The following is a 57,671-nucleotide window of genomic DNA, read 5'->3' as shown; positions in this document are numbered from 1 at the left end:
GGTGTTCCTGGTGCCGCGGCGGGAGGCGTTCGGCGGCGGGCGGGTGGACATCGCGGGTGCCGCCCTGCTGGGCGCGGGCCTGCTGCTGGTACTGCTGCCGCTGTCGCTAGGCGCGAGCGCGGGCTGGACGTCACCCCTGGTCGTCGGCGCCTTCGCAGCCGCCGCGGCCGTACTGGGGGCCTTCGTCCGGGTTGAGCGGCGGCACCCCGATCCGCTGCTGGACATGGAACTGGTGCGCCGTCGGCCGATCATGGTAGCCAACCTGCTGTCGGCGCTGGTCGGGGCCGTCATGATCGTCGCGACACTCGGACTGACGCACCTGGTGCGCGGCGAGCCCAGGGAGGCGGGCTACGGGTTCGGCGCCTCGGCGCTGACCACCGCGGTGGTCTATCTGCTGCCGAGTACGGTCGCCTCCATGATCGCCGCGCCGGTCGGCGGGCGGCTGGTCATCCGCTTCGGCAGCCGCTTCACCCTGGTTGCCGCCGCTCTCGCGGGCACCGGCGGGTTCACAGCGCTCACCTTCGCCCATGACCGGCCGTACCAGGTGGCGGTGGCGGGCATCGCGCTCGGCGTGATGGTCAGTCTCGGTTACGCCGCCCTCCCGGCGGTGCTGGCCGGGGCCGTACCGGCGGCTCGGACAGGCACGGCCAACAGCGCGAACGCGCTGGCCCGCTGGATCGGCGGCGCGGTGGCGGGCAGCCTCGTGGCGGTGGTGTTGGCCGCCTTCACCACGGGCGACGGGCCGCCGCACGAGAACGCGGTCGTCGTGCTCTTCGGGGCGGGGGCGCTGGCGGCCGTCGCGGTTGGGCTGCTGGCCCGTTTCGGGCTGTCCGCCCCGGCCGCCGGTACGGATGCCGGTGGGGCCGGTACGGACGTCACCGACGCGGAATCCCGGCTATCGGCGGACCGGCGTTGACAGTTCGGCGGCGTTCTCGGCGATGACCGCCAGGACGAGCTGGCGCAGTCGGCGCAGGCCGGTCCGAAGATGGTCGCCCTCGTCGTCGGTGAAGACGACGAGCCCGGCGGTGAACGACAGGGTCAGCTCCGCGAGTTCCTTCGCGAGCCCCGTCGGGTCGGGCACACCGCAGCTCCGGGCGACCGGCATGATGGCGGCGGCCAGCACGGCCCGCACCCGGTCGTTGGCCTCCCGTACCAGGGGCTCGATCTGCCCGTCGTTGTGCTCCTGGAGCCGCAGCAGGTACATCAGCCGCATGAGCCGGACCCGGTCGGAGATGACGTCCACAGCCCCGTCGTAGTAGGCGCCCAGGCGCTCCAGGGGCTCCCCCGGCAGCTCACCCGGTACCGGCATGGCGTCGAAGAACTCGGCGGAGGCGCGTTCGACGACGGCCGACAGCAACCCGAACTTGTTGGTGAAGTGGTGGTAGATCGAACCGACCGGGAAGCCGGACTCCCGGCAGACCTGGCTGATGGTGACATCCGCGTAGCCCCGGGTGCTGAACAGCGTCTCGGCCGCGTCCAGGATCCGGTCCCTGTTGGACCTGCTCGTATCCATACCGGTCAGCCTACTCACCGGTGGTGAGCAGATGGACGGCCGAGCTGGACAGCAGCGAGCGGGAGATCGCCCCGGCTGTCTGCCGGAGCGCGTTGACGAGGACCCGGCCGCTGCCAGCCGAGGCGGCGAAGCCGACCGACACGGCCGCGACGGCGCGGTCCTGGAACAGCACCGGGACCGCCACGCACGCCAGCCCCTGGACCGCCTCCTCCCGGTCCACCGCGAAACCGTCGGTCCTGACGGCGGCCAACTGGCCACGGACCCGGGCCGGAGACGTCATGGAGTGTGCCGTACGCCGCTCCAGCGGCCCGGCCAGCGCTCGTGCCACCACCCGTTCGTCCGAGAACGCCAGCACGGCCTTGCCAATGGCGGTGCAGTGCGCGGGCAGACGCCCGCCGACCACGGCGGGGGACGGGACGCATCTGCGGCTGCGCAGCTTCTCCAGATAGACCGCGTTCCCGTCCCGCACGATCGCAAGGTGCAGGGTCTGCCCGGTCACGCGGTGCAGCTCCTCCAGATGCACCAGCGCGGCGTCCCGCAGGGCGACCTCCGGCGGCATGGCTCCGAGCGTGAACATCCGCAGGCCCATGCGGTAGCCGTCGCTGTGCTGTTCCACGGCCCCGACCTCGACCAGCATGGCGAGCACGCGGTGCGCCGTGGACTTCGGCAGCCCGCTGCGCCGCACGATCTGCGCCAGCGTCAGCACTCGTCGGCCATGGCTGAACACTTCCAGTACGCGGAACGCCTTCCACAGCACCGAGGGCGCCGGGGCGGTCGCGGGCTCACCGAGGAGTGCCGTCTCCGGGGGAGGTTGTCCGATCATGCCGGCTCCTCATCGTCGTCGTGTGAGGTCGGTGGGGCTGCGGTCTAGAGGAGTACGGAACCTAGAATAGACGCTCTAGAATTGAAATTCCAGAGACGGTGGCGCCGTGGTGGAGTCGCGTCAACCGGATGATTCGCCTGATTCCGACACCGCCCACCCGGCTACCCGTCCCGTCCTCCGCACTGCCGCACCAAGCACCCCGCCGGCCGGATCCGGGTACGGCCCCCGCCACGCTCCTCGACCCGGCGAAAGGGATAACGGTGCTTCCCTCCCGGTCCCGGAGCCAAAGGGTGTGCGCCCGGGGCAATGCGGTGGCGAGGTGAGTGGGTGAGGGCGCGGACCTGGCGTGGGTGCCGGGTCCGCGCCCTCGGTTTGGCGGGGGTGTGGGTCAGGGGGTCAGCCCTTGCCTCCCTTGCCGCCCTTGCCCTTGCCGGGCTCGCCGCGCTTGTTGGTGATCTCGATCTCAAGGCCGTCGGAGGCGTTGTCGACGGTGAGCGTGTACGGGCCGAAGACCCGGTCGTCGGGCAGGACGTAGCCCTCGGGGACCGCGGTCTCCAGAAGGTAGTACTGGCCGACGGGTAGGTCGGTGAAGACGCACTCACCGTTGGTGTCGGTGGCGCAGCCGTTGCCGATCTCGGTGTCGGGGTTGGTACCGGTGGTCTGGAGGCCAGTGACGTTGTTGGTCTCGCGCCAGAGTTCGAAGACCGCGCCGGCCAGGGGACGGCCGTTCTTGGCGTCCTTCTTGTGGAGGGTGATCTTGCCGTTGGTCGGAGTACGGGTGTCGCGGGCGGTTACGGTCACGCCCTGCGAGGCGTTCGCCTCCGTGAGGACCAGCGGCCCGAACACGGGGTTGGCAGGGAGGTCGTAACCCGCGGGTGCGGCGGTCTCACGCCAGTAGTAGGTGCCCGTCTCCACCGTGCGGGTGCAGGTGCCGTTGGCTGGCGTGGTGCAGGTGCCGTTGACGCGGGTGTCGGGGTTGGTACCGGTGGTCTGGAGGCCGGCGACGTTGTTGGTCTCCTCCCACAACTCGAACACCGCACCCGCGAGCGGGTCGCCGGTGCTGTCGTCGACCTTCACCACGGTGACGTCACCGGTGACCGGCGTGGGGGTCTTGGTGTTGCGTGCCGTGACGGTGATGCCGTCGGAGGCGTTGACCTGGGTCAGCGGGAGCGGGCCGAAGACCGGGTCGGCCGGAAGGTCGTAGCCGGCCGGTGCGGCGGTCTCACGCCAGTAGTAGGTGCCCGTCTCCACGGTGCGGGTGCACTGCCCGTTGGCCCCGGTGGTGCAGGAGCCGTTGACACGAGTGTCAGGGTTGGTACCGCCCGTCTGGAGTCCGAGGACTCCGTTGGTCTCCTCCCACAACTCGAACACCGCACCCGCGAGCGGGTCGCCGCTGTCGGCGTCGACCTTCACCACCGTCACATCACCGGTCACCGGCGTGGGCGGGGTCTTGATGTCGCGGGCGGTTGCGGTCACACCCTGCGAGGCGTTCGCCTCCGTGAGGACCAGCGGCCCGAAGACCGGGTTGGCAGGGAGGTTGAAACCCGGCGGTGCAATGGTCTCACGCCAGTAGTAAGTGCCCGTCTCCACCGTGCGGGTGCATTCACCTTGGGTGTCGGTCAGACAGGGCGTTCCGATGCGGGTGTCGGGGTTGGCGCCGGTGGTCTGGAGCCCGGTGATGTTGTTGGTCTCCTCCCACAGTTGGAAGACCGCGCCGGCCAGCTTCGCACCTGTCTCGTCGTCCACCTTCACCACAGTCACGTCACCAGTGACCGGCGTGGGCGGGGTCGCCGTGTCGTCCGCGGTGACCGTGACACCCTGCGAGGCGTTGGCGGCGGTCAGCACGAGGGGTCCGAAGACCGGATCGGCGGGGAGTTGGTAGCCGGCGGGGGCCTCGGTCTCGCGCCAGTAGTAGGTGCCCGTCTCCACGGTCGCGGTGCAGGTGCCGTTGGTTCCGGTGGTGCAGGGCAGACCGATCTGGGTGTCGGGGTCGTTGCCGCCCGTCTGGAGCCCGGGGGTGCCGTTGCTCTCCTGCCACAGCTGGAAGGTCGCCCCCGCGAGAGGGGCACCGGTCTCGTCGTCCTGCTTGACCACGGTGACCGCACCGGTGATCGGCGGCGTCACCCCGGTGGTGTTGGTGAACGTCACCGGCGCCGCCCGGTAAGCACCGCCATTGGAGTCGTTGAGCGTGGCACCGCCGCCCGCGAAGAACCCGCCGACCTCGGTGGCCGCGATCAGTCCGCGGTCGTACTCCTGGAGGTAGGGCCAGGCCAGCAGCGCGTCCTTGAGGGCCTGCGTGACGGGGATATAGGTCACCGACTGCGCGACGCCGTTCTGCGACGTCGACTGGAGCCGGTACCCGGCCGCCCACTCCGCCGGGGTGATGTACTCGTACGCGGTCAACTGCCAGCCCGCGAGCGGGTCCGTGTTGTAGGCGGTGCCGTCGGTACCGGTCTGGGAGGATAGATCGCGGTGCAGCACACTCCGCCGACCCCGCCCACCGAACCGCCGAGGTTCTTGTTGGTGAACAGGATCGTCCGACCTGCCACCGAACCGGCCGAGCCAGGGGCCAGTTCCTTGATGGCCGTCATGGAGAAGTGCTTGGTGATGGTGGTCACCGTGACGGTGCCGCCCGCGTCCACGGTGATCGGCAGGATCTTGCCGTTGCCGAGGTAGCCACCCCGGCCGCCGGAGAAGTAGGCCCGCTCACCGGACGCAGTGACGTACAGCCCCGAATCATTGAAGTGCGACCCGGCGGGGAACCCGCCGCCGATCCAGTACCCCAGTGACCAGTCCGGACCGATGCCGAACTGGGTCAGGTCCCGGTACCCCAGCAGATTCCCGTTGGAGTCGTAGTCCCGCTCGTACTGAACCACGTAGTAGGTGTGGGTGGAGTCCACCGTGACATCGGTGCACGAACCCCCGTCCACCTCATACAACTGACCGCCGACCAACTCCGGGCTCGACGGGTCCAGGAGCCCGTCGGGGGTGTCCAGGTTCGCAGCCACCTGCCGCTGGCTCGGCACCCCCGGCATCCCGGCGAAGATCTCGTCGACGAACTCCCCCGGCGACACCCCCGCGTCATAGACCGCCATATACGTCGTGTGCCCCGGCGGAAGCGGCTGCTCCGTGCTGACATCCCCCGTCGAGAACGGCCCTCCGTCCACACTCCGGTCCGCGCACAACTGCAGCGTCGCCGCAGCTCGCGCCACACGCTCCTCCGCCTGCGCCGGTACCACACCCCCCGCAAGCGTCAGAGGCAACACCGCCGCACACACACCGACCAGGAGGCCACGCCACCCCCGACCCGGCCTACGATGACGGCCGCGACTACCGTGCCCGGCCGCATTCTTCAACGCGGCGCTCTCGCCGCTCTCTGTCTGCATGATCCCGCATCCCACCGCCCAGGCCGGGTCCCTGGATTCGACCCGCCCACACCCATCGGTGGGCACCACCCGTCCGCCCCATGCGGACAACCCGTATAGCCCCCACCTCGAAGTAACTCGCAGCGCACTCCTGGTTCGTAGACGAATCCGGTGAGCACGGTGTCCGCAGAGACTCGGCCGGACGCGCTCAGCTGACAGTGGGGGGAGTCGTGCAGGAGGAAGCTGTCGGGGTGTTCCGGCCAGGGCATGCTGTCGAGGTGGCCGGTGGTGAGGTAGTCGCGACTGATGCATGGGAACAGCGGTCTGGGCGCCACACCTCCGGTGGCAATGAGAGGGAGCTCCCTGGCCGCGGCGAAGATCAGGTCCGGGCTCCTACCTCGACATCGCTCGGAAGGCCGACCTTGGCCAGCGGGATGCTCGACGGTCTGGCCAGGTCCCTCAAGGCATGTGAGTGACCGCCAGCGGCGCGCCGCTGACCGGGTGAAGTGCGGCGGATCCGAGGTGAAAGGCGCGGTCACAGTGCCTAGGCCGGTGCAGTATCCGGTCAAGATCACATTATCCGACAAGGTGGACGGCGAACTCTCTCGCCACTGCCTCCCCCTGCCTCCCCTCATCGGTTGGCAAGCAACCAGAAGGAGTCTCCGTGTCGTTGAGAAGACGCATCTCGCTGGCCGTCGCGGTCGGTGCAGTGGCCTCGCTGCCCCTGACCGCCACATCAGCAGCGGCTGCCGATCTAGACGCCCCCAATGCCCGCGCGGCTGCCAAGGTCAGCGCTGCCGGCACTCTCCTGTCGGGCAAGAACGTCGTGTCGTCCCAGCGTGTCGCAAAGGGACGCTACTGCGTCAAAGTGAACAGCACCGTCTCCCTGAGAAACGCGGTGGTCCTGGCAACGCCCAACAGCGGTAGACAGACCACCATCGACGTCCGCCGCGCGCCGACCGGCACCTGCGGCTTCGACGCCAGGTCGATCACGGTCTACACGTACAACGCCGGCTACTACGCCAACACGTGGTTCACCGTCGCCGTGCTCTAGCTTTCCCCTCTGCCCGGCGACACCATGTCGCCGGGCAGACGAGTCCCGGTGCGCACGCATCGGCGATGCACATCACGCGAAGCCACAACGTCGGGCGACTCTGCCAGATACCGATCATGCGGGGCGCCGCTGACAGCGACACGAGCGCAGGGGAAGGGCTTCACGGCCCCCACAGGTCGGCCCGCGCCTCGGGGCTCCGGATGGGACTCCTCGGTCGGCAGTCGGCCCGTTCGGCCGAGGTCACAGACGCTCGACGGAGGAGCCGGCCGGTGCGACGCCGCGGGTGTCGAGCACATAGGGGGCCTCGGCCACCACCTTGCCGAGATCGAACTCGGGGTGGGCGGTGAGGATGAGCACGGCGTCGTAGTCGCCGGCGGGATCCATCTCCCCGAGGACCCCGGGCTCGGTCGCCGCCGCACGCGGATCGACGACGGTGACGACGGCCCCCTTGGCGCGCAGAATGTCGATGGCGACGCGGGCGGGGCTCTGCCGCACGTCGGCGCTGCCAGGTTTGTAGGACAGGCCGAGCGCGGCGATCGTCGAGCCCTTGAGCGGCTTTCCGCGGGCATTGAGGCCGTCCTGAAGGCGCCGCACCACATAGGCCGGTTGCTGCTCGTTGATGTCCTGGGCAAGCTCGACGAAGCGGAACGACTCGCCCAGCGTCGTTCTGACGTGATGGCTGAGGTAGACGGGGTCGACAGGCAGGCAGTGACCTCCCACCCCGGGGCCGGGGGTGAACTTCATGTAACCGAAGGGCTTGGTCTCCGCCAGCCGTAGCGCGTCCCACAAGTCGATGCCGAGGGTGTGGGCGAAGCGGGCCAGCTCGTTGACCAGGGCGATGTTGACGTGTCGGAAGGTGTTCTCCAGGATCTTCGCCAGTTCCGCGCTCTCCAGGGTTCCCGCTTCGTGAACCGTCGCGGTGACCGTCTGATAGAAGGCGCGGACGCGTGCGACACAGGCCGGTGTCAGACCGGAGATCACCTTGGGCGTGTTGGTGAAGGTCCACTCCCGGTTACCGGGGTCGATCCGTTCGGGGCTGTACCCGACATGGAAGTCCTCACCCGCGGTGAGTCCGGACTCCTCCTCCAGGAGGGGGATGAGGACGTTGCGCGTGGTGCCGGGGTGGGTGGTGGACTCCAGGACCACGGTCTGGTCCTGACCGTGGATCAGTCCGCCCGCCAGCAGGGAGCCCGCTTCGCGGACATGGCCGAGGTCCGGCATTCCGTCTCTCAGCGGTGTCGGCACGGCGATGACCGCAACGTCCCATCCGGGGTGGAGCGCCGCCATGTCGGATACAGGGAGGTAGCGTCCGCTGGCGAGCGCGGTCCTCAGTTGCCGGCACGGAACGTCCTCCACATAGGAGTCCGCTTCCCTCAGCCGCCGGTAGCGCTCGCGGTCGGGTTCGTAAGCGACGACCCAGTGCCCCGCCTGCACCGCGGCCATGGCCAGGGGTAGCCCCACGTACCCCTGGCCCGCGACCAGGACGCGCAGGGCTCGGCTTTCGGCATCCGGGACTGACGATGCATCAGCAATGTTCGTCAGGGCCGACGGACGACTTACGCACTCCTGAACCATGGCCCACACATGACCACAAATGGTGCAGTATCGGCAAGCTTCTCGGGTGTGGCGAGCGCAGGGACCACTTCCGCTCTTCACCAACGGGCTTCATCCGCCAGGAAACGGGAACAGCTCGGCGGCAGGGTTGGCGAACATTGCGCGCCGAAGGCCAGGATGAGCGTGCGGGGAAATGCAGCACTGCCGAGATCGGTCCGGTCCCGTCCGAGGCCGGACGCCCATCCCGGGCGATGAAGAGGTGGCAACCACCAGGGCTCCGTGCAGCTCGGCGATACACCTGGTTGATACGGCAGCGGAGACGCAGTGGCTCTTCAACTGTTGTAATCACTCTGCTCAGGGGTACCCGGCCGCGCGTGCTGCAAGGCGGTGCTACACCGCTGCGCCACGCGTAACCCAGCCCATCCTGCGCGTCTGCGTCGCCGCGTAGTACATCGCCGGTCGGATCACCAACATTTGATAGACCAACAGCACCGGAGTGAAGAACAACCAAACCACCAACCGCGACCGGAACGGCATCTCCGGCCGTTCGAGATACAGCGAGGTCTGCATGTACAGGAGCACCAACCAGTACGCGATCATCTGCCAGTACACCTGGCCGCCCAACAGTGGAATGGCTACGAGCACATAACCCACGATCAGTGGATACAGCGCCACCAGTGTCAGATTCCAGCACCGCAGCGCAAGTGGCCAACCGGTGAAGTTCCTGATTTCCCACGGCAGATACCGCATGTATCCCTTGAACCAACGGGTCCGCTGTGTAAAGGCCCCGCGGTAGGTGGACGGCATCTCGAATTGCACCACGGCTTCATCAACAGCCACCACCTGGCCACGCTGCAACGAGTAGTGGGACAGCCTTCGATCGTCACCGAAGGTGCCCTCCGTCAGATAGTCCTCGGAGTTGTCCCAGAGGATGCCCGCCCGGTAGATCGCGAACGCACCCGACGTGGGCACCACCGCACCGATCGAGGACCGGGCTCGGCGCATCACCATGTTGCTGAGGTTGATCTCCAGGTCCTGCACCCGTGTCCAGATCGACGCGGTGCGGTTGAGCACGAGGCAAGAAGCACTGGTCGCAGCCTGCACCACTGGATCGGACATGGCGCGGAGCAACTGTTCGATCCCGTCCGGTGCGACGACGCTATCGCTGTCCACGGTCACGACGAAGTCCGCCCACTCGGCAGCGTCAACATGCGCCAACCCGGCCATCTGAGCGCCCCTCTTGCCGGTGTTGCCCTGCCGCATCCACACCACGCCCGCCAGGTCGAGAGGCTCGACCGGCGTATCGGATCCGTCATCCACGACGATGATCCGCTCTGGTGGTCTCGTCTGTGACACCAATGACCGGACGCACGCATGGAGCAGGTCGGGCCGCTCGTTGTAGGCCGGTACGACGACCACGACCCGTCCGTCGGCGACCGGTTGATGGGCGAACGAGCGCCGCCGCGCCGAGGAACCGAGCATCCACATCAGCGTCGCCGCAACGGCGATGTAGAACAACCCGGTGACGTCCCAGGTCGTGTTCCCCACCTGCCAGTGGAAGGCGATGATCAGGGCGGCCGTCAGGATGACAACCGCCCACGCACACGCTTTACGCGCTCTCACGTCGCCGCCAGTACCGGATCACGAGGATGCCGATCACGACCACCAGCAGGCCGATGCCGATGAGCCAGGACAGCCCCACCGTCACTCCTCCGATGGTGATGGCCAGCCCGGTCCTGGGCAGTGCGTCGTCATACATGCCGTACACCCCTCGGCGCGCACACATCTGACGTCACATCAGGCAACGCAGCTGTGTACTGAAAGACGGTGGGTGAAGACGGAATCTGCTCGGTTGGGTGATCTTCTGGTCTCACAAAACCACAATGCCCCTTATAATCCGCACATATCGCATTCTGCGAAGTCATATCAGCCAGATAGCCCTGAATCGCCGGTACTCCCTGTCCCCCATTCCTGGGCCTAGTCTGGGCGGCAGGGACGCGCGTGGTACCGCGGGTCCACTGCGGGTACCGCATGACCCGCCGGACAGCCTTCGACGAGGTGTATCCGTACATCGGCGTCACCGGTGACGAAGGAAGTCAGTCACCTCCCGCGGTTGCTGCGTAGCCTCCGGCCCTGTGGCAGTGGGGCTGCTGGGGACGTACGGTCCGCAATCAGCAGGTGCATCCCCGCACCCGGCTGCACCTCACTGGCAAAATGATGCCCATGACCTTCCTGGACCCGGCCGCGCGTCACCTTCGCCGTGAACCTGTTGCTCGACCCCAGGATCTGAGTTACACCGATTCACCGATCAAGCAGGCAGCGAGTCTGGAAGCATTGTGTTCGCCTGTGTGACCGACCTCTGACAGAGGCCCCGGAGTACCTTTTCGTCACCTCACACGGCACGACATCAAGGAGCGTTTATCGTGTTGTCCGAGGCAGCCCCGGCGACTGACCCCGACGGGTGGGATGCTGCTCTGGTCAGTACCTTCGAGATACTGCTCGACGGCCGACCGGTCATCGACCCCGTTGCCAGATACGGGGTGTACTACGCCCCCTTCGACGAGTTTCTGTTCCCCAATCACTGGGCCACCCCAGAGGCGATGACGTCCGCGGAACCGCGACACCTACCGGATCCGGACGGTGAGTACCCCTTCTCCCCTTGGACGTGGCGGTTCGACCTGAGCGAGTCGCTGTTCCACTTCGACGCCGACCTGGTGGCAGGGGCGGGGCCGTGGGGCGAGGGCGGACACAAGAGCCCCCGGCCATTCGACGACGCCTTCGTCGCCGATCTGCGGAGCGTCGCGTCGGCCAATGACGACAGTCATGTACTGGTGCTCGGCGCGCAGCTGGGGCCACTCCTGAGCCGCCATGGGGTCAGCCTGACCGACGAGAAGTCGAGGGAACTGAACTGTTGGCTGGGCGTGCTGCTGCGTGTCGCCACCGATGGCACCCTCGCCGATGCGATGCGGGCAGCCACGTTCACCGAGCGTGGCCCAGAACATCTCGTGTCAGTGAAGGACATGAGACACACCCCCTCCGTCGAAGAGTTGTGGGACATAAGACTGAGCGCTGTCACTCACCCCGCGCTCCAGGAGCATCTCCGCATGCTCTGCGTCACCGAGAATCACGCGCGTTCCGAGGGTGGTCACTACGTCGGTACCGGCTACTGGCCGGGCCCCGATGTCTTGGAAGCGGTTGGCTGTTCACTCGTTGCGGGCTGGCTGTTCGGCGAGTCCGAGACCAGTACTGCCGTCGTGCGATTGCCGGACTGAACGCGGGATCATCCACGACGACGGGTGCTTCCCGCGCAGGCGGGGGTGGACCGGTTCGGGACGTTCCGATTGATCCCGGGCGCAGCACTTCCCGCGCCTCGAACAGCCCTTGTACATCCCCTTGTACATCCCCGTCCTTGACCTCCGCCGAGCGAGGCATCGCCGCGGTCACGTCGCCTCCCTGTTGAACAGTCTCAGCCCCGATACCGTGCCGACATCGACATCGACATCGACATCAGATTGCCCAGCTTGTCGAACATCATGGTGCACCGGCAGTAGGCACCGACGTCGATGCCGGCCCCTCCCAGCCGCCGCATCCTCACGGTGCCCACGTCTTCTTCCGAGGCCATAGGTGCTTGTGTGCTGCTCTGTCCGGGCCGCCTGTGTGGCTGTGCCCGGGACAGAGCAGGCATGTCAGATCGGTCGGCCGGTTCAGCCGCTGTAGGGAGCGGTGACGTCCAGGACCCAGGTGATGCCGAATCGGTCGATGAGCATGCCGTACAGCGGTGCCCACTGCGCGGGCTCCAGCGGACTCACGATGGTCGAGCCCTCGGCGAGCTTGCCCCACAGGGCGCTGATCTCGTCGGCTTCATCGCCACGCACGGAGACGAAGAACGGGTTCTCGCCCTGGTTCCAGGGCAGCTGTGAGGGCACGTCGTAGGCCATGATGTGGAAGCCGTTGTCGCCGGCCACCTCGCCCCACATCACCCAGTCCGCCTCGCTCTCGTTCCGTACGGCGCCCGCGTCCTTGTAGGTGACCGCGACAGTACGTCCGCCGAAGACGGACTGGTAGAAGTCCAGCGCCTCACGTGCGGTGCCCCTGAAGTTCAGGTGTGTGGTGGTCGTGACGGACATGACCTGCTCCTTGCTCGATGTGATGAATACACCGCCGACCGTCCCCGCTCCAGCGGCGGCTGCCGTGACCAGGGGCGATGCCTCCCGAACGGCTCGTATGCCACGATGGCAAAGGTAGAGGACAGGTTGTGTCCGGTACTCCAGGGAACATGGGTGCTATGCATAAGACATCTGCCCGGCTGCTCGCGCTGCTCTCGCTTCTGCAAACGCCCCGTGACTGGTCCGGCGATGATCTCGCCGAGCGTCTCGGCATCACCTCGCGCACGGTGCGCCGCGACATCGACCGCCTGCGCGAACTCGACTACCCGATCAAGACCCTCAAAGGACCGGCCGGCGGCTACCGCCTGGAGGCCGGCACTCACCTGCCGCCCATGCTGTTCGACGACAACCAGGCCGTCGCCCTGGCCATCGCGCTACAGTCCGCGACCGCCGGCACCAACGTCGCCGAAGACGCCACCCGCGCGCTGGCCACCCTCCGCCAGGTCATGCCACCCCGCCTGCGCCACCGCATCGACCTCTTGCACATCACCGCCGTCCAACCCCCCGCGGCCGACGACACCCCCCAGACCGACGCCCAGGTCCTGATGGACCTGAGCCGCGCCATCCACGCCCATGAGGAACTGCGCTTCGACTACACACCGGGTCCCAACACCTCGGCCGATGACGTCCGCCGCGTACAACCCCACCACCTGATCACCTGGCGCCATCGCTGGTACCTCGTGGCCTGGGACCTCCACCGCGAGGACTGGCGCACCTTCCGCGCCGACCGCATCCACCCCCGCACACCCACCGGCCCCCGCTTCACCCCCCGTGACCTCCCCGGCGACACCGTCTCCACCTTCATCACCAGCCGATTCCGCGGTAACGACGGCACCACCACCGACTGGCCCTGCCAAGGCGAAGTCATCCTCCGCCTCCCGGCCGCCGATGTCGCGCCCTTCGCCCAGGACGGAATCGTCGAGGAACTCGGCCCCCACCACTGCCGCCTCATCCTCGGCTCCTGGTCATGGACCGGCCTCGCCGCCGCCATCGGCCGCTTCGACACTGATATCGAAGTCATCGGCCCACCCCAACTGGCCACCGCATTCGGGGACCTCGCCGTCCGCTACGCCCACGCCGCCCGCACCACAGGACCTCAGACCGGCCCGGCGCGGTGAGAACAGAACTCACCACGCCACTCAAACCCTCCGAACCTCCGGCGCCGACCCAACTCCCGGTCAGAGCGGCCGGCAATGGGTGGTGCCGGCATGGGCTGGCTGGTGATCGCCCGTCGCTGGCGATCACAGGGTGGCGGCTTCCTCTGTCAGGAGTGCCACGTCGGGGTGGGTGCTGTAGGGGCGCAGTACCTGGCGCATGGTGGTGAGGGAGTCGGTGGCGCGGGTTGAGCGCAGGCCCGGGTAGTCGATGAGGAAACGTTTCCAGGTGGTGAGGGACTCTTCGAGGTTGCCCTGGAGTAGTTGTGATTCGGCCAGGAGTGCTGTGGTCAGTGCCCTGGCGCGGCGTGCCTGTGGGGCGCGGGCGCGCAGGGAGGCGCTGTAGGCGCGGGCGGCTGCCGGGTGGTCTTTGAGTGCGGTCAGGGTCCGGGCGCGTTGGTAGTGCAGGGCTGCGGTCGGGTAACTGTCGAAGGGGTCGGTGAGGTTCTGGTCCGCGTGGCTGTGGAGGATTTCCGCGTTGTGCAGGGCGAGGAGGGCGCGGGGGCGGTTGTTGGCTCGTGCGTGGGCCAGGGCGAGCTGGGACTGGGTGAAGGACTGGGCCAAAGGTGAGGAGTAGTGGGTCGCGGTGGCGGCTGCTTGTTCGGTCAGGGCGAGGGCGGGCTGCCGGTGGCCAAGGTCCAGGGCGTGGGCGGCGAGGGCTCTGAGGGCGATGGTGTAGGTGTGGGGGTCTTCGGCTTCGGCGGCCAGGTGGGCGGCTGTGCGGTGGTAGTGCTGGGCCAGCGCGTTGTCGTTGTCGTCGGCGCACATGTTGCCCAGGAGGATGGTGAGTTGGGCGGTGTGGGTGAGGAGTTGTCGGTGTACGTGTTCAGTGGCGCTTGAGAGGAGCCAGGGGGTGACGTCATCGGCGAGGTAGGTGGTGAGCGCGGTGCGGGCGTGTCCGCCGCCGAAGCTGCTGGTGGAGGCCGCGAAGACGGCGGTCATGCTTTGGAGCGCTTCCACTTCCGCGCGGCCCACTCGGCGTCCGGCCATGACGCCGGCGCGGCGGGTCACGGTCCGTGAGAGGAGGTCTTCCCAGTTGGGGACTACCAGCGCTGCGAGGCTGTAGACATCCACGCGCAGGGGTTCTCTCCTGCGGGGGTCGAGTTGGCTGTGGGTGAGCTTGGCCAGATGGTGCACGGGGTCTGCCTTCCAGGACCAGTCCGGTATACGGGCAGGAGCTCGGGTCAGACCGGCGTCGGCGGCGGTCAGAGGTCTGCCCAGGCGCTGGGAAAGCGCCTCCAGGATGTAGGCGGGCGCAGGCGGACGGGGATAGGCTCCGGCGAGCCAGCGCGTCGCTGTCGAGCGGTTCACGGTCAGGTCGTGACCGCGTTCGGAGGCGACCGAGGAGACGGCGTGCGCAAGCAAGGTCGCGTTCCATCCCGCCTCCAGGAGAAGTTGCCCAAGCCGGGCGTTCGGTTGCTGAGAGGACATCGCTTCCCCGTTCTCAGCCCTAGCCAAAGATGATCCGACAGAGCGTCTTTCACAAGGGCGCATAGACGCAGCACGCGCAGCACATTCGCGCCCCAAGACCCCTACATAGGCTGAACTTCGGCGGATGTACTGCAAGGGAGGTACCCGCCTGGATCGGTCACGCAATCCCGGCGCACCACCGTGGGTGGTAGCTGCTTGTCGCGCGGTCCTCCTCGGTAGTGGAGAACTGCCGGTGCCGATCCCCCGTGCTGAACGCGAGTGGACGGACATGTCGAGGTGTTCTGTGTCCTGGTACGCCGCCGCCCCGGCATCGGCGCTGCCCGCCGGTCGGATGCTGGTTGCGGACATCCTGCGACGTCCCGACGGGCAAGTTCTGTCCTGTTCTGCCGCGCCGATGGTCGAGGGGCGCTCAGCGCGGCGGGGCACCAGGTGGTCACGGGTACGGTCCATCTACCGGAGGAAGGACCGGGCAGTGATCTCCGGGCCGCCGTCGCACACACATCCGCAAGCGCTCACCAGAGCGAACAGGCCCTGGCCTCGCACTTGCCGTGCGGGCGAAGTCGCACAGGAGTGCGGTCACGGGCGGCCGGAAACGGCAGGTGCCAGGGACCTACCCCGCCGCTGATCCGGCGAATCGGTCCCGACAGGGCGGGCCGGCGCAGCAGTGGGTCCCCGGTTCACGAAGCCGGGGACCCACTGGACAATTGGCTACTCCACCGCCGCGCCGGCCCGCTCTGACTTCCAGTCCCCCGTGCTGTGGTGGACGAGACCCGTCACATCCCGGGTGAACCCAGGCATGAGATCGACCTATCCGGGTCGACCTTCATATAGGCGAGAAGCCTGGCTAGCCGCGCCGACAGGACGCAGACGACGTTCCGCAGCCACCGGTGGGCGATGTGCTGCTTGCGCCGCACGGGCACCTCGTCACCTCCCGATCCCATCAGCACCTCGCCCAGGGACTCCGGGAGATCCGCCATCGCTCCATCGGTGACCCGGTGCTCCCCCGGTCCGTCAACGCGCCCGCTCTGGAGGCGGGGCGCTCCGGCCCGACGATCTTGGGCGCGCCGCCAGGGGCCGAACACACGCGGTATCAGGACTATTTCGCCGATATGGCTGGAGCCGAGGGTGGCCGGTATAGCTGGAGTTGAGAGTGAACGAGGAGGGTAGGGGGCCGTCGGTCCGGGTCCGGCAGCCGGCCCAGGTGGGCCCTGGTGGGCCCTGGTGGGCCCTGGTGTGTCACGGACACGGTGACCGGTTCGCGAGACGGCGGCCGTACAGAAGAGAAGTACCGCCGTCAGATCCTGCCGCCTGTGAGGCGGGTCAACGGGCCGCGTTGACCCAAGGCCGTCCTGCGGCCCAGTGCGTAGCAGCAGCCGAGCGCCGCGAGCGAGATGACGGAGACTCCGCCGCTCAGCCCCTTCCGGGCTCCGATGGCAGACCACACCGCCCCCGCAGGTCCGACGGCACCGCGCAGGGTGTGCAAGGCCAGTTGTGTCTTCTGTGCGAGGGGAGCGGGTACCAGGGCCAGCGACCCCTGAACCTCGTCCGTGGTCTCGGCCGCCTTCTCCGTTGTGGCGGCGGAACGAGAAGAGCGGCGAGTCTGGTTGGAGCTGGTCTTCTGAGAAGCAGTCATGGTGATCGTGTGGCCGCCTTTCACAAGGTCAAACCTGTGCAACCGGAGCTTGCGGAGGGGGCCGAGGTCGACATTGAGGTCCTGGGGGTCCAGCCGGAGGCGGTATCGGGTCCAGCCCGTCGATGGTTCGCCGCCCCTGGGCGCAGTAGACAAAGAAGTCACAAAACACCCCGAACCACCCGTACAGCGTGCCGTGCCGGAGGGCGCGAGCCGTCGGGCCAAACGGGCGGGTCAACGGCTGGCCGGACCCCCTGGGACCACATCCCGGCCGCACATGCCGCCGCGGTGGAGCGGGAGGCGTACGTGGTGTGGGTGCTGGAGCAGTTGCACCGGGCTCTGAGCATCAGCGAGAAGCGACCAGCGCAACCGGGCGGGTGCGTGGTAGTTCAGTACCCCGCGGACAGTACTTCTCCGGGATCTGCGGGACTTGAGGACCTTCGGTCAGGGGCCGGATGCGCCCGCCCGGCCGGTCAGGCTTCGCTCTCCCGAACCGCCGCCCCACGCTTTCCGCACGCCGCAATCCCCACAGGATCTGGTCGCCGCAGTCTTCGCCGACGCGGGATGGGAGATACCGCGCATGGTCAACGCCCTGCGCAACGCGAACGACCTGTTCTTCGACAAGGTCGGCCAGATCCGCATGCCCCACTGGTCCAACGGCAGGGTCGCACTGGTGGGCGATGCCGCATACGCCCCCTCTTTCCTCACCGGACAGGGCACCAGCCTCGCGCTCGTCGGCGCGTACATGCTCGCCAACTCCCTAGCCGACCAGGGCCACGCCTCAGGCTTCGCCGCCTACGAACACCACACCCGCGAGTTCGTCACCCTGAACCAGGACCAAGTGGACAAGGGCGACGCCACACTCTTCCCCACCACCCTCCAGGCCCTGAAACAGCGCAATGAACTCCTGCGCAACCTCAACGCCACACCCCCCGAGAAAGGCCAACCGGCCCACTCAGCCCTCACACTGCCCACCTTCACCTGAGCATGGAACAGCGAGCGACGCAGCCGATAGCTGTTCCGGCAACCGATAGGACCGAGGCACGGAACGGAGCCGTCAGCAGACCGGTCTCCGCCTCGGAGATCCCAACGGTCGGGATGCGCAGCGGCGGGCGGTGGGAACCGTCGGGTTCCTCACCCACACCGCACCCGACTTAGACGGCTGCCGGGGAACCCGCCCCCGGCCGCACGCGCCACTCACCACGGGATACACCCCGCGCGCGGCAGGCTCCGCACCAACGCCCTCGCCCTCGTCAGTGAAGCCGACGAGGGCGCCACGGCTCAGCGCGCCTCACCGGTGCCGTTCGGTCGGCAGGAGGACCCTGCCGACCGAAGCGGGCCGCGTCAGCGCTCGGCCGGGTTGGTGGCAATGACGCTGTACGGGTACGGGAGGGGCTGGTCGCCAGCCTCGGTGAGGAGGGCGGCATCGGCCGGGTCGAGGTCGACGCCCGCCGCGCCGAGCAGGTTGTCGAGTTGATCGAGGGTGCGGGCGCCGACGATCGGGGCGGTGACGGTGGGGCGTCCGCCGAGCCAGGCGACGGCGACCTGTGCCGGGGTCAGCCCGCTGCGTTCGGACACATCGAACAGGGCATCCAGGACGCGCCAGGTGCGCTCATCCTGGTAGGCGCTCCAGGACTCGCCCCAGCCGAGCCGTTCGGCGGTCTCCACTCGGCTCCCGACGGGCGGGGCGGTGGCCCCGCGCCGGATCGAGCCGCTGAGCCAGCCGCCCCGCAGCGGGCTCCACGGGATAACTCCGAGACCTTCGTGGCGGGCGACCTCGATCAGTTCCCACTCGGTGGAGCGGTCCAGCAGGTTGTACAGCGGCTGGAGGGCGACGAAACGCTCCCAGCCGTGCTGGCGGCTGAGGTCCAGGGCCTTCTGGAGTTGCCAACCGGTGAAGTTGCTGGCCCCCAGATAGCGGACCTTGCCGGACTTCACCAGGGTGTCCAAGGTGGAGAGCGTCTCCTCCAACGGAGTGGCGGGGTCCCACGCGTGCACCTGGTACAGGTCGATGTGGTCGGTGCCGAGCCTGCGGAGGCTGGCCTCCACCCCGGCGATCAGGTGGTTGCGGCCCAGGCCACGATCGTTGGGGCTATCTCCGGTGCCGTACCTGACCTTGGTGGCTATCACCAGGTCATCACGGCGGCGCTGCTTGAGCCAGCGGCCCAGGATCTCCTCAGAGGCGCCTGCCGCGTAGATGTCGGCGGTGTCGATGAAGTTGCCGCCCGCCTCGGTGAAACGGTCCAGGATGGCGTGGGACTCCGGTTCGGCGCTCTCGCGCCCGAACGTCATGGCGCCCAGGCAGAGTTCACTAACCGCCAGGCCGGTCGATCCCAGAAAGCGGTGACGCATCGTCAGTCCTCTCGGTAGTTCGTTGCTGCGGTGCACTGCTGGTCTGCGGCACGTAAGCCCTTCGCGGACGGTGCGGCAAAGGGGCCGGATCAGCGAGACGGCCGGGATGCACCGTCCAGGGTGACGGTCACCTCCTGCACACGGTGGTCGGACAGGTCCCCGGGGTCGCGGAACCGGTAGGTGTGTACCCGCGCACCAGGTGTGGTCAGTACCCAGTCCAGCCGCCACCACCGCACACCGGGACGCAGCCGCCACGATGCAGGATACAGCTGGCCTGTCATATGCACGCTGTCCCTTCCGAGTTGAGCGATCTTGCGGGCCTCCCCCATGGCCGGAGTCGTGTTGAAGTCGCCGGCGATCAGGGCCGGGTGCGGACAGTCGACGACATCCGCCGTCAGGCCGCGGTACTCCCGCTCACGGTCGGCGGCCCGGGTGCGCACCGCCCGGTAGAACTCGACCCGCAGTGGGCTGATCAGCCACAGCTGGACGGGGATGTGCACGTTGAAGGTGGTGAACACTCCCCCGTCCGGTAGCCGTAGATCAACCCGTAGGGTGCGTCGGGCGGCGGTCTCCACGACGTCGACCACCGGCAGCCGGGACATGGTGACCAGCCCCCGGGCGGTGACGATCCCGTACTCGGGGAAGGTGGCACGGAGCCGGTCCTCCTCATCGATGAGTGCGTAGGTGCCGTCGAATCGGTCGTGGTGGTACTCCTGCAACAGATAGACATCGGCGTCGAGTTGCCGCAGGTAGGGGTAGAACCGCTCCGGGTCGGTTCGCTGGCACCAGTGTTGGGTGTTCCAGGAGACCAGTCTCAGCGCACCCTCGGGTGGGGCGGGCCCTCGCCGCACCCGGGGCCGTTGTAGCCCGCTGCGGCCCGCACCCGTGATCAGGGCTCCGGCGGCCAGCGCGGCGGCGGCCAGGCCCGCTGGCCCACCGGCTGCGAGACCGAGCGCGCCGAGGAGGACGGGCACGGCCACGAAGAGTGGCGGCGGGGCCAGCGAGGGCAGTAGCCAGCCCCACCAACGCCCGCTGAGCAGCCGGTCGGCAAGGAGGTAGCCGGTCCACAGGGCGGCTGCCCCGAAGGCGAGCGGGCCGATCGTCATGCAGTCACCCGGCCGGCGGCACCAAGCTTCCTCAGGAGCGCGTCGTAGCTGTCCAGGCAGCCGTCGGTGCCGTACCGGGCCCGGGTGGCCCGACCGCCCTCGGTCCGCTGCTCCGGTGACAGGGCGGCGGCCTCCAGCAGGGCTGCGGCGAGGGCACCGGAGTCACCGGGCGGGAAGAGCCGGCCGAAACCGGTGCTGGTGATCGGTACCCGCATGCCGGGAGCGTCGCTGGCGACCGAGGGGACGCCCATCATCATCGCCTCGGTCTGCGAGATGCCGAAGGACTCCTCGGCCACCGACGGCAGCGCGAAGACGTCCAACGATGCGTAGAACTCGGCTACGTGGTGCTCGGCGAGGAATCCGGTGAAGCGGATCCGTGGATCGTCCGCGGAGCGCTCGCGCAGCGCACCGACCACGCTGCCGCCGGCCACCTTGGAGTAGTCCCCCGCGATCAACAGCCGGGCGTCGGGGTCCTCGATGGTGCGGAAGGCGTCGACGAGGTGGTGCAGGCCCTTCTCGGGGGCGATCCGTCCGAGGAATCCGAAGTGCGGGCCTGGCCCTTCCCGGAAGGTGGCGGGGGCCGGCCCCCGCTCCCGGCAGGGCGGGGCGATCGCCGCGAGCCGATCGCGCATGAGCGGCCAGTGGCGGGAGTGCTCGGCGTGGTCGACGTTGTTGACCACGACTGCCGCGGAGCGACGCAGCGCGGTGGCCACAGAGGCGTCCACGACCGGGACTTGGAGTCCGGCGAGGCGACCCGGTGGCAACCAGACGTCGTCGTGGTGGGTGGCGACCACCGGGGTACGCCCCGTCAGGAGGGCCAGCGGGCCCGCCTCCAGCATCGGCAGGTGGATGTTGACCACCCGGGAGGCGCGGGCCAGCCGGGCGGCCAGGGGGAGGAAGCCGGGGCTGAGCACCCCCCGCCCGATCCGGGCGGCGACGGGAGCACGGAACACGTCCACCCCGTTGACGCACTCCCGTACGGGCGAGGACGGGTCGTGCCGGGATGCGACGACCGCGACGCGCCGGCCGCGTGCCGCCAGCCCTTCGGCGACGGTCCGGGCGACCTCGGTCAGCCCGCTGGTGTACGGCAGGTAGTAGGTGAGGACGACGGTCAGGTCGTAGCGGTGGGGGCGCGCAGTCCGGACAGTGATCATGGCTGGACCTTCGGGTCTTCCGGTGCCGGGCCGTCGCCGTCCGCCTGGGCGGACGGTGGCGGCAGGGAGAGTCGGAGCTGGATCAGACGGTGGGTGGAGAGCCCCGCTGGCGGGTCGTCCAGCGACTGGCGGTGGATGTCGATGCCCGGGGAGGCGAAGGTCCAGTCGAGTCGCCACATCGCGGCGGGACCGGCCGGGAAGGTCGCCGGATAGAGGTCGGTACCGGATTCGGCGGTGTCGCGCAGACCCCGGAACCAGCTCAGGTCCTCGCTGCCCGGCAGCACGTTGAGATCGCCGCCGAGCACCACCGGGTGGGTGTTGGCATCCAGATCGGCACGGAGTTCGCGCAGGTGGAGCAGGCGGCGGTGGGCGTGCTCGCCCACCGCGTGGTAGTAGGCAGGGGTCAGCGGGTTGCGGTCGACGTTGAGCAGGTCGGGTAGATGGGTGTTGTAGAGGGACAGGGTGCGTCCGCCGATGCTGACATCGGTGCGCAGCGCTCGGACGTCCCAGTAGTCGGGCCAGTCGGTGTCGGGGGCGGGCAGTCCGGCCGGGCGCAGTGCGCGGGTCAGGGTGATGGGATGGCGGGAGAGGGTGATGAACCCTCCTTCGGTCGCGATCCGGTAGCCGGGGAAGGCGGCCCTGATCCGGGCGAGGTCGTTGATCGGGACGGGACGGTCGCCGCGTGCGTTCTGGTACTCCTGGAGCAGGTAGACGTCGGCTTCGTATCCGCGGAGGTAGGTGTAGAAGCGTTCGGGGTCGCTGTCCTGGTGCCAGAAGAAGGTGTTCCAAGTGACCACGCGCAACGCGTCGGCGGGCACCGGGGGTCGGTCGCGCAGCAGGGCACCGGGGTGGATGCCGGCCTGTCCGGCGCCGAGCACCAAGGCGAGGGCGAGCAGCAGCAGGGTGGGGCGGCGGCGCCTGCGGAGCAGGGCGGCGGGTATCAGGAGGATCAGGGGTAGGGCGAGGTAGGCGAGCGGCGGTGCGAGGTCGATGCCGTTCCAGAGCCACCACCGACCGCTGAACAGGGTGCGCAGGACGGTGTTCAGCGCCCAGAGTGCGGCGAGTGCGAACAGGAGGGTGCTGGCGACCCGGGTCCGGCGTGACGGGACGGCGGGATGTGCGGGGAGCGGTGGGATGGTCGGTGCGGACGACGGCCCGGGTTCGGGCGCCGGTCGGTCGACACCGGCTGGTGCACTCACGACGGCGCCCCGGCGGGCCGCGCGGCCCCCTTCGGTAGCGGCGGCTCGTACAGTCGCCGAAACCGCCCGGAGGTGAGCCACTGCACCACGCCGATGCCGGCGCCGAGTGCGATGGCGGCGTTGACGATGAAGTGCGCCAGGGCGAAGTAGGCGGTGAATCCGTAGCCTCGGCGCCGCAGTACGAAGGCGTAGAGATGGCTGTCGGCGAGTGCTGAGCCCAGGGCCAGCCCGGCCGGCAGCAGGAGCCAGATGGTGCCGAGGAGTCCGATGGGCACGGTCGCCAGGGCCAGCAGCGCTGCGATGCTGGCTCCGGCGCGCGGTCCGGTGGCGATGCCGCCGGGTAGGTCACGTCGGCGGACGTAGAGCGGGATGTGCAGCCGGGTGCGGTGGAAGACCTTGCGCAGCACCACCCGCCAGGTGTCGTCGTGGTCATGGCGTCCGCGCACGGTGGTGGAGCTGTGTACTTCGTAGCGGCGGCAGATCCGGGCGGCGTAGTCGCCGTCCTCGGTGTGGCGCAGCTTGGGGTTGAACGGTCCGATCTCGGCGAAGACTGCGGCTGGCATCGCGCAGATGGCGGTGTGCAGGGTGCCGATCCTGCCTTCGTGCTCGGCGAGCCAGTAGTACTGGTGCAGACAGCGGTACTCCTCGATGAGGCTGTCGCGGATCAGTGGTTCGGCGTCGTAGGTCCCGCAGACCGCGCCGATGCGGGGGTTGGCCCGGAGCATGGCCACGGCATTGGCGACGGCGTCCGGTTCCATGGCGACGTCGGAGTCCACGAAGACCACGATCTCGCCGGCGGCGTGGGCAGCGCCGGTGTTGCGGGTAACCGCGACTCCGCTGTTGACTCCGGTGCTGACGACCCTTACGCCGAGGGACTGCGCGACGGCCACCGAGTCGTCGGTACTGCAGTCGTCCACGAGCAGGATCTCCAGCGGCCGGTAGGTCTGGGCCTGTGCGGCGCGCAGACAGAGTTCCAGGGCGCGGCCGTAGTTGTAGTTCGGGATGACGACCGAGACCAGGGGGTTTGTGGTGGGGCGGGTCATGTCGGGCCGTGCCTTTCGGGCGGGCGGGCATGGGCGTACGGCAGGGCGGCCGGCACTCAGGCCGGGAGTGCCTCCAGGAGCAGCGCGGTGCCGATGAGTGCGGCCCACAGCGCGGAGTTGAGCAGGGTGGCTCGATCGCGCAGCAGGATGCGGACGGGGTTGCCACCGCCCTGCTCGACCAGCAGCACCTGGAGGTAGCGGGCCAGACCGAAGATCGCGCAGAGGGCGGAGAGCAGGGCCGTGGTGTGGGATGCCCCGGCGAACACCGGGTCCTCGCGGAGGAAGAGCAGATAGGAGATGGCGGTCAGCCCGGCGATCAGGACGATCAGATGGTCGACGAAGGCGACCGTGTAGCCGCGCAGTGCGGGGCGGTGGCCCAGCCCGGCTGCGGTGAGTTCGTGCCGCCGCTTGCCCAGCGAGAGCAGGAGGCAGAACGAGAAGACGCAGATGGCGAGCCAGTCGGGTACCGGTCTGCCGAGGGCGACACAGCCCAGGGCGAGGCGCAGGACGAAACCGGTGGCCACGATGAACGCGTCCAGCAGGGGCACGTGTTTGAGCCCCCGGCTGTAGCCGAGGCTGATCAGCAGGTAGACGGCGACCGGCCACCATTCAGCGAAGGGGCGCACCAGCACGGCTGCAACCAGTGCGCCGGCCAGTACGGCGGCCAGGGCGAGCGCTCCGCGGGTACCGATCCGGCCGGCCGCGAGCGGGCGGTGCCGTTTGGTGGGGTGCAGACGGTCGCGGTCGCGGTCGGCGAGGTCATTGACCACGTAGACGATCGCGGAGGCGAGGGTGAAGACGGCGAGCGCCCAGGCGATCCGGCTGGCACCACCGAGCGTCCAGTGGCGGGGGTCGAGCAGTGCGAGGGGTACGACGGCCAGGTTCTTCACCCACTGCCCGGGGCGGACGAGGGCCAGCAGGTCTGCGAGCCGTCGTCGGTACGGTCGGGCGGGTGCTGTCTGGGGCGTGGGAGGGGTGACGAGGGTGGGTGGGGCCGCCACGCGCAGGGGCGCGGCGGAGGTCTGCGGGATGTCCACGGCAGGTCTCTCCACGGCTGGGGCTCCAGGGGGCTTTAGAAGAAGACCTTGGCCAGTCCGAGCGCTCCCTGTCGCCAGGGGTCGCGGCTGGTCCGGCCGGTGGCAGCGGTGGCGGCGCGGGTGGGCGGCAGGGTGCGCCACCACTCGTAGGTGCGCAAGATGGCGTCGCGGTTGGACTGCTGCGGTTGGAAGCCGAGCCGCTCGCGGGCGCGGCTGATGTCCACGTAGCTGTCGTCGAGCAGTTTGTAGAGCAGCCGGCCGTACACCGGTGAGAGCCGGGTGCGTTCCAGGCCCCGCAGTACGGCGAGGGCCGGGCCGGCGGGCAGCGGGATGATCCGCTTGCCGTGCCCTGCGGCGTCGAGGACGGCTTGGAAGTCCTCGCGGATGGTGCCGAACTCGGCTGCGCCGACGTTGAACACGTCGTTGGCGATGTGGGGCGGTGCCTCCAGTGCGAGCACCACCGCGTCCACCAGGTCGGCCATGCCGAACATTTGGATGCGGACATCACCGCGCCCGAGCACGGGGAAGTTCCGCCGCTCGTCGGCCCATTCGAAGAGCATCGAGAAGAGGCCCATCCGGCCGGGTCCGACGAAGGTCTTCGGCCGCAGTACCGGTAGGCACATCCCTCGGGCGCGGAACTCCTCGCAGACCGTCTCGGCCTCGGCCTTGGCGCTGCTGTACGCATCGACGGGCTCGCGCGGGTGATCCTCTGGCGTGGGTACCCGCTTGGGCAGGCCGTAGACCGCGGTGGAGGAGATGTGCACCACGCGCGGGGTCCGGGCCCGTGCGGCGGCGGTGAGGACGCTGCGGGTGCCGTCGACGGTGATGGAGCGGATCTGGTCGACGGGATAGCTGGGAAGTGCGGCAGCGCAGTGCACCAGGGCGTCGGCGCCGTCGAAGGCGCGGGCCAGCGCGGCACCGTCGCGGATGTCGGCGACCAGGTGGCGGGCGCCCTGTGGTGTGCTCTCGGCCGGACGTAGATCGAGCCCGGTCACCTCGTGCCCGTCGGCGGTCAACCGGGCGACCAGGTGGGAGCCGAGCATGCCGGCGGCTCCGGTGACGGCGATCCTCAGGCCCATCTGGAAACCGCCTTGTCCTTGACGAAGGAGGTGAGCAGTCGGGTGAGGCCCTTGGCGAGGGTCTGTTCGAAGGCGTCGAGGAAGATCTCCACCTCGGCCGGCCCGGCGACCAACGGCGGGGCGACGACCAGCGGGCTGCGGCCGTTGAGCGTGTAGTAGAGGAACACGTCGTGTTCCTGGTACATCGTGTTGATGACCGCGCAGGTGATCAGCTTGGTGCGCAGCAGTGGGTCGCGGGCGAGTCCGCCGGGGGCGAGTTTGGCGGCGAGGTCGAGGATGCGTGGACCGCCGTCGAGGAACACTCCGTGCAGTGCCCCGGCGCCCCGGGTGTCGGCGATGATGTCGGGGAACTGCTTGCGCAGCCGCTCCAGGCCCGGGAGGAGCACCCGTTCGATGGCGCGGGCGCGGGCCGGATAGTCGTCCTCCACGGCGATGTTGACGGCCTCGATGGCGGTGGCGGTCTCCTCGCCGAAGCCGTAGTAGGTGGTGCTGGTGGACTGGAGCAGGGCGTCGCCGAGGTTGTCGTATGCCTGTTTGAAGACGGGCTCGCGGGCGACGAAGGCGGAGATGGAGGACTTTCCGCCGCCGAACGCCTTGGAGGTGGTGACCACATCGGGCACCAGGCCCGGGTAGCGCATGAAGTGGAACAGGCTGCCGGTCTTGCCCCAGCCGGTGTAGATCTCATCGAAGATCAACACGATGTCCTCGGCGGTGCACAACTCCCGCAGACCGCGGAGGAACGCCTCGGAGCACTCGGTCATGGTGGAGGCCGAGAAGGGTTCGATCAGGATCGCGTAGACGTCGCAGCGGCCCTTGGCGTCACGGGCGCGGGCTACGGCTTCGCGCACCGAGTCCAGGTCGCCGTAGGTGAAGGTGGAGACGCCGGGGATGCCGGGGAACTTGAAGGGGGCCGACTGGGCGCTGCCCGTCAGGCTTCCGGAGCCGAGCAGCTTGCCGTGGAAGCTGATGTCGGCGTGCAGGATCTGGGTGCGGCGTCCGGCGTGGTACTTGAACGCGAGTTTCACCGCCCCTTCCACCGCCTCCGCACCGGAGTTGGGGAAGAAGGACATCCCGAGGTCGCCGGGGAGCAGTTGCGCGAGGTTGTGGCCCAGCGCGGCGATGTACGGCGAGAAGTAGGTCTTGTGCACCTCCATGCGCTGCCGCTCCTGGAAGCGGCGGCGGGCAGCCAGGATGCGCGGATGGTTGTGGCCGTGGTGCAACACGCCGACACCGCCGGTGAAGTCCAGGATGCGACGGCCGTCGCGGGTGTGTATCCAGGCGCCCTCGGCATGGTCGACCAACTCCCGACCGAAGCCGAAGGAGGTCATCAGCGCGACCTGGCTCCGGTTCACGTGGGAGCGGTACAGGTCGTGGACCTGACGGACGGTCAACTCCTCTGCTTCGTCGAGGCTCATCAGCGATGCGGCGACGTCGGTCATCGGACCCCTTCCGGAACGGTGGTACGGGACAGAGCGGTTGGAGCGGGACGGGCGAGCCGGGCCCAGAGCAGGGCGGCGGCGGTGGCGGCGACCTCGCTGAGGACGCAGACCAGCCGGCTGGCGATCACAGCCGCGGTCGCGGCGGGCAGTGGCATCACCACGGCCAGCGGTGCCAGCAGCACCAGCTCCCGGGCACCGACCCCGTCGGGCAGCACGAACGCCAGGCTGCCCGCGACGGTGGCCAGCGAGAACCCGCCGACCGCCAGCGCCAGCGAACCCCAGGCCGGTGCGCCGAACAGGACCACCAGAGCCCACAGGTGCAGACCGGAGACCGCCCAGGAGGCCAGCGCCAGCAGGATCGATCGGCGGACGGCCTGCGGTGATCCCGGTTCGACGGCCGGGCGCCTGGCCAGTCGCAGGACCACCGCCACCAGCCGGTTCACCCAGCCGGGCCGGGCGAACGCCGCGACGGCCAGCAGCACCAGCGGCGCGAACAGCCAGGCGTACGCGCCGAGGACGACGGGTGCCATCAGGATTCCGGCGCCGGCGCCGGTGGTCACACCGATCACCAGGCCGAGCCCGAAGCCGGAGAGCATCCGCTCGGGAGGCACACCGGCGTCCCGGCCCAGCTGGAGATGGGCCAGCACTCCCCAGATTCGGCCGGGAACGAACTTGCTGATCATCCCGATGAAGAAGATCCGGGCCGCGACCGGCATCGGCAACCGGGTCTTCCCGTCCACCACCAGGACCCGCCAGGAGAGCATCGACAACGCCAACCCCGCCGTGTTCGCCAACACGGCGGCGAACAGGAGCAATACGCCTCCGGGACGGCGGGCTGCGGCCGAGATCTCGGCGCCGGCCGCCTGCAGCGAACCACCGACGGCGAAGACCGTCGCGGTGAGCAGGACCAGGACGGCGACCGGGCGCAGGATGCGGGAGCCGAGGACCCGTTGGAGAACGGAAGGGCGCTGTTGGGTGACGGGGTCGGGCAGGGGCGCGGGTACGGCTGCGGAGGACCCCGCTCCCGGGCCGGCCGGGTCGGTGCTCGCGGGGTGCGGCGCCGGGGCGGGATCGCTCACCGGCCGACCACCGCCCGGGTTTCGTCTCCGCCGCCGCTACGGTCTCGACCGGTGGACCCACCGGCCCCGGTACGGTCCGCACGTCGACGGACCGAGGGGCCGAAGGCCGGTTCGACCAACCAGCGCACCGCCCCCACCAGGGCACCGGACACCAGCGCCAGATGCACCAGGAAGTGGGCCAGGAGGAACCACAGCAGGAATCGGGCACCCCTGCGCCGGACGACGAACCGGACGAGCGGCGGGTCGGACAGCGCAAACAGGAGCAGGAAGATCGCGGGCACCGCCAGCAGCCAGGGCGCCGCCAAACCGAGCGGCAGGGTGGCGGGTACCAGGGCGGCGGCCAGTACCCCGGTTGGCCGGTTGGCTCTCAGCCCGCTGCCGCGTCTGCTCTCCACCGCCGCCACCGGCACCAGCAGTTGTGAACGCCGGAACTGCTCGGAGAGCATCGACACCAGACGGTCCTCGTCGTCGTGCCGGCCCATCACCGTCTCGGTCAGCCGTATTCGGTACGACGCACCGAGCCGGTCGCTGTACTCCACGTCCTCCGAGTCGCGCAGGTTCTCGTCGAAGGGGCCGACCTCGTCGAAGACCGCACGGGGCATCGCCGCCAGTTCGAACACCGCGGTGCCGACCACACCCACACTGCGCCGCCGCCAGAAGTGCTGGTGCATCGTGCGGTAGCGCTCCACCGGACCGTCGTCGAAGAGCGGTTCGGGGTCGGGGATACCGTGCACACAACCCGTGGCCGGGTCACTCAGCAGCAGGTCGACGGCGTTGGCAAGGGCATCGGGGGCCAGCGCGATGTCGGAGTCCAGGAAGAACAGGATCTCGCCCCGGCTGCTCCGCACACCGAGATTCCTGGCCGCCGAGACTCCCCGGTTGACCGGCGCCTCGACCAGGAGGCAGGGGAACTGCCGCACGATGTCACGAGAGTTGTCGGTACTGCAGTCGTCGACGACCACGACCTCCAGCGGAGTGAGGGTCTGTGCGTAGACCGACTCCAGCACGGTGGGCAGGGTCTTTGCGTAGTTGTAGTTGGGGATGATCACGGAAACGGTGGGACGGCCCCTCGGCATGTCGTTCCCTGTCCTCTCGGTTCGGTGGTGCTGGACGACTCCACCCGGGCGAACGCAGCCAGCACCCATCCATCGGAGCTCCGACGGTCGGCGAGCACTCCGGTGAGGAAGCTGAGAGCAGTGGTTTCGGCGTCGGCCGGATCGGCCGCCTCCATGAAGAGCGCGACATGGACGCGGTCCGGTCCCACGACGGTGTGCAGATGCGCGAGAGCGGCGGTGTGGCCGGCGTCATCCGGCCGTTGGTGCGATCGGATGGTCTCGGCCAATCTGCTGGGCCCGGGAGAGCATTCGGCCCTGCTCCCGATGCGCATCAGCAGAGCAGTTACGAGGTACATGGGGCAGCAGGCTCGGGGCTCAGCCCCGGAAGAACCCGACCGGGGGCCCGCCCGAAGCAGCAGCGAACGGCCAGAACAGCACGCTCACCACACCCCCTGAGAGCCCTCGCACCGGGACCCGACAACCCGCCGGTTCGCGCGGTGAACTCGTCATGTGGCTGCTCCCCTCGGCTGTGGGCCCGGATCGGAACCGGCCCGTGCGCCGATTCTGGCCAGCCCGCCGGGGGCCGACTAGCCCCGATGGGTGGCAGGCAGTGGCGCGGCACTCGGCTGCCGCCGCCGTCCAGGTACGTGTGTCGGCGCCGAGCTGGGAGAACGTCAGGGTGGCAGCGAGTTGCCCGGCACATTCCGGCCACCGCTCTTTTCTAGGTCTATACCATGGGCAAACCTGGGGATGTTCACCGGCGGCAACCGCTCGGTCCGGCCGACCGACCCGGCCGACACCCTGCGCCCGCGCCCGCACCTGCGCCCTTGACCGAAATGACGTGCGTACCCGGAGGTTTGGGCAAGTGATGTTTCACGCACTCGGGCTGGACCCGAAGACCGAGATGGTTTACCGGCTCTTTCTGGACGAGCCCGAGTTGAGGCTCGACCAGATCGTCGCCAGGGTCGGCCTGAGCGAGCAGGAGGTGCGGGACGCCCTCGATCGCCTTGCCGACCTCTCCCTGCTCGATCAGGCAGAGGTCCACGCGGCCGGACAGTTGCTCTTCCGAGCGACCGACCCTGGAGCCGGCCTCTCCTATCTCCTCTCCCGTAGGGAGGCCGAACTGGCCAAGCAACAAAGGGGGTTGGAGGCGGCGAGGACCGCGGTCTCCACTCTCACCGCATACCGCACCGCCCACGCGCCACGCGGCTACGACGTCGTCAAGCGGTTGGAGGGCCGCCACGAAATGTGCGAGCGCCTGGCCGAACTCGCCGAACTCGCCCGCATCGAATGCCTCTCACTGCTGCCCGGATGCGGCCAGGCCACCGACGACCTGGACGCCCACCGGGCGATCGACCAGCGGGCACTGGCACGCGGCGTCCGCATACGCAGCATCTACCAGGACAGTTTCCGCAACGCCCCGGAGACGATGCGTTACGTCAACTGGCTGGGCGACCTCGGTGGCGAGGTCCGCACCCTGCCATCGCTGGAGGCACCCATGGCGCTCTTCGACCGCGAGGTGGCGCTGGTCCCCCTCGACCCCGGAAACATCTGGGCCGGAGCCCTGGAGTTACGCAGCAGCGGCGCAGTCACCGTCGCCCGGCTGCTCTTCGAGGAGTACTGGAGACGGGCCAACCCGATCGGCCCCACTCCCCCTCGCGACCACCATGACCTCAGTCCGCAGGAGAAGGAACTCCTGCGCTTACTCGCCAAGGGCCACACGGATGCCACCGTCGGGCGTCGCCTCGGCGTGTCACTGCGCACGGTACGCCGCATGAACGCCGAACTGACGGGGAGGCTGGCCGCCCGCAGCCGCTTCCAGACCGGCGCGGAGGCGGTACGACACGGCTGGATCTGACGCCCGCCCTCAGCAAAGAGCCCGGCATCGAACCAACCACAGGCACAAGCAGCACGGAAGCCCGAGCAACAGCAAAGGCGCAGAAGCTGCCGCACCAGGGGCAGAACCTCCCAGAAGGAGACCAGGGGCCGACCCACGCACCCCCGGAGCACACCCGCAGGACGCCGCCCACCGGCACACCGGTTCGCTGCGGACGACCTGACGCGAGCACTCCCCACCCCGGGAGCAACTCCGGCACCCGCCCTCACCGGCACCGTGACGAGCGGGCCACGCACATCCCCCACCTGGAGCCGGGCCGCCCATGCCCCGCCCCTACACAGCGTCCCTACGGCTGGCGGACCGTCAGCCGTAGGTGACTGTCCATCAGAACTCGGGTTGCTCACCCATCGTCGTGCAGGCTCACGACCCACGACTCGGTGTGCGACCCGCGCCCAGAAGGCGTTGTGTCGTCACCTACCCACCTACGGGGAACGGTCGGCGGTTCGGTAGTGATCTTCACACCCGGAAGAATGCCCATACCGCAATCACCTAGGCGAAATTTCCTCAAACCGCTCCGCCAACGTGTCGCACATGACCACCGGGCCAGAGGCCCAGCCCCCATGTGTGGGCCGGATGTCCTGGAAGAGAGCTGCCCCGAAGACATCCGGCCGCTTCCTACTCGGCTCTCTGCGGCTCGGTCCTGGGAGCCGAAGCCTCCCAGGGGATCCGGGTGCCGCACAGCGCGACGACGAAGACGCAGGCACTGACGAGGCCGAAGCCCCACGCCAGACTGCTGGCGCTCGCCACAAAGCCGATGAGCGGTGGACCGGCCAGCAAACCCGTGGTGCCCATGGCGGCCACCAGGGTCAGGGTGTCCGAACCGCGCTTCGCCGCAGCGACGTATACGCACGGGGTCACCGCGGCGACGCCCAGGCCGACAGCACCGAAGCCGAGCAGGGCCGGCACCACACCGCCGGCCAGCAGGGCCAGGCCAAGGCCCGCGCCCGCGACCACGCTGCCCACCACAACCACCCTGCCGTCGCCCCATCGGCTGCGCCAGCCGTCGGCGAAGAGGCGGGCCACCACCATCGCTCCGGAGACGACCGCGATGCCCAACGGCGCGACCTGCTCCGAGGCCAGTGCCACATCCTCCATATAGAGCGTGGACCAGTCATTCATGGCGCCCTCGGCCACGGTGCCGAAGGCCATCGCGCAGCACATCCAGAGGGTGACGCCCGTGGGCAGCGTCCAGCGGGCGCCGGTGCGAGCCTGCTTTCGCTCGGTCTCGACGGGGGCTTCGTCGGGCAGCAGTCCGGTGCGCGCGCTCGCGGCGAGGAGCACGAGCAGGAGCGCTGCGACGCTGAAGTGTGCGATGACGGATGAGTTGGCCGCGTTCATGCCGGAAGCGAGGAGCGCCGCCGCCAGGGACCCGCCGCTGAACGTGGCGTGCAACTTGGCCATGGTGGTGCGCTCGTAGGTGGTCTCCAGCGCAGCCCCCTGCGCGTTCATGGCGGTGTTCAGACATCCCACGAGAACACCGTCCACGCACATCACGAGGAGGGCGATCGCGTAGTTCGGCGCCACCGCGAGGGCCAGCAGTATCAGGGTGAGGCCGAGGGTGGACAGGAGTGACAGTCGGCGGGAGCCCAGTCGGCGCATCAGGACCGCCACCAGGGGGAATGAAGCGGCGGCGCCCACGCCGGCCGCCATCAGCAGGAATCCGACCTCCGCCGACGTCAGGTCGAGGTCGGACTTCAGCGCAGGAATGCGTGAGGCCCAGGTGGCGTACTGGAAGCCCAGTGAGGAGAAGAGGGCAGCTGTCGCCAACTGTCCGCGGAGAAAGGGATCGTGGATTCGGAGCACCGGGCTCAGCTCACTTCGGGGAGTGGGAACGGAACGGCAGGTGCCGGGCTGGCGGCCTGCTCTGAGGCTGGGGTCCCGATGGCCGTGATGGACCGGGACATGTAGACCGCGCCTGCCTGGTAGGTATCGCAAGCCTCCGCGCTGGGGTCCACGGTGAATCCGCGTGCCGACCAGAACGGTTCGCTCCCGCCGACCGCGACAAGGGACATCTGCTCGTAGCCCTGGGACAGGGCGGTCCGGTACAGATGCGCCACGAGGTGGCTGGCCCGACCCAGTCGGCGGTGCGCGGGAGCGATCACGATGTCGTGCAGATGGAGGTTGCGCGAGCTGAAGCTGCTCTCCTCCGGCTGCTCAAGGTCAGGGTAGCGACCAGCCGGGTAGGGGAGCGCGAGCAGGTAGCCGGCCGGTTCGCCATCGATTTCCAGGACGAAGCAGGTTCCGGGTGAGGCGTCGGCGCGTGACCGCAGAGCGGCGCGGCCCTCGCAGAGGCCGAGTTCGGTGTACGCGTCGGACTCCAGGGCGACGATGGTCTCCCAGTCGTCCTCCGCGATGGGTCGAATTCGGATGGTCCCGCTCCTCTCCGGTCGGTTGCCGCCCGTCGTCGTGCAGGGCAGTGGGGCAACGCCGTTGAACCCCTTGGTCATATAGCTGATTCCGTACGCCCCGGTGGACAGGACCCAGACCGGGTCCCCGGAGGCCAGTTCGCGGGGCACCCGCACCAGCCGGTGCTCAGCCGCGTAGGAGTCGTCGCTGTCGCAGGTGGGGCCGGCGACCACGACGGGGACGGTGGGTGCGTCGTCGCGATGGGTGGGGAAGACAAGGCGGTACTGGAGCGCGTCCATCTCGTACAGCCCGTTGAACTTGCCGCAGCTCAGATAGAGCCAGTGCCTACGGCCGCCGGACGGCATCTCCCGCTCCGACAGACGGACCACCCGGCCCCGGACGGCTCCCTGGTCGGCGACGAGGAAGCGCCCCGGTTCCATGATGAAGCGCAGATGCTCGCCGTGGGTCCGCCGCAGTTGGGCCATGCCTTCGCGCAGTACGGTGAAGATCTTGTCGATCGGAGGGTCCAGCGGTACTCCGCGCCGGTCGGTGTAGCCCAGTGCGGGAAGCCCTCCACCGAGATTGACGTAGTCGAGCACGATTCCGCGCCGGCCGAGGGCGCCCAAGACATCGGCGATCCGCTCGACGGCAGCGTGCCAGGCATCCGGATCCATCTGCTGCGAGCCGACATGGGCCGAAAGGCCGGCCTGGGTGAGGCCGAGCGTGCGGGCGGTCTCCAGCACGCGTACGGCATCCTCGGGCGAGCAGCCGAACTTGTCCTTGAGCCCCCACAGGGCACCGCCGCTAACCGTCGCCACCCGGCAGAAGACCCGTGCCCCGGGCGCATGAGCCGCGACGGCTGTCACGTCGGCGATGCTGTCGGTGGCAAAGTCGGTGATACCCATGTGGTGGGCCGCCGCGATGTCCTGGTCGGACTTGATGGTGTTGCCGTAGTGCAACCGCTCGACCGGCACGCCGGCCCGCAGTGCCTGGGCGAGTTCCGGGAGGCTCGCCGCATCCACTCCGCAACCCTGGGCGGCCAGGTGCGCGATGACCTCGTCCACCGGGCATGCCTTCATGGCGAAGCGGACGTCAATGCCGGGGAGTTCGTCGAGGAGCGTCGCAAACTGCTGTCCGATCCCGTCCAGGTCGAGCACGATCCGATCGTGGTCGGCGGACGCCAGCGCTCTTGCCAGTCGGGGCGACAGCGCCCTCGTCGCCGGTCCTCCTCCGCCGGGTCGGTGCACAGGTGTGCGCCGGGCCGCGCCCACCAGCCGCTCCCACTCCTTAGTGAGGAGGGCGAAGTCCTCCATGTCGCGCTTCGCCTCGGCGAGGAGACGAGCACGCAGCGGGCGCAGGTGGTCGGCGAAGACTGCGTACCGGCCGCCCAGCTTGCGGTAGGCCGTGTCGAGTCGGCGCAGACGTTCTTGGTTGTCGGCCGGGTCGAGCGCGGTACTCCCCCGGACCAGTTCAACGACAGCGGCCGTGCGCACCTGCCCCTGGTCGTCGAGAAGTGTGTCTCCGGCACGGGCCAGTGCGTCATAGACGACGTTGAAGTAGAGCATCGACAGGAGGAATTTGGCGAAGCGCGTCTGGTACGCGAGGAAGCCCGGTTCGGTCCGGCGCTCCGCGGTGTGGAAGTTCACGATGTTGCGGTTGTGTAGGACGCCTGGCAGTCCGGCGTCGTGTACGAGGTGGATCAGGAAGTAGTCGCTGCCGATGGTGTCGGTGGCCGGCGGCAGGGGGACGCGTCCGTGCACGCCGTGGAAGGCGATGTTGCACATGTCGACCCGCATGGGATCGACCAGGGAAAGTGTTGTGTGATCCCGGTCGAACTCGGTGGTACCGGCCCCTCTGAAGGACTCGTCGACCAGCTCCCGCTTCTGCGCGGGCGACCAGTCGAGGGGGGCCCACAGGCTGACGACGTCGTGGTAGACCTCACGGTCGAGCGCCTCGATCTCGGCGATGTCCACCGACGGTGGGCCGATGAACGAACCACCGACCATGCTCACCAGCCGGGTTCCGAGCTCAGGGGCCAGCTTCGTCTGCGAGGCGGACCGGACGGCATCCGCAGCCGGCCGACCGAGCGAGGCCAGTTCATGATGGATGGGGAAGACTGTGGCGCCTGCGACCACTTGGTAGCGGCTGTCGGAGTCCCTGCGGTGCACCGACTCGCAGCCGAGGGCGAAACTGATCAGAAAGGCACGGTTGGTGCAAGCGCCGTAGGAGAGGGACTGCGGCAGCATGAGGCTGAGCAGCAACTCGGGCTCCGGCGCATCGGCCCGATCGATCGCCCGCTCCAGGAAGTCCTTCTGGTCGGCCTCGCTCAGATGGTGGGGGACGACGCGTGGGTGCTTGGGAAGATGCCGTACAGCAGCGGCATGCTTCTCGTACACGGAGGTGTCGCAGGAGTCCAGGATCAGCAGATGCACCTCGACGTCGAAGTTGTCCGCGGCGTGGATCGCCTCCGCGCCGATGGCCTCGATGGTCGCCGGGCAGGACCGGTTGGTCGGCAGTGTCAGGCAGATTCTGCGCATATCTGCTCCCCGTCGCGCTCGTCGAGGTGCTGTCCGCGCCAGCCCTCAAGGCCCAGGAGCTTGCTGCCGAGTTCGTTCAGGGTGGCCCGGCCGTACCGCTGGGACTCAGGGCGATTCGCGTCGCCCAGCAGTGTCCCGTTCCAGGTGGGTGTGGTGACGTCGCGCCAGGAGTCGACCCGCTCACGCCGTAGGGCGTGATGGGTGTCCAGCGCGGGCATCATCGAGAGGTACTGCACCGCGCGTGCCCCGTACTGCGAGCAGTTGGGGGCCACGCCGTGGGCTAGGAAGCCATTGAAGATCAGCAGGTCGCCGGCCGCTAACTCCGGCCTGATCACCGGCAGTTCCGCCCGGTCGATGGCGGGGCGGATCGGGTCGCGCTCGGCCGGCTGAAGGGCTTTCCACCGGTCGAAGTCACGGAAGAGTTCGGGGCAGCACTGGAAGCCGCCGAGTTCCGGAGCAGTGTCGTTCAGGGCGATAATGCCCTGTACCCGCTGCGGTGGGACGCCCAGTGTGGAGTCCACGTCCCAGTGGAGGTTGATGTCGAAGCCCGTCTCACGGAATTCGATCAGGGACCGGTCGCGGTTCTTGATGTTGGGCGGGTTGAGGTTCAACCGGTCAAGTGTGACCCAGAGTTCCTCGCAGTCCCACACATCGACAAATGCCTCGTAGACGCGGCGGCTCTGGCGGCTCTCCCAGAGAAGCTGGTGGTGGTATGCCTCCACGAATCCGTAGATGTGCAGTTCCTGATCGAGCTCCGAGCGGTACTCCCGCTCGTCGTACCAGCTCTCCGGACGTTCCGGGTCCAGGCCCTGGAAGTCCCATGCGAAGTCCAGCAGACGTCGGGCGGACTCCGCCGGTATGGCCTGCTTCACCACGACGTAGCCGTAGGTCTGCCAGAAGGCGAAGCTCTCTTCGGACAGCACGCGGAGCGGGCGCTTCTTCTTGATGTCGCGCAGTGGTGTCTGCGCCAGATAGGTCTCGCCGTCCGCACTGAAGTAGGGGCGGTCAGAGGTGGCGCGGTGGAGATACGGATCAGCCGTTAACATGCGTTGCTCCGAGACTCAGTGGTGGAGTCGTGACACAGGGAACGAGTGGACTGCGCGAGGCACTTTCGCCGACGCTCGTGGCTGGCGGCGACGCGCTCGGGCGAGCACGGGGCCGGCGCAGAGCGCTCCGGAACACAGAGCGCGGATGTCTCTCTGGGTGGTCCCCTACAGCACGGGTGCACCCAAAAATGGACTAGACCACCTTGTATGTCAAACGGCTTCCCTGGCGCCGCAGAGTGCCAACGCGTCTCAAGAGTGGGCCAGTTGACACGACGGGAACACATCCAGCTCACGAAAGAGGCACTTCACGGGCAGGAACAACGACCCAAGCGGAAGGCCGCATCGGCCACCTCCTACTGGCCCCCCGCAACCACTGAAATCGGCGTACCATCCCAGTCGCCGCCCTGACGGACCTGAGGGCCCTCAAGCTCGCCACAGCGGAGGGACCGACTGGTACAACCACCGCAGGCTGCAAGGTCGGACAGGCCACGCCCCACCCGTCGATCGCGAAGCCAACCACTACAAGCAAGTGCGGCTCTGAGGCCGTCGGGTGAGCACACACACCGAGTGCAGGGCAGCGTCGTTCCAGCTCGGCGAACCACCGTGCGACCTGGGTGATCCACGACGAGAAGGCAGGAGTGAAGTGGAGCTGTAACCGGGGTGCGCCAGCGGCCAGTTGCGCACGACCGGTGCTTTGTACAGCAGGGCCCTGTCGGGATACGTTCACCGGTCCTGCGGCAGTATGCCCCGCGGGGCTGGGACTTCTTCTCGGTAAGAATGGAGGGCGACCGACCAGGGAAATTCACTGTCAGGCGCCGTTGCGATGCGTTTCCATGCGGCGAGGCGCCATTCGCGGATGCTCCCGATCCCCGCAACCCGTATCCCACCTCTGCCCCGGTATTCCGGGGTATTTCCTGGCCAGCGGCGCCGGCTAACACAACGTCATCCGCCTCCGTGGCATCCTCCCAACGTCGCATGGAGTCTTCGATGGGCGGGTTCACGTGGTCGCGTGTCTCGGTCAGGAACGTGGCGTAGCGCAGGAAGGGGACCTGGATCCGCTGTCCGGTACGAAGGGCGCATATGGCCGGATCGACGCCGGCGGCGGGCCAGAAGGAGATGTCGGCGTGGCGGAGGTCGTAGGGTCGCTCGGCGAGTCCGCGGGTGTGCTCGTGCAGGGGGCCCCGGAGCGAGGCTCGGACCTCAAACCGTGGGCGGGCCCGGTGCGGGGTGGAAGTGGGTGGAGCCCGTGATGTGGATGCCGGATTCGTCGCCCGGGCTCAGGGTGAGAGGGGCGGAGGTGCGAACGGTGACCGGGGTGTCCACTGACGGGACGTCGAGGAGTATCAGGGCATCGTGACCGTGGTAACGGATCTCGCTCACCCGGCCGACGGCAGTGGTCCCGTCCGGGGTGGAGAGGCGAAGTTGTTGGGGGCGCAGGGCCACGGTGCCCTGGGCGATGCCGGTGAGCGGAGGTCCGGACAGGGGCACCCGGCCGAGGGCGGTCACGGCGTGGCCGGAGTCGGTGGTGGCTGGCAGGACGACCGCGTCGCCGACGAACGAGGCCACCCAGGGATCGGCAGGGTGGGCGTACACCTCCTGCGGAGTGCCGAACTGGATGACTCTCCCCTGGCGGATGACGGCGACCCGGTCGGCGACCGACAGCGCCTCCTCCTGGTCGTGGGTGACGAGGAGGGCCGTTGCGCCGGCGGTCCGCAACGCGCTGCGGACATCGGAGCGCAGGCCCGCGCGCAGACCACTGTCGAGGGCGCTGAACGGCTCGTCGAGCAGTACCAGTGCGGGGCGCGGTGCCAGCGCGCGGGCCAGGGCGACGCGCTGCTGCTGGCCGCCGGACAGTTCGTGCGGCATCCGCTCGCCGTACTCCCCCAGGCCCACCAGTTCCAGCAGTTCGGCTGTGCGTGCTCGGCGCTCGGCGCGGCTCTGGGAGCGCAGGCCGAAGGCCACATTGCGGGCGACGCTCAGATGCGGGAAGAGTGCGCCTTCTTGGGCGACTATCCCCACGCCGCGCCGTTCCGGTGGTACTTGGACACCCGCTCCGCTGACCGTGCGCCCGCCGACTGCGACCTCTCCCAGGTCGGGGGCGAGGAATCCGGCGACGACCCGCAGCAGGGTCGTCTTCCCACAGCCGGACGGTCCGAGAACGGCGGCCAGCTCACCTTCCGGGACGGTCAGGTCCAGCCCGTCGAGCACCCGCACGCCGCTGCCGTACGAAGTCGTCACCGAGGTCACGCGCAGTCCGGTCATGAGCGCCTTCCGAGGAGGTAGGAGGGGATCGCGGCGAGCAGGACGATGGCCGCCGCGTAGGGGGCGGCTCCGGCGAACGCGCCCGCTCCGGTCTCGGTCCACAGCCGGGTGGCGAGGGTGTCGGTACCGGTCGGGCGGAGCAGCAGGGTCGCCGGCAGCTCTTTCATGATCACAACGAAGGTGAGGGCGGCTCCGGCTCCGATCCCCGGGGCCGCGAGCGGCACGGTGATCTCACGCAGCACCCGCAGCGGGGAGCGGCCCAGGGAACGGGCCACCTCCTCCAGGACGGGTGGCGACTGGAGGACGGCGGCTCGCGCGGAGGCCACGGCGACCGGCAGGAACAGCACCACGTACGCGGCGATCAGCAGCGGCATCTCCTGGTAGAGCGGATAGGCGTACCTGACCGAGAAGAACACCAGGGCCAGGCCCACGGTGATCCCGGGTACGGCATGGCCGGCGTACACGGACTGTTCGAGGAGCCGGGCAGCACGACCCTTGTGACGGGCGGAGAGCACCCCCACCGGTAGGGCGAGCAGGGTGGTGACGGCGGCCCCCACGGCGGCGACGGTCACCGTCGAGAGCGTCGCGGACCACAGCCGTTCGGGGTTCCAGTCGGCGGAGTTGCCAATGCTGAGCCAGTAGCCGAGGGTCGCCAGGGGGAATGCCACGGTTGCGGCAGCCACCGCGCCGACCCAGGCCAGCGCGGGAACCGTCCACCGCCCGAGTCGGAGCCGGACAGGCGGGCGGGCGCTGCCTCGGCCGGTGCGGGCATGGCCTGCGCGTCCCCGGGTGCGGTTCTCCGCCAGCACCAGCAGCACGGTCATGGCGACCAGGACACAGCCGAGAACGGCGGCCGGAGTCCGGTCGAAGCTGGCCTGGTACGAGGTGTGGATCGCCCGGGTGAAGGTGTCGTACCGAGTGATGGACACCGAGCCGAAGTCGGAGAGCACATAGAGCGCGACAAGAATCGACCCACCGGCTGCGGCGGGCCGCAGCTGGGGCGCGGTGACTCGCCAGAAGGTGCGCAGCGAGCCACTGCCCAGTGAGTGCGCCGCCTCCTCCTGCGCGGGATCGATGCCGCGCAAGGCGGCGGCCACCGGCAAAAACACATAGGGGAAGCAGGCACAGGTCAGGGTGATCGCCGCCCCGGGCAGCCCGGCGAGCGAGGGCGCGGCGGAGATCCAGGTGAAGGCCGCCACATAGCTGGGCACGGCCAGCGGCAGGGTGGCGAGCACAGCCCACACCGAGCGCCCGGGAAGGCTGGTGCGGACGACCAGCCAGGCCAGGGAGACGCCCAGCACCAGACAGCCGGTGACGACGATGGCGGTCAGCGCGAGGCTACGACCGAGGAGTTCCAGGGTTCGCGCTTCAGTGACCAGGTCCCAGGCGTACCCCCAGCCGTGCTCCAGGGCGCGCACACCGAGATAGCCGAGCGGCAGCAGCGCGAGAAGCGCAGCCGCCGTGGCCGGGAGCAGTAGGACGAGAGGCGGACGCCGCCGTCCGGCCAGTGCGAGAAACGCGCTGGCCGGACGGCGGGCGGTCCGAGAACCGTGAGTGCTCATACGGATGGAGTACGGACGGGTCAGACCATCCCGGCTTCCTTGAGCATGGCCAGGGTCTCCTGGAGGGACTCCAGCTTGCCCAGGTCGATCTTCGGCGCGTCCAGCGAGGCGAGCGCGGGCAGGCCCTTGACCGTGCTGGTGACACCGGAGGCGAGCGGGTACTCGGAGGTCTCCTTGGCGAAGTAGTCCTGTGCCTCGGCGGAGAGCAGGTAGTCGACGGCCTTCTCGGCCGCCGCGCTCTGCCCGCCGTTCTTGAGCACACCGACGCCGGCCGCGTTGATCAGCGCACCCGGGTCCCCGCCCGGCAGGAAGTGGATCTTGGCGTTGACCTTGTCCGCGCCGACCTCGGCGACCTTCTCGTACCAGTAGTAGTGGTTGATCAGGCCGAGGGAGACCTCGCCCTTGTCCACCGCGTCCAGGACCACACCGTTCTTGGCGTACGGCTTGGCGCCGTTGGCCTTGAAGTCCTTGAGCCACTTGAGGGTGACGTCGTCGCCTTCGAGGACGCGCATTCCGGTGACGAATGCCTGGAAGGAGGCGTTGGTGGGCGCGTAGCCGACCTTGCCCTTCCACTCGGGCTTCGTCAGTTCGTGCACGCTGTCCGGGGCCTTCGCCGCGGTCTTCGGGTTGTACGCGATGACACGGGAGCGTCCGGAGACACCGACCCAGTCGCCTTCACCGCCGCGGAAGGCCGCGTCCACCTGGTCCAGGGACTTCTGGGGGAGCTTGGCGAGCATCTTGGCCTGCGAGAGCGCGCCGAGGGCACCGGCGTCCTGGGAGAAGAACAGTCCGGCCTTGGTGCGGTCGCCCTCCTCCAGGATCTGGGCGGCGAGTTCGGCGCTGTCGCCGTAGCGGACCTCGACCTTGGTGCCGGTGGCCTTCTCCAGCTTGGCCAGGATCGGGGCGATCAGCTCTTCGTTGCGGCCCGAGTAGATGACCAGTTCATCGGAGGCTTCCTTCGCCGAGGTGCCCTTCTCGTCCTTCTTGTCTTCCGTGCTGCCGCAGGCCGCGAGTACGGGAAGGAGCAGCGCGGAGAGTGCGAGCGCGGTACCGCGACGGATGGACGGGCGTGACATCGAAGCCTCCTGGACGGCCCGTAGCAGCGTCGAATGCGAGGGCACACCGACAGAACAAGGGGGACTACTGCGGGACCACATAGAAGTACGGCGAGGCTTACCTAACTGTCAATTTAAGCCAATGCCCCTTACTGAGCCATGGGGGCCTGCCAGGCATCCTTGCTGGTGGATTCGACGAAGTGACGCTCAGGCAGGGGCAGTTACCGACAGGAATCAGAGTGGCGGGTCTCTTTCAGACAGGCAATATCGATGGTGAGGTCCACCTCTGCGGCGCTTCAGCTCGCTCGTGGCACCGCAAAGAGTCCAAATCGTCTCCAAGCCGTGACAGGCCGCGGCCCCGTCGATTGCTCGATCCGCCCCATCCGACAGCGGTGGGTCTGCACACAGCGGTGGAAACGCTGGGCACGAGGGACGGGTGCACCCCCGCCCGCTGCGCGCGCACCCCCACCGGGCTTGCCCTACGCCCCCAGCCCCTCCCGGTCCGGAACCCGTGACAGCGCCTTGACGCGACATTCGAGGTCCCGGACGGAGCGCCCTGCGTCTGACCGGCTTCTTCGTCCGGTCAGTACAGTCCTTCCGGGGCCGAGCTCGTCGTCTGTAGTGGACGGACGTTGGCGACGCCGTCACTCGGCCAGCGGTCGGTCCGATGGCACAGTGCCTGGTCGCGCTCCAGGATGTTGGGGAGGAAGAGGTTCTCGTGCAGCACGGTGAGCCGCACCTGGCCCACCGCCCCGGGAGCGACGGGTGTCGACCGGTCGCCCTTGTCCACCACCGCCATGGTGACGTGCGGGTAGTTCGGTACGTAGCTGATCAACTCCCCGTCCCGGTCCACGTCGAAGCAGGCCGCATTGCCGAAGGTGTTGCCGTACGTCAGTCCGCAGATCCCGCCCTGCAGGGCGGCCCTGAAGGTCCGGTACATGTCCGCGCTGATCTGAGTACCGCTCAGGCGAACCCCGTCGAGAGCGGCGACCAGCTCGGGGTGGCGCTGCCGAAGTACCTGGAACAGAGCCGGCGTGGTGTTGATGTACTGGACCCGGCCCTGCCGGAGCACGTCGGTGATCTGCTCGACGAGGTGCGTGGTGTAGTCGCCGACCTCGGCCAGGCGTCCGGTCCGGATGAGGCGCTTGACCCACCGCGGGTCCATGTCCACCGCGTACACCAGGCCCGCGTGGAGCTCCGAGACCTCCCGTACGCCGTTTCCGATCAGATGCGGCCCCGTCGGTGTGGCCTGTAGCCAGGTCCGGCCCGGCTCAAAGCCCTCCCGTACGAAGGACCAGCGGCGCCAGGTGGCCCGGTGCAGCAGCATGTCGGGCGTATAGAAGACCCGGCAGGGCGTGCCGGTGGTACCGCCCGTGTCCCAGACCCGGCCGGCGAGTGGGCGGGGCACGGACAACGGGACGAGGTCCGCGGGGTCGTCCTCACGCAGCCGGTCCAGCGGGAACGGACCGAAGGCTCCGAGCTCGTCGTACCGGGTGATGTCGCGCGGATCAAAGCCCAACTGCCGGGCCCGGCCGAGCCAGAAAGGGCTCCCGGCAACCGGGTCGAAGTGTCGTCGAACGACCCTGCGGGTCCACTCGTCGAGGTCGGTGTCCAGCCATTGTTCGACCAGGGCATCCGGGTCGGTACGGGTCACAGCGGCGGTCATGACAGGGCCGGGGCACCGGTGAGGTCTATGCCGAGGTCGTAAGCGGTGCTCAGGGCCTGTTCGATGTGCTCCGGCTGCTCGATGTGCACCACCGGGAAGGGGAACGCGAGGATCCCCTCGGGGATGGAGGGTCCCATCACCAGTCCGAGCTGTACGCCCTGCTCCTTCATTCCGCTGTAGACGTCGACCAGGCTGATCGGGTCCGTCGAGTTCCGTTGGAACAGGTCCCTGACCTCGTCCGCGGAGCGCAGCCTCTTGGGCTCCAGGCAGGAGAACAGCGGGACTTCGGGGTCGGCGAAGGGGATGGCGTCGATGCGTGGAGCCATGAAGTCGCGGTAGTGCCTGCGCAGGGGTGTGTGGACCGCGATGGTGCGCCCGGGCAGGGGCACCACCGTTCCCGGCGGGACCTCGGCGGCGAGTCCGTTCAGCGCCTCGGCACGGCCGGCAAGCATCAGGATGCGTTGTGTGCCGTCGGTGGTTGGGCCGAAGTCTCCGGCCAGGTAGATGCCGGGAACGCCCTCGCCCGGGTGCGAGGGTGCACCGTCACCGAGGGCACCGAAGGCAATGGCGATCCCCTGCTCCGGTGCGTCGGCGGGCAGCTCCGGGGTGTCCCGCGACCCGGCCAGCATCTCGAACAGTTGCTGTCTCCCCACGGATCCTGCCAGGCAACTGGCGGTCATCGCACCGAGACTGAGACCACCGATGGCGGCCGGGCGCAGATTGAAAGTGGCGAGCACGTCGTGCACACCGATGGCGAGGGCCGCCTCGCGGACGGTGCCGACGCTCTGGCGCTCCTCCTGGGCGACCGGGAGGTCTTCCTCCAGTATCTGGCCGACCGTCAGCCCGGTCCACTCGGCCACCTGTTCGTACCAGCTCCGCACCACCGGGTAGGCCCGGTAGAGCTCCAGGCCGTGAGGCTCGGTCCCGACTCCGCCGCCGAACAGATACCCCAAGCTCATGACAGCTCCCGTGAATTGTTGTCCGAAAGAACGGAATGCTGTGGACCTACCGTAGTGCAGAGGAACTCGGGCTGCCAGTAGGATTCAACAGGAATTGCTTTTCGGGTACAGCGAGCAGGATTGCCACACGGCGCGATACCCATACGATATTTCGGTCTGGGAGAATCTACCCGAAGCAGCGTGGGAGAACATTATCGAAGTGGCCAGAGATTCCACCGGAGCACAACGCGGAACGCATTGCTCCATTCTCTTCCTACTGCTCAAGGAATTCCGGAAGGACCCGGGGTGGCCACGCCCCGACGCTCAGCACCCCGAGAGAGTGCGCGCGGGAGACCAGGGCGGCACGGTTCGCGACCTGGAACTGACGCAGCATCAGACCGATGCGGTACTCGACACCCTGGCGACTCAGATGCAGCGAGGACGCCAACTGGACGGTCGAGGTACCAACCGCGACCCCCTCCAGAATGCGAACGTCCAGCTTGGCCAGCCGTCTGACCTCCGCGTTGCCGGTACTGCCCTCGCCGACGGCACGGGCGTCGCCGGTACCGCCCGGCTGCGAGAGCCCCGCGGCGGAGCGGGTCCCTCCAGATGTGGATACCAGTATCAACCCCAACACCCCCCTTACCTTTGTCCGTGATCTCAGGCGCCAAGCGCTCCGGCGAAGTGGTCACGCAGCACGCCGATCACATCGGCCGGCCGACTGCTCAGATAGAAGTGACCGCCAGGGAAGACCTTGAGGTCGAAGGCGGCCGTCGTCTGGTGGCGCCAGGTCTCGGCCTCCGACAGCGGTGTCCATGGGTCCTGGTCCCCCACCAGGACGGTTATCGGACACGCCACCACGGCGCCGGGGGTCACCTGGTAGGTCTCCAGCGCCCGGTAGTCGCTGCGGAGCGAGGGCAGCACCATGCGCAGCAGTTCCTCATCCTCAAGGAGCCGGGCATCGGTACCGCTCATGGCCCTGATCTCGGCCACGATCCCCTCGTCGCCGAGCAGGTGCACCCGTTCCCGGTGTGCCACGGACGGCCCCTTGCGGCCGGAAACGAAGAGGTGATCTATCCGCCCGCCCGCGCCCTCGAAGCGCCTGGCCACCTCGAAGGCCACCAGGGCACCCATGCTGTGTCCGAAGAGGGTCAGCGGAAGATCGTCCCAGCGTCGCAGTGCCTCGAACGCCTGGTCCGCCATGATCTGCAAGTCCTCGATGCCACGCTCCCCTCGGCGGTCCTGGCGCCCGGGGTATTGCACCGACACGAGGTCGACCGAACCGTGCAGTTCGGCCGAGACCGGAAAGTAGAAGCTCGCCGCGCCGCCCGCGTGCGGAAAACAGACCAGCCTCCGGTCCGCAGTCGGCGAGGAATGGAAGCGACTGCACCAGGGATCGCCGTCCAGAGAGAGGGAAGTCATGTCGACCGTTCGTTCCTTTCCCGAATCCGCAAGGCATCGGCACATGGCTCGATCACGTCGGATCCCGCTCCAGGTGTTCGAGCTGCTGGTGATCACTGAATTCTGAGAGTGATGGTCAGAGAGCCGAGGAACGGCCCATTACAGCCTGCCACGCCCCTCGGAATGTCAGCAAGGGCGCACCGGCGCACGCCCGCTCGCACACCACCGAGGGCTAATTCCAGTTAATTTCTGGGGTGGATGGCGGAATCGCTGTGGTGCGAAGACATCCGCATGGGATTATCTTGACGCCAACTCGGCAGGAGCTGTTCGGTCGGATCGCCCAGCCACGATCGGTCGAGGACGCGAGGAGGACAGCATGGCAAGGCCGTACGCCGTCAGCGACCTCCGTGCCGCGCGTCCCGCGACGAGGGCGTTCATGTGGCACTGGTCTGCGAGAACCAGCAGGCGGCGGCATACGTTTGCGAGCCGGCCGAGGGCGTCGAGTGGGCGCTCCTGCTGCCGTCCGCACGTTTCGCGCTGGTCGTGCAGTTGCCGGGCGACCACGAGCCGGGTACCCGTCCGACGCACTCCGATGCGTCTGCGCGGCCCGTAGCGACACCAGCTGGCGCTGTGTTCGCGATGTCTGGGCCGTGCCGGAGATGGCCGAAACCGTCGGCCGTTGAGTGCCGAGCCGACTGGTTCCTGCCGCCCCTGCTCCCCTCACCCGCCCTGGTCCGTCGGGGCGCCGTGCGCGGGGAGTCCACAGCGGAGCACATCTGCGCATTCGGCGTCCCTGGCTACCCACTTCCCCGTGAGCAGCGGCGTCCTTGGCGGCGAGCACACGCACCCTTCGGAGTCCGTGCTTGGTGTGGCACATGTCCTGCGGGGAACGGCGGTTGCGGTACGGGCAGTTCGCCGATGTCCACACCACGTGCACCTCACCAGGAACACCCACAACGACGGGACACGGCACCGGCAGGTGCATCGTCATCCGTCCACGCAAGACGCCGGAGCAAACCAGGCGGCCATTGCCACGCGGCACAATGAGGCTGCGCCGGAGACCGAGTGCTGTCCGGTGTCGAGAAGTCCGCCCACGACATGCGTTCAGTCCCGCGGTGTGGCCGCCCGGCTCTCAGATCGCATGGTTGTGGCTCCGGGTCGGCCCAGGCGACTCCGCGCCACTCGGACGGCTCCCGATCCGCCCCACCAGTGCGAACACCGCCTCGGGCTCGGTGACCAGCGGCCTCATCGTCCGCATGGACCTGCTCACATGGGCTGGACCGATGGCCGTGGCGGTACCGCACAGCGCAAACCAAACGTGATCACAACAGTGAAGTCTAGGGATGCATCTAGATACGGCGGAATGTGATTGACCAGTACTCAGGTGTCAAAGACGCTGGAGGCTTCCTTGGTTGCCGGTCGTGCGATGAAGAGGGATACCTTGAACTTCCTGCTACTGGGCCCGCTTTCCGTCCGGTTGAACGCGTGCGAGGTCCACGTGTCGGCTCCGAGACAACGCGTGGTCATGGCAGCGCTGCTACTCAACGCCAACCGCGTGATCTCGGTCGACCGCATCGCGGAGTACGTCTGGGACGGCGCCCCGCCACCGAGCGCTGCCGCGACCGTCCGCACCTATGTGATGCGGCTGAGGCAGGCACTGGGCGAGCACGCCTCCGCCCGGATACTCACCCGGGCACCCGGGTACTTCCTCGAACTCGACGAGCACGAGAGCGATCTGGGCCAGTTCACGGCCCATCGCCGACGCGCGGCGGAACTAGCCGAACGCGGGGACCTGGAGGGCTCCTCCACAGAACTGGCCGAAGCCCTCGCCCTCTGGCGCGAGGAGCCGTTGGCAGACATTCCGTCCCGGACGCTGCGTGACGTCGAGGGTCGCTACCTCCAGGAGTTACGGCTCCAGACCATGGAACTGCGCTTCGACACCGAGCTCGCACTGCTGCGGCACGCCGAACTCGTCCCGGAGCTCTGGCGGCTGGTCAGAAAGTACCCCTTGCGCGAAGCCCTGGTGGGCAAGCTGATGCTGGCGTTGTTCCGCTCGGGTCGGCAGTCGGAGGCCCTGGACCTCTACCAGCGCACCCGTGTCCTGCTCGTCGAACAACTCGGCGCCGAGCCGAGCGCAGACCTGTGCGAGGTACAGCAACACATCCTCTCGGCCCACGACCGGCCCCGTGCACGGGTCACGGCAGCTCCACGCACCCCAGCCCCTCAGTCAGGGCCGACGACCACGTCCTGGAGCGGTCCCAACCGCCCGAGCCCGGCCCAGCTGCCCTCGGTCCCGCCGCTGCTACCCGCGCACACCGGTCCGTTGGCGCGACTGGAGCGCTTCCTCTCCGCTTCCGCACAGTCCGCGGGCACAGTGTCCACCGCGGTGGTCACTGGCCGCGGCGGTGTCGGCAAGAGCGCGCTGGCCCTGCACGCGGCCCACGCACTGCGCGACCGATCGGTACACGGCCAGCTCTACGCCAACCTCGGCGGAGGGTCGCACCCGCTCTCCTCCCGTACCGTGCTGCTGCGGTTCCTGGCGGACCTGGGCGTCCCCCGGAGCGAGATCCCAACGGAGGAGTCCGAACGGGAGAGCCTCTACCGCTCGCTCACGTCGGGCCGCCGCCTGCTGGTCGTGCTCGACAACGCGCAGTGCACCGCGCAGATACGACCGCTGATACCCGGCAGCGGAGGAAGCAGACTGCTGGTCACCAGCCGACGGCTGTTGGCCGATCTGGAGGGTGCGCACAGCCTGCCCCTCTCCCCACTCGATGAGGCAGCGGCGCTTGAGTTACTGGGGAGCATCGTCGGACCGGCTGTGGTCAGAGCAGAACCACAAGCCGCCCGAGCGGTGCTGACGATCTGCGCGGGTCTTCCGCTGGCGATCCGGATCGCCGGGACCAGGCTGTTGGAACGCCCCCACTGGAGTATCGCGGACTTCGCCCGACGGCTCACCTCGGCCCCACGCCTCTTGGACGAGCTGCGCACCGGCGACCTCGGGATCCGTCCCAGCCTCGACGCCGACCACGACGGACTCCGGCCTACGGCGTCGACCGGCGTCGACCCCGCCGAGGTGTTCACCCTCCTGGGGGCCACCGAAACCGGATACGCCTCCAGCGGCAGGGTGGCGATGCTGCTCGGCTGCTCCGAGGCCACGGCGGAAGAGGGCCTCGATGCCCTGGTCGAAGCCCATCTGCTCCATCCGCCGAGAGCGGGCCGCTACCGGCTGGATGCGCTGCTCCAGGCGTACGCCAGCGAACGGGCGCAGGCGGCGGGCATGGAGTGGCGCGGTCACCCACTCGTCCGCGCCGTGTGAGAGTCCGGCGCCCCGGCGACAGACAGCCCAGCGACCGACCCCTTCGAGAGGAACTGTTCCGCCATGGCCCATCAGACGGCAACCACTCCCGACCTGCTCTCCTATGTCCGGGAGGTCTCCCTCCGCGAGGACGACCTGCTCCGGGAGTTGCGTGAGACCACCGCGGACCTGCCGGCAGGAACCGCCATGCAGGTGATGGCGGAGGAGGGCCAGCTCCTCGCCCTGCTCGTCGGGCTGACGGACGCCCGTGCGGTGCTGGAGATCGGCACCTTCACCGGCTACAGCACGCTGTGCATGGCCCGCGCGCTGCCGGCCGACGGACTGCTGGTCTCCTGCGACATCGACGACAGGTGGCCAGCCGTGGGTGTCGACTTCTGGAAGCGCGCCGGGGTCGACTCGCGGATCGACCTGCGGATCGGCGATGCGACCGAAACCCTGGACACACTGCTGGCGGAGCGTGGGCCGGGAAGCTTCGACCTGGTGTTCATCGACGCGGACAAGGCCAACTACGTCCACTACTACGAAGCCTCACTGGCACTGGTGCGCACCGGCGGTCTGATCGTGGTCGACAACACCCTCTTCTTCGGCCGGGTCGCCGACCCGACCGCCGTGGACCCGGACACCGCTGGGGTCAAGGCGCTCAACCGGGTGCTGTACCAGGACTCGCGGGTGGAGCTTTCGCTGCTGGTCATGGCGGACGGGATCACGCTCGCCCGCAAACGCTAGGGAACCGCATGCCGATGTCCGGGCATCGGGAACGGTGCCGGCGGCGAGCAGTTCGCTCCCTGCCGGTCACCGGGTCGATCCGCCAGTACGTCGGGCCGTGCGGACTGCGGCCATGCTCCGGTACGGGGGTGCGACCTTGATGGGACCTCAGGATGGTGTCGTCGCTCCCCCGTCCCGTTCCCGGGTACCCAGGTCGGGTGCGTCCAGGCTCATGGTGGTGGAAACCTCGCGCGGTTGAGGAGCCAGGTGCAGCCGCTGGAGTCCCGGCTGCACCGCAGCCGGCTCCAGCCCGACGGTGCACGGGCACGAATCCTCCTCGAAACCCGAGAAGCGGTAGGCAATCTCCATCATCCGGTTGCGCTCGGTGGCCCGGAAGTCGGCCACCAGGTGGACGCCTGCCCGGGCTGCCGTATCGGCCAACCAGTTCAACAGGGTCGCGCCCGCGCCGTAGGCGACCACCCGGCACGAGGTCGCGAGCAGCTTGAGGTGCCAGAGCCCCGGGTGGCGCTCCAGCAACAGCACTCCGACCGCGCCGTGCGGTCCGAACCGGTCGGCCAAGGTGACCACCAGTACCTCGTGTCCGGGGTCCGCGATGAGACCGCGCAACACCGCGTCGGGGTAGTGCACGCCGGTCGCGTTCATCTGGCTGGTGCGCAGGGTGAGCTCCTCGACCCGGGACAACTCCTCACCGGTGGCCCGACCGATGCGCATCCGCAGGTCCAGGGAGCGCAGGAACTCCTCGTCGGGCCCCGGCGCCGCGGCACGCTCCGCCTCCCGGCGGAAGCCCGCCTGGTACATCTGCCGGCGCCGCCGCGAGTCGACGGTGCTGGTCGCGGGCGTGAACTCCGTTAGCTCCGGCAGCGCGAGGACCTGCTCCGCCGGGTAGCAGCGCACTTCGGGGAGGTGGAAGGCCACCTCGGCGCGCTCGGCGGGCCGGTCGTCGATGAACGCGATCGTCGTGAGCGCGAAGCCGAGCCGGTCCGCGATCTTGCGCACCGCCTCGGACTTGGCGCCCCAACCGATCTCCGGCAGCACGAAGTACTCGGCGATTCCGAGGGCCTCCAGCCGGGCCCAGGCGTGCTCGTGGTCGTTGCGGCTCGACACGGACTGGAGGATGCCGCGGGAGTCGAGCTCGATCACCACCTTCCGTACCTCGTCTGGGAGTACCACCTCGCCGTCCTCCAGCAGGGTGCCCTGCCAGAGCGTGTCATCGAGGTCCCAGACCAGGCACTTGACCAACGCGGCCACGGCCTCCCCCATCGGCTCCTCGGCTGTGGTCTCGGTCATGTCGCCCCCGGTCGTGAGAGTGCGTGTTGCGCCAGCATCAGCCGGCACATCTCGTTGCTGCCCTCGATGATCTCCATCAGCTTGGCGTCCCGGTACGCCCTGGCCACCGGGTGTCCGTCTCGCGATCCTGCCGAGGCCAGCACCTGGACGGCAGCCGCTGCGCCCTGGGCCGCCTGGGTCGCGCTGACGTGCTTGGCCAGCACCGTCGCCACCACCTGGTCCGGCGCTCCCTCATCCCAGCAGCGGCTCGCATGTTCACACACTCGGCTGGCCACCTGCTCGGCCGTGAAGAGGTCGGCGAGGTGCCCGGCGACGAGCTGGTGTTCGGCCAGTGGCCTGCCGAACTGCTCACGTCCGGCGGCGTGCGCGGTGGCCGCCGTCAGACAGGCCCGCAGGATCCCCACGCACCCCCAGGCGACCGATATCCGCCCGTAGGCAAGAGCGGTCGTCACCAGCAGGGCCAGTGGCAGGCCGTAGCCGCCGAGAACGCTGTCGACAGGCAGCCGGACCCCTTCGAGGTGGACGTCGGCGTGTCCGGCCGCCCGACAGCCGAGCGGGTCGGCGATCCGCTCCACGCGGACGCCCGGCGCGTCGGCGGGCACCATGACGGCCGCGGCACCGTCCTGGTAGCGACCCACGATCACCAACAGGTCGGCGTAGTGGGCGGCGGTCACCCACTTCTTGTGGCCGTCCACGACGATCGAGTCCCCGTCGCGACGGACGGTCGTCGTCATCGCCGCGAGGTCGCTGCCGGCCCCCGGCTCGCTGAAGCCGACCGCAGCCAGTTCACCCCCGGTCAGTCGGGGCAGGTACGCGGCCGACTGCTCGGGAGTGCCCAGGCGCTGCACGGTCCAGGCCGCCATGCCCTGGGAGGTCATCACGCTGCGCAGCGAACTGCACAGGCTACCCACATGGGCGGTGTACTCCCCGCTGAGCGTGCTGCTGAGGCCCCAGCCGCCGTACTGCTCCGGGACCTCGGCACACAGCCGTCCCTCTGCGCCCAGCTCATGGAGCAGGTCCAGTGGGAGCACTCCGTCCCGGTCCCACTCCCCCGCCCGGTCGCCGACCCGCAGCGTGGCCGAGGTGCGGGCGCCCGCCAGGTCCTCACCCATCGAGGGCCTCGGTGTTGGACTGGCGCAGCCGGCCCACCAGTTGGGCCATCTGCCGTACGGTCCGGAAGTTGTCCAGCCGGAGGTCAGCGCCGCGGATGGCGATCGCATAGGACTTCTCCAGGTGCACCACCAACTGCATGGCGAACAGGGAGGACAGACCGCCGGCCCGGAACAGGTCGGTGTCGGGTTCCCAAGGAGTCCCGGTGTGCCCCTCAAGGAACCCCAGGAGTTCCTTCTCCAGATCGTCAGTGCTTGGGAAGTTCCCCGTTGTCATGGCCGTCTCCTCGTCGGGATCGTCAGGTGTAGTCGTAGAAGCCGCGCCCGGACTTGCGGCCGAGCCGGCCCTCTCGGACCAGTTGGAGCAGCAACTCACTGGGGCGGCAGCCGTCGTCGCCGGTCCGTTCGTGCAGCACCCTGAGGGAGTCGACGAGATTGTCGATGCCGATCAGGTCAGCGGTGCGCAGCGGCCCGGTGGGGTGGCCGAGGCAGCCCTGCATCAGGGTGTCGACCGCCTCGGCGGTCGCCGTACCCTCCTCCACGACGCGGACCGCGTCGTTGATCATCGGATGCAGGATCCGGCTGGTCACGAACCCCGGTGCGTCCCTGACCACCACGGCACGCCGCCGCAGGGCTTCCAGCAGCGTTGCCACCGCTGCCATCGTGGGCTCCCCGGTTCTGGCGCCCCGGACCACCTCGACGGTTCCGATCAGGTAGGGCGGGTTCATGAAGTGGGTGCCGACCAGTTCCTGCGGTCGCTCCAGCGCTCCGGCCAACTCGTCGACCGGGATGGAGGAGGTGTTGGTCACCAGCGGGGTCCCGGGTCGGACCAACGCGGAGACTTCGGACAGGACCGCGGCCTTGGTCGCCGCGTTCTCGGTGACGGCCTCGATGACGGCGGTGGCACCCGCCACAACCTTCAGCGAGGTGCCCGTGACCAGTGCGCCCGGTGGAGTGGCGGCCGGTAACGAACCCATCAGCTCGGCCAGCCGGAGTTCACCGGCGATCCGTTCCGTCGCCCTGTCGAGCAGCTCCCGGTCGAGGTCGACCAGGTGCACGGGCACACCGTGCCCGAGGGCGAGCACGGTGATGCCGACGCCCATCACGCCGGCTCCCAGCACGGTGAGCGCGTGCTGTGGTCGCGGTTCGTCGCGTGGAGCGGTGGTCAACTGGTTCTCCTTCGCCATCACAGGTGATCGGTGGTACGGACAGTGCTGTCGAGCCAGTCGGCGACGGCCCTTCCGGTGGTCGCGACATGCTGCTCCATGATCGAGAAGTGGTCTCCGGGAACGTCGACGACGGCGTCGGCCGAGGCCCAGGAGGAGCGCCAGTCACTGACCTCGGAGGACGGGTCACCCAGGGGAGCGGTGGCGCGCACCAGCAGTACCGGGGCGCTTACGGCAGGCGGCTTCCAGCTGTCGAGCAGTCGGAAGTAGCCGCCCATCGCGGTCAGCCTGGTGCCGTCCATCGGAGTCGCCCGCTCCTCACGGGCGAACATCCCGCCCAGCAGCACATCGTTGAACTGGGTGATGCCCTGGTTGTCGGAGAGGTAGGTGTCCAGCAGCACCACGGCCGCCGGGCCCTGGCCGCGACGTTCCAGTTCGGCGGCGACTCCGTGGGCGAGCGTGCCGCCCGAGGACGAGCCGACCAGTACCAGCCTCCGCCCGGAGAGCTCCCGGAGCAGCGTCGCCGCCTGGAAGTCCAGCAGCGCGTCCATGTCGGCGGGCAGTTCCTCATCGGGGGTGAAACCGGGCGCGTCCAGGGCGCTGACGGCATAGCGATCACGGAAGTGGGATGCGAAGCGGGCGTACTGGTGAGCACCGCCGAGGGCGACGACGGAGCCGAAGCAGACGATCACCGGGGCGCTGTCGCGCTCGTTCAGGTGCAGTAGTCGTGGTCCGGTTCCGGCCGCCGCGAGTTCGCCGCCGTTGTGGAACGCGGGGCGCAGGGCCGAGGCGTTCTTGAGCAGTGCGATGCCCTCGTCGGTGCGGCCGAGCGCGCATGCCTGACGGAACAGCACGCTCACGGGGTCGTTGTCGACCGCATCGGGCGCGGATTCCGTTCGGGGAGGGGCGTCGGCCTGCGTCGCGGTGACGAGGTGTGCGGCGAGCCCGGCCGGAGTCCCGCTGTCGAACACGACCGAGGGCCTCAGGCGCAGACCGGTGAGGGCCGCGAGGCGGTTGCGCAACTCGACCGCGGTCAACGAGTCGAATCCGACCGAGAGGAAGGGCACCGTCTCGGATATCGCTCCGGATTCGGTGTGGCCGAGGACTTCGGCGGCCTGGGTGAGGACGAGTGCGCGCAGGATCACTTCGCGCTCGTCCGTATCAGCGGCGGCGGCAAGCCGGTTCCGCAGCGATGCGGCGGCCGTTCCCGCGGCTCTCGCCGGACGCCCCCGTACCAACGAGCGCAGCAGCGGATGGATCGTGCCGTCCCGGGGTGCGGTGAGTTCGAGGTGCGCCAGGAGGGTCGGGGCCCCGTCGGCGGACTCCGTGCCGTCCGTGCTGAGGGTGGTGTCCAACAGGGCCATGGCCGCCGTGTCAGTGAGGCCGTGCGCGCCGCGTCGCTCGACCCTTCGCAGGTCGGCGCCTGCGAGTTCCGATGTCATACCGCTCTGTCGTTCCCAGAGCCCCCAGGCCAGGGAGGTGCCCGGGAGCCCGAGTCGGCGGCGTTCCGCTGTGAGTGCGTCGACCGCGGCGTTGGCGGCGGAGTAGGACGCCTGTCCCGGGCTGCCCAGAACACCTGCCGCTGAGGAGAAGACGACGAACGCGGAGAGGTCCGACCCGCGCGTCAGCCGGTCCAGGTGCCAGACGGCGTCGAGCTTGGGCCGCAGTACCGTCGTCATCCGCTCCTGTGTCAGGCCCTCCAGCAGCCCGTCGTCGAGGACTCCCGCGGTGTGCACCACGGCAGAGAGGGGATGCTGTGCGGGGATGGCCGCCAGCGCGGTGGCCAGCTCCTGATGGTCCGACACATCGCAGCTGACGGCCGTCAGTTCGGCCCCGAACGCGGCGAGTTCCGCCGTCAACTCCGCCATGCCCGGGGCGTCGGCGCCCCGGCGGCTCAGCACTCGGAGGTGGCGCACCCCGTGCACGGTGACCAGATGACGCGCCAGTACGGCTGCGAGGACGCCTCCGCCGCTCAACAGCACCGTCTTCTCAGCCGGTCCGAACAACCCGGCCGGGCGGTTCGCGGCCCCAGGGGTGGACGGACGCAACAGTCGGGGCGCATACAACACGCCATCGTGCACGGCCGCCTGCGGTTCGCCTGCGGCGAGGAGTTCGGTGAGCGCGTCGCCGAGGTCCTCGGGCCGATCGATGTCCAACAGGACGAACCGGTCGGGATGCTCAAGCTGAGCAGTCCTGACCATGCCCCAGACGGCCGCCGCACCGAGGTCCACCGGTCGCTGTTCCCCATGGGGGGACCCGGTCATGCCCCGGGTGAGCACCACCAGCGGCGTACTCGTGACGGTGTCGTCGGCCAGCCAGCTCTGGAGGCTTCCGAGCACCGAGGCCACGAGCGCATGCACGGCTTCAGGTCCTTCGTCCCCGGTCGGGGCGGACGGAGGGCAGATCAGCAGCACGGCGTCGGGCGCCGTCGACAGGGGCTCGATGGGAAAGGCCGGCGGCAGCAATCGATCGTCCTGCGGGCCGAGCAGGCCCCAGCGGGTGATCGGACGCGGGCCGGTGGGCGCGGCGACCGGCGTCCAGCCGACCCTGAACACGGAGTCCGACGACGTCCGCAGCGAGTCGGCGGATGCGGCACGCAGGGTGAGCGAACCGACCGTCGCCACGGCTCGGCCCGTCGGGTCGGTGAGCTGCACGGCGACTGCATCAGGTCCGACGGTGCGCAGACGGACGCGTAGGGCCGATGCGTCCGACGGTTCGATCACGACCCGCTGCCAGGAGAAGGGCAGGGGGATGCCACCGTCCGGCGGCACCGTGCGGGAGTCCTCGCGCAGACCGGTCGTTTGCAGGGCCGCATCCAACAGTGCCGGGTGGACCCCGAAGCCTTCGCCACCGGCACTGTCAAGGCCGGTGGGCAGTGCCACCTCGGCATGGATCTCATCTCCGCTGCGCCAGGCTGCGATCAGGCCACGGAACGCCGGTCCGTAGTCGATGCCCCGCTCGCCGAGCAGGTCGTAGAGCTCCTCCACCGCCAGGGGGACCGCACCGGGCGGGGGCCACGCGGCGGCCGGCTCTGGCGCGTCGACCGGCGAGATCTGCACGCCGACCGTCCCGGTCGCGTGCCGAGTCCAGGGCTCGTCGGGGTGCTCGGGGTTCTCGGGGCGGGAGTGGAACTCCACCGGGCGCTGCCCCGAGGTGTCCTCGGCCCCCACCAGGACGCGTAACTGAACAGCGTGGTCATCATCGGTGTCTCCGGGCAGCAGCAGCGGTGCGGCCAGCGTGAGTTCCTCCACCAGAGCGCAGCCGAAGCGTCGGCCCACGTGCGCGGCCAGTTCCACGAAGGCCACACCGGGAAGCAGGACCGTGCCGGCTACGGCGTGGTCGGCGAGCCAGGGGTGGGTGGCCAAGGACAGACGCCCGGTGAAGAGCGTGCCCGTGCCGTCGGGCAGGTCGACCGCGGCGCCGAGCAGTGGATGGTCCGCTGCGGACTGGCCGACGGACGCCGGGTCTCGATCGACCGGGACGGCGTCGAGCCAGTAGCGACGTCGCTGGAAGGCATAGGTGGGTAGGTCCACTCGTTTGGCACCGGTGCCCGCGAACAGCGTCTCCCAGTCGACCGGCAGACCCCGGACGTGTGCTTCGGCGAGGGAGAGTTGCATTTGGCGTAGCCCGCCCTCGCCGCGCCGCAGGGTGCTGAGCACCAGTGTCTGCGGAACGCCTGCGTCCGCCGCCGTGTCCTCGACCGCATAGGTCAGGACGGGGTGGGGGCTGGGCTCGATGAAGACGCGGTGTCCTGCGCCGAGCAGGGAGCGGGTGGCCTGCTCGAACTCGACGGTCTGGCGGAGGTTGCGGTACCAGTACTCCGCGTCCAATGAAGCCGTGTCCAACCAGCCGCCGGTGACCGTGGAATAGAACGGCACCGAACCCGTGACAGGGGTGATATCGGCCAGATCGGTCAGGATCTGCTCCCGCACCTCCTCCACATGCGCCGAATGCGACGCATAGTCCACCTCGATCAAACGCGCCCGCACGCCCTCCTGAACCAACTCCTCGACGAACTCCGCCACCGCGTCCGCATCACCCGACACCACCGTCGACAACGGACCATTCACCGCCGCCACCGACAACCGACCACCCCACCCAGCAAGACGACCCCGCACCACACC

45 protein-coding genes and 3 pseudogenes (1 of these 48 running past the window's edge) are annotated in these 57,671 nt (G+C 68.9%); 8 read left to right on the top strand and 40 right to left on the bottom strand.

The features are described 5' to 3' along the window. Positions 1–916, top strand: the 3' portion of a protein-coding gene (locus ACFXJL_RS30475) for an MFS transporter (RefSeq protein ID WP_384697690.1). The gene continues 554 nt to the left of window position 1, outside the view; the window shows 916 of its 1,470 coding nt (coding positions 555–1,470); its start codon lies beyond the left edge, outside the window; the stop codon is at positions 914–916. Here the strand turns inward: ACFXJL_RS30475 and ACFXJL_RS30470 are convergent. From ACFXJL_RS30470 to ACFXJL_RS30455, 4 genes are all read right to left on the bottom strand, one after another. Further along, a complete protein-coding gene (locus ACFXJL_RS30470) occupies positions 896–1,513 on the bottom strand; it encodes a TetR/AcrR family transcriptional regulator (RefSeq protein WP_384644706.1) in 618 nt (205 codons plus the stop codon). The genes ACFXJL_RS30475 and ACFXJL_RS30470 overlap by 21 nt on opposite strands. Before the next feature lie 10 nt (positions 1,514–1,523). Continuing rightward, positions 1,524–2,336, bottom strand: coding sequence for an IclR family transcriptional regulator (locus ACFXJL_RS30465; protein WP_358882009.1), 813 nt, complete (start codon positions 2,334–2,336; stop codon positions 1,524–1,526). 396 nt (positions 2,337–2,732) lie between these two features. Beyond that, positions 2,733–4,817, bottom strand: coding sequence for a SpaA isopeptide-forming pilin-related protein (locus tag ACFXJL_RS30460; protein WP_384697687.1), 2,085 nt, complete (start codon positions 4,815–4,817; stop codon positions 2,733–2,735). After that, positions 4,736–5,431 carry a hypothetical protein gene (locus ACFXJL_RS30455; protein WP_384697684.1) on the bottom strand — a complete coding sequence of 232 codons (696 nt, stop codon included), beginning with the start codon at positions 5,429–5,431 and terminating at the stop codon, positions 4,736–4,738. Before ACFXJL_RS30455 ends, ACFXJL_RS30460 begins: the two co-directional genes overlap by 82 nt. Positions 5,432–6,365: 934 nt before the next feature. On the opposite strand from ACFXJL_RS30455, the gene ACFXJL_RS30450 reads away from it, so the two are divergent. Further along, positions 6,366–6,755 carry a hypothetical protein gene (locus ACFXJL_RS30450; RefSeq protein WP_358882007.1) on the top strand — a complete coding sequence of 130 codons (390 nt, stop codon included), beginning with the start codon at positions 6,366–6,368 and terminating at the stop codon, positions 6,753–6,755. 240 nt (positions 6,756–6,995) lie between these two features. On the opposite strand, the gene ACFXJL_RS30445 is transcribed toward ACFXJL_RS30450, so the two are convergent. The 3 genes from ACFXJL_RS30445 to ACFXJL_RS30435 form a co-directional block, all read right to left on the bottom strand. Then, on the bottom strand, positions 6,996–8,246 hold the full coding sequence (locus ACFXJL_RS30445; RefSeq protein ID WP_384697784.1) for a nucleotide sugar dehydrogenase: 1,251 nt from the start codon (positions 8,244–8,246) through the stop codon (positions 6,996–6,998). Between the two features lie 453 nt (positions 8,247–8,699). After that, a complete protein-coding gene (locus ACFXJL_RS30440) occupies positions 8,700–9,932 on the bottom strand; it encodes a glycosyltransferase (protein ID WP_384697680.1) in 1,233 nt (410 codons plus the stop codon). Then, positions 9,919–10,068, bottom strand: coding sequence for a hypothetical protein (locus ACFXJL_RS30435; protein WP_384643607.1), 150 nt, complete (start codon positions 10,066–10,068; stop codon positions 9,919–9,921). The genes ACFXJL_RS30440 and ACFXJL_RS30435 overlap by 14 nt, the downstream gene beginning before the upstream one ends. A 664-nt stretch (positions 10,069–10,732) precedes the next feature. Between ACFXJL_RS30435 and ACFXJL_RS30430 the strand changes: the two genes are divergently transcribed. Next, a complete protein-coding gene (locus ACFXJL_RS30430; RefSeq protein ID WP_384697677.1) occupies positions 10,733–11,581 on the top strand; it encodes a hypothetical protein in 849 nt (282 codons plus the stop codon). Positions 11,582–11,775: 194 nt separating this feature from the next. Here the strand turns inward: ACFXJL_RS30430 and ACFXJL_RS30425 are convergent, their stop codons facing one another. Both ACFXJL_RS30425 and ACFXJL_RS30420 read right to left on the bottom strand, forming a co-directional pair. Further along, positions 11,776–11,931: a hypothetical protein gene (locus tag ACFXJL_RS30425; RefSeq protein WP_384697674.1), complete on the bottom strand. Its 156-nt coding sequence runs from the start codon at positions 11,929–11,931 to the stop codon at positions 11,776–11,778. Between the two features lie 82 nt (positions 11,932–12,013). Further along, positions 12,014–12,436: a VOC family protein gene (locus tag ACFXJL_RS30420; RefSeq protein ID WP_384697671.1), complete on the bottom strand. Its 423-nt coding sequence runs from the start codon at positions 12,434–12,436 to the stop codon at positions 12,014–12,016. Between the two features lie 158 nt (positions 12,437–12,594). Here ACFXJL_RS30420 and ACFXJL_RS30415 point away from each other — a divergent pair, with 158 nt between their 5' ends. After that, entirely contained in the window at positions 12,595–13,593 is a 999-nt protein-coding gene (locus tag ACFXJL_RS30415) for a helix-turn-helix transcriptional regulator (RefSeq protein ID WP_384697668.1), read from the top strand. A 123-nt stretch (positions 13,594–13,716) separates the two neighbouring features. Here ACFXJL_RS30415 and ACFXJL_RS30410 read toward each other — a convergent pair whose 3' ends face one another. The 3 genes from ACFXJL_RS30410 to ACFXJL_RS30400 form a co-directional block, all read right to left on the bottom strand. Continuing rightward, positions 13,717–15,060: a hypothetical protein gene (locus ACFXJL_RS30410; RefSeq protein ID WP_384697666.1), complete on the bottom strand. Its 1,344-nt coding sequence runs from the start codon at positions 15,058–15,060 to the stop codon at positions 13,717–13,719. A gap of 773 nt (positions 15,061–15,833) precedes the next feature. Beyond that, the gene (locus tag ACFXJL_RS30405) at positions 15,834–16,037 is read right to left on the bottom strand and encodes a hypothetical protein (RefSeq protein ID WP_384697663.1); all 204 of its coding nucleotides are present in this window, start codon (positions 16,035–16,037) and stop codon (positions 15,834–15,836) included. A gap of 317 nt (positions 16,038–16,354) precedes the next feature. Further along, positions 16,355–16,693 (bottom strand): hypothetical protein, encoded by a 339-nt coding sequence (locus ACFXJL_RS30400; RefSeq protein WP_358881659.1) that lies wholly within the window; start codon positions 16,691–16,693, stop codon positions 16,355–16,357. A gap of 484 nt (positions 16,694–17,177) precedes the next feature. On the opposite strand from ACFXJL_RS30400, the pseudogene ACFXJL_RS30395 reads away from it, so the two are divergent. Next, positions 17,178–17,675, top strand: a pseudogene (locus ACFXJL_RS30395) (FAD-dependent monooxygenase); the annotation flags it as partial. A gap of 359 nt (positions 17,676–18,034) precedes the next feature. Here ACFXJL_RS30395 and ACFXJL_RS30390 read toward each other — a convergent pair. The 11 genes from ACFXJL_RS30390 to ACFXJL_RS30340 all read right to left on the bottom strand — a co-directional run bounded on the left by ACFXJL_RS30390 (position 18,035) and on the right by ACFXJL_RS30340 (position 29,589). Further along, positions 18,035–19,042, bottom strand: coding sequence for an aldo/keto reductase (locus ACFXJL_RS30390; protein WP_358881663.1), 1,008 nt, complete (start codon positions 19,040–19,042; stop codon positions 18,035–18,037). An 89-nt stretch (positions 19,043–19,131) separates the two neighbouring features. Continuing rightward, positions 19,132–20,148: an endonuclease/exonuclease/phosphatase family protein gene (locus ACFXJL_RS30385; protein ID WP_384697658.1), complete on the bottom strand. Its 1,017-nt coding sequence runs from the start codon at positions 20,146–20,148 to the stop codon at positions 19,132–19,134. Next, positions 20,145–21,302 (bottom strand): glycosyltransferase family 4 protein, encoded by a 1,158-nt coding sequence (locus ACFXJL_RS30380; RefSeq protein ID WP_384697655.1) that lies wholly within the window; start codon positions 21,300–21,302, stop codon positions 20,145–20,147. The genes ACFXJL_RS30385 and ACFXJL_RS30380 overlap by 4 nt, the downstream gene beginning before the upstream one ends. Further along, the gene (locus tag ACFXJL_RS30375) at positions 21,299–22,501 is read right to left on the bottom strand and encodes an endonuclease/exonuclease/phosphatase family protein (RefSeq protein WP_358881666.1); all 1,203 of its coding nucleotides are present in this window, start codon (positions 22,499–22,501) and stop codon (positions 21,299–21,301) included. The genes ACFXJL_RS30380 and ACFXJL_RS30375 overlap by 4 nt, the downstream gene beginning before the upstream one ends. Next, positions 22,498–23,544 carry a glycosyltransferase family 2 protein gene (locus ACFXJL_RS30370; protein WP_384643572.1) on the bottom strand — a complete coding sequence of 349 codons (1,047 nt, stop codon included), beginning with the start codon at positions 23,542–23,544 and terminating at the stop codon, positions 22,498–22,500. The genes ACFXJL_RS30375 and ACFXJL_RS30370 overlap by 4 nt, the downstream gene beginning before the upstream one ends. 56 nt (positions 23,545–23,600) lie before the next feature. Next, entirely contained in the window at positions 23,601–24,596 is a 996-nt protein-coding gene (locus ACFXJL_RS30365; RefSeq protein ID WP_358881668.1) for a UbiA prenyltransferase family protein, read from the bottom strand. Between the two features lie 20 nt (positions 24,597–24,616). After that, positions 24,617–25,660, bottom strand: a complete 1,044-nt coding sequence (locus tag ACFXJL_RS30360; RefSeq protein WP_358881669.1) for an NAD-dependent epimerase/dehydratase family protein — start codon at positions 25,658–25,660, stop codon at positions 24,617–24,619. Continuing rightward, complete coding sequence (locus ACFXJL_RS30355) at positions 25,651–27,099, bottom strand: aspartate aminotransferase family protein (RefSeq protein ID WP_384697650.1); 1,449 nt, start codon at positions 27,097–27,099, stop codon at positions 25,651–25,653. The genes ACFXJL_RS30360 and ACFXJL_RS30355 overlap by 10 nt, the downstream gene beginning before the upstream one ends. After that, positions 27,096–28,178, bottom strand: coding sequence for a lysylphosphatidylglycerol synthase domain-containing protein (locus ACFXJL_RS30350; RefSeq protein WP_384697647.1), 1,083 nt, complete (start codon positions 28,176–28,178; stop codon positions 27,096–27,098). Before ACFXJL_RS30350 ends, ACFXJL_RS30355 begins: the two co-directional genes overlap by 4 nt. Continuing rightward, the gene (locus ACFXJL_RS30345) at positions 28,175–29,254 is read right to left on the bottom strand and encodes a glycosyltransferase family 2 protein (RefSeq protein ID WP_384697644.1); all 1,080 of its coding nucleotides are present in this window, start codon (positions 29,252–29,254) and stop codon (positions 28,175–28,177) included. The genes ACFXJL_RS30350 and ACFXJL_RS30345 overlap by 4 nt, the downstream gene beginning before the upstream one ends. Beyond that, on the bottom strand, positions 29,224–29,589 hold the full coding sequence (locus tag ACFXJL_RS30340; protein ID WP_358881673.1) for a hypothetical protein: 366 nt from the start codon (positions 29,587–29,589) through the stop codon (positions 29,224–29,226). The genes ACFXJL_RS30345 and ACFXJL_RS30340 overlap by 31 nt, the downstream gene beginning before the upstream one ends. A gap of 512 nt (positions 29,590–30,101) precedes the next feature. Here ACFXJL_RS30340 and ACFXJL_RS30335 point away from each other — a divergent pair. Continuing rightward, positions 30,102–31,091, top strand: a complete 990-nt coding sequence (locus tag ACFXJL_RS30335; protein WP_358881674.1) for a LuxR C-terminal-related transcriptional regulator — start codon at positions 30,102–30,104, stop codon at positions 31,089–31,091. 654 nt (positions 31,092–31,745) lie between these two features. On the opposite strand, the gene ACFXJL_RS30330 is transcribed toward ACFXJL_RS30335, so the two are convergent. The 12 genes and pseudogenes from ACFXJL_RS30330 to ACFXJL_RS30275 all read right to left on the bottom strand — a co-directional run bounded on the left by ACFXJL_RS30330 (position 31,746) and on the right by ACFXJL_RS30275 (position 45,964). Beyond that, positions 31,746–32,933, bottom strand: coding sequence for an MFS transporter (locus ACFXJL_RS30330; protein ID WP_384697640.1), 1,188 nt, complete (start codon positions 32,931–32,933; stop codon positions 31,746–31,748). 5 nt (positions 32,934–32,938) lie between these two features. Next, positions 32,939–33,460, bottom strand: coding sequence for a GNAT family N-acetyltransferase (locus tag ACFXJL_RS30325; protein WP_384697781.1), 522 nt, complete (start codon positions 33,458–33,460; stop codon positions 32,939–32,941). A 45-nt stretch (positions 33,461–33,505) separates the two neighbouring features. After that, a pseudogene (locus tag ACFXJL_RS30320) lies at positions 33,506–34,672 on the bottom strand (type III PLP-dependent enzyme); the annotation flags it as partial. A gap of 24 nt (positions 34,673–34,696) precedes the next feature. Further along, positions 34,697–36,013, bottom strand: a pseudogene (locus ACFXJL_RS30315) (DUF6271 family protein); the annotation flags it as partial. Then, complete coding sequence (locus ACFXJL_RS30310) at positions 35,995–37,059, bottom strand: phytanoyl-CoA dioxygenase family protein (protein ID WP_384643551.1); 1,065 nt, start codon at positions 37,057–37,059, stop codon at positions 35,995–35,997. The gene ACFXJL_RS30310 and the pseudogene ACFXJL_RS30315, both read right to left, overlap by 19 nt. 1,200 nt (positions 37,060–38,259) lie before the next feature. Beyond that, positions 38,260–39,321, bottom strand: a complete 1,062-nt coding sequence (locus tag ACFXJL_RS30305) for an ABC transporter ATP-binding protein (protein WP_384643548.1) — start codon at positions 39,319–39,321, stop codon at positions 38,260–38,262. Further along, a complete protein-coding gene (locus ACFXJL_RS30300) occupies positions 39,318–40,883 on the bottom strand; it encodes an iron ABC transporter permease (RefSeq protein WP_358881678.1) in 1,566 nt (521 codons plus the stop codon). Before ACFXJL_RS30300 ends, ACFXJL_RS30305 begins: the two co-directional genes overlap by 4 nt. 20 nt (positions 40,884–40,903) lie before the next feature. Continuing rightward, on the bottom strand, positions 40,904–41,959 hold the full coding sequence (locus tag ACFXJL_RS30295) for an iron ABC transporter substrate-binding protein (protein ID WP_358881679.1): 1,056 nt from the start codon (positions 41,957–41,959) through the stop codon (positions 40,904–40,906). Positions 41,960–42,521: 562 nt separating this feature from the next. Then, positions 42,522–43,604 (bottom strand): arylcarboxylate reductase, encoded by a 1,083-nt coding sequence (locus ACFXJL_RS30290; RefSeq protein WP_384697636.1) that lies wholly within the window; start codon positions 43,602–43,604, stop codon positions 42,522–42,524. Next, entirely contained in the window at positions 43,601–44,563 is a 963-nt protein-coding gene (locus tag ACFXJL_RS30285; RefSeq protein WP_384643536.1) for an ACP S-malonyltransferase, read from the bottom strand. The genes ACFXJL_RS30290 and ACFXJL_RS30285 overlap by 4 nt, the downstream gene beginning before the upstream one ends. Positions 44,564–44,816: 253 nt before the next feature. Beyond that, positions 44,817–45,179, bottom strand: a complete 363-nt coding sequence (locus tag ACFXJL_RS30280; protein ID WP_384643533.1) for a LuxR C-terminal-related transcriptional regulator — start codon at positions 45,177–45,179, stop codon at positions 44,817–44,819. Between the two features lie 23 nt (positions 45,180–45,202). Then, positions 45,203–45,964: a thioesterase II family protein gene (locus ACFXJL_RS30275; RefSeq protein WP_384643530.1), complete on the bottom strand. Its 762-nt coding sequence runs from the start codon at positions 45,962–45,964 to the stop codon at positions 45,203–45,205. A gap of 1,504 nt (positions 45,965–47,468) precedes the next feature. On the opposite strand from ACFXJL_RS30275, the gene ACFXJL_RS30270 reads away from it, so the two are divergent. Beyond that, a complete protein-coding gene (locus ACFXJL_RS30270) occupies positions 47,469–49,259 on the top strand; it encodes a BTAD domain-containing putative transcriptional regulator (protein WP_384697633.1) in 1,791 nt (596 codons plus the stop codon). A gap of 63 nt (positions 49,260–49,322) precedes the next feature. Further along, positions 49,323–49,985, top strand: coding sequence for an O-methyltransferase (locus tag ACFXJL_RS30265; protein WP_384697630.1), 663 nt, complete (start codon positions 49,323–49,325; stop codon positions 49,983–49,985). Between the two features lie 147 nt (positions 49,986–50,132). Here ACFXJL_RS30265 and ACFXJL_RS30260 read toward each other — a convergent pair whose 3' ends face one another. The 5 genes from ACFXJL_RS30260 to ACFXJL_RS30240 form a co-directional block, all read right to left on the bottom strand. After that, entirely contained in the window at positions 50,133–51,272 is a 1,140-nt protein-coding gene (locus ACFXJL_RS30260) for an HAD-IIIC family phosphatase (protein WP_384697627.1), read from the bottom strand. Beyond that, positions 51,269–52,384, bottom strand: coding sequence for an acyl-CoA dehydrogenase family protein (locus ACFXJL_RS30255; RefSeq protein WP_384697624.1), 1,116 nt, complete (start codon positions 52,382–52,384; stop codon positions 51,269–51,271). The genes ACFXJL_RS30260 and ACFXJL_RS30255 overlap by 4 nt, the downstream gene beginning before the upstream one ends. Further along, positions 52,377–52,658: an acyl carrier protein gene (locus tag ACFXJL_RS30250; protein WP_358881688.1), complete on the bottom strand. Its 282-nt coding sequence runs from the start codon at positions 52,656–52,658 to the stop codon at positions 52,377–52,379. The genes ACFXJL_RS30255 and ACFXJL_RS30250 overlap by 8 nt, the downstream gene beginning before the upstream one ends. A gap of 22 nt (positions 52,659–52,680) precedes the next feature. After that, positions 52,681–53,550 (bottom strand): 3-hydroxyacyl-CoA dehydrogenase family protein, encoded by an 870-nt coding sequence (locus ACFXJL_RS30245; RefSeq protein WP_384697621.1) that lies wholly within the window; start codon positions 53,548–53,550, stop codon positions 52,681–52,683. Positions 53,551–53,567: 17 nt separating this feature from the next. Beyond that, positions 53,568–57,671: SDR family NAD(P)-dependent oxidoreductase (locus ACFXJL_RS30240; protein WP_384697618.1), on the bottom strand; the 4,104-nt coding region annotated here is incomplete at its 5' end.

It is taken from the genome of Streptomyces sp. NPDC059256 (assembly GCF_042753785.1).
Lineage (GTDB): Bacteria > Actinomycetota > Actinomycetes > Streptomycetales > Streptomycetaceae > Streptomyces.
Note: the sequence above shows the minus strand (reverse complement) of the source record. Positions and strands in the feature narration are given on the sequence as shown.

Bases quoted from the DNA above. Each gene is read 5' to 3' on its own strand.
- ACFXJL_RS30340 (WP_358881673.1), bottom strand. From the start codon at position 29,589: ATGTACCTCGTAACTGCTCTGCTGATGCGCATCGGGAGCAGGGCCGAA.
- ACFXJL_RS30345 (WP_384697644.1), bottom strand. From the start codon at position 29,254: ATGCCGAGGGGCCGTCCCACCGTTTCCGTGATCATCCCCAACTACAAC.
- ACFXJL_RS30335 (WP_358881674.1), top strand. From the start codon at position 30,102: ATGTTTCACGCACTCGGGCTGGACCCGAAGACCGAGATGGTTTACCGG.
- ACFXJL_RS30300 (WP_358881678.1), bottom strand. From the start codon at position 40,883: ATGAGCACTCACGGTTCTCGGACCGCCCGCCGTCCGGCCAGCGCGTTT.
- ACFXJL_RS30410 (WP_384697666.1), bottom strand. From the start codon at position 15,060: ATGTCCTCTCAGCAACCGAACGCCCGGCTTGGGCAACTTCTCCTGGAG.
- ACFXJL_RS30455 (WP_384697684.1), bottom strand. From the start codon at position 5,431: ATGGCGGTCTATGACGCGGGGGTGTCGCCGGGGGAGTTCGTCGACGAG.
- ACFXJL_RS30385 (WP_384697658.1), bottom strand. From the start codon at position 20,148: ATGACGATCGGCCCGCTCGCCTTCGGGGCAGCCGCCCTGTGGACCGGC.
- ACFXJL_RS30360 (WP_358881669.1), bottom strand. From the start codon at position 25,660: ATGGGCCTGAGGATCGCCGTCACCGGAGCCGCCGGCATGCTCGGCTCC.
- ACFXJL_RS30260 (WP_384697627.1), bottom strand. From the start codon at position 51,272: ATGACCGAGACCACAGCCGAGGAGCCGATGGGGGAGGCCGTGGCCGCG.
- ACFXJL_RS30390 (WP_358881663.1), bottom strand. From the start codon at position 19,042: ATGCGTCACCGCTTTCTGGGATCGACCGGCCTGGCGGTTAGTGAACTC.
- ACFXJL_RS30285 (WP_384643536.1), bottom strand. From the start codon at position 44,563: ATGAGCTTGGGGTATCTGTTCGGCGGCGGAGTCGGGACCGAGCCTCAC.
- ACFXJL_RS30400 (WP_358881659.1), bottom strand. From the start codon at position 16,693: ATGACTGCTTCTCAGAAGACCAGCTCCAACCAGACTCGCCGCTCTTCT.
- ACFXJL_RS30415 (WP_384697668.1), top strand. From the start codon at position 12,595: ATGCATAAGACATCTGCCCGGCTGCTCGCGCTGCTCTCGCTTCTGCAA.
- ACFXJL_RS30290 (WP_384697636.1), bottom strand. From the start codon at position 43,604: ATGACCGCCGCTGTGACCCGTACCGACCCGGATGCCCTGGTCGAACAA.
- ACFXJL_RS30255 (WP_384697624.1), bottom strand. From the start codon at position 52,384: ATGGGTGAGGACCTGGCGGGCGCCCGCACCTCGGCCACGCTGCGGGTC.
- ACFXJL_RS30355 (WP_384697650.1), bottom strand. From the start codon at position 27,099: ATGACCGACGTCGCCGCATCGCTGATGAGCCTCGACGAAGCAGAGGAG.
- ACFXJL_RS30265 (WP_384697630.1), top strand. From the start codon at position 49,323: ATGGCCCATCAGACGGCAACCACTCCCGACCTGCTCTCCTATGTCCGG.
- ACFXJL_RS30305 (WP_384643548.1), bottom strand. From the start codon at position 39,321: ATGACCGGACTGCGCGTGACCTCGGTGACGACTTCGTACGGCAGCGGC.
- ACFXJL_RS30470 (WP_384644706.1), bottom strand. From the start codon at position 1,513: ATGGATACGAGCAGGTCCAACAGGGACCGGATCCTGGACGCGGCCGAG.
- ACFXJL_RS30420 (WP_384697671.1), bottom strand. From the start codon at position 12,436: ATGTCCGTCACGACCACCACACACCTGAACTTCAGGGGCACCGCACGT.
- ACFXJL_RS30435 (WP_384643607.1), bottom strand. From the start codon at position 10,068: ATGTATGACGACGCACTGCCCAGGACCGGGCTGGCCATCACCATCGGA.
- ACFXJL_RS30270 (WP_384697633.1), top strand. From the start codon at position 47,469: ATGGCAGCGCTGCTACTCAACGCCAACCGCGTGATCTCGGTCGACCGC.
- ACFXJL_RS30380 (WP_384697655.1), bottom strand. From the start codon at position 21,302: ATGATCACTGTCCGGACTGCGCGCCCCCACCGCTACGACCTGACCGTC.
- ACFXJL_RS30295 (WP_358881679.1), bottom strand. From the start codon at position 41,959: ATGTCACGCCCGTCCATCCGTCGCGGTACCGCGCTCGCACTCTCCGCG.
- ACFXJL_RS30405 (WP_384697663.1), bottom strand. From the start codon at position 16,037: ATGGCGGATCTCCCGGAGTCCCTGGGCGAGGTGCTGATGGGATCGGGA.
- ACFXJL_RS30370 (WP_384643572.1), bottom strand. From the start codon at position 23,544: ATGACCCGCCCCACCACAAACCCCCTGGTCTCGGTCGTCATCCCGAAC.
- ACFXJL_RS30425 (WP_384697674.1), bottom strand. From the start codon at position 11,931: ATGGCCTCGGAAGAAGACGTGGGCACCGTGAGGATGCGGCGGCTGGGA.
- ACFXJL_RS30310 (WP_384643551.1), bottom strand. From the start codon at position 37,059: ATGTTAACGGCTGATCCGTATCTCCACCGCGCCACCTCTGACCGCCCC.
- ACFXJL_RS30275 (WP_384643530.1), bottom strand. From the start codon at position 45,964: ATGACTTCCCTCTCTCTGGACGGCGATCCCTGGTGCAGTCGCTTCCAT.
- ACFXJL_RS30250 (WP_358881688.1), bottom strand. From the start codon at position 52,658: ATGACAACGGGGAACTTCCCAAGCACTGACGATCTGGAGAAGGAACTC.
- ACFXJL_RS30465 (WP_358882009.1), bottom strand. From the start codon at position 2,336: ATGATCGGACAACCTCCCCCGGAGACGGCACTCCTCGGTGAGCCCGCG.